The organism is Streptomyces ardesiacus (assembly GCF_003112575.1).
GTDB lineage: Bacteria > Actinomycetota > Actinomycetes > Streptomycetales > Streptomycetaceae > Streptomyces > Streptomyces ardesiacus.
Genome location: NZ_BEWC01000015.1, coordinates 1 through 56,593 on the forward strand (window position 1 = coordinate 1; position 56,593 = coordinate 56,593).

The window sequence follows — 56,593 nt, forward strand, 5'->3', positions numbered from 1 at the left end:
GTCGTCGCGGTGGCCGTCGTCGGCGCGACCTCGCTGCTGCACAACGGTTCCTCCGGCGGCAAGGACCAGAAGATAGGGCTGTCGCTGTCCACGCTCAACAACCCGTTCTTCGTGCAGATCAGGAACGGCGCCGAGGAGGAGGCGAAGAAGCTGGGCGTGGACCTGACGGTCACGGACGCCCAGAACGACGCCTCCCAGCAGGCCAACCAGCTGCAGAACTTCGTCAGCGGCGGCCTGTCCGCGGTCGTCGTCAACCCGGTGGACTCCGACGCGGCCGGCCCCTCGGTGCGCGCGGCGAACAAGGACGGCATCCCCGTCATCGCCGTGGACCGCGGCGTCAACAAGGCGCAGACGTCCGCGCTGGTCGCCTCCGACAACGTCGAGGGCGGGCAGTTGGGCGCCAAGGCGCTCGCCGAGAAGCTCGGCGGCAAGGGCACCATCGTGATCCTCCAGGGCCAGGCCGGCACCTCCGCCAGCCGGGAGCGCGGGGCGGGCTTCGCGGCCGGGCTGAAGGCGTACCCGGGCATCAAGGTGGTCGCCAAGCAGCCCGCGGACTTCGACCGCACCAAGGGCCTGGACGTGATGACCAACCTGCTCCAGGCGCACCCCGCCGTGGACGGCGTCTTCGCGGAGAACGACGAGATGGCGCTGGGCGCGATCAAGGCGCTGGGCGCCAAGGCCGGGAAGTCCGTGCAGGTCGTCGGGTTCGACGGCACGCCGGACGGGCTGAAGGCGGTCGAGGCGGGGACGCTGTACGCGTCCGTCGCGCAGCAGCCGAGGGAACTGGGCAGGATCGCCGTACAGAACGCGCTGCGGGCGGCCGAGGACAAGAAGGTGGAGCAGACGGTGAAGGTGCCCGTGAAGGTCGTCACCAAGGAGAACGTGGCCGGCTTCGAGGGCTGAGACCGGCCGTCGGAGCCTCGCGGAATCCAGCGGGAACCACTCGAATCGGAGAACGATTGATGTACGACTACGACCTGCTGGTCGTCGGGTCGGCCAACGCCGACCTGGTGATCGGTGTCGAGCGGCGGCCGGGGGCCGGCGAGACGGTGCTCGGCTCCGACCTGGCCGTCCACCCGGGCGGCAAGGGCGGCAACCAGGCCGTCGCCGCCGCCCGGCTCGGTGCCCGTACGGCCCTGCTGGCCCGGGTCGGCGACGACGACTACGGGCGGCTGCTGCTGGACTCGCAGCGGGCGGCCGGCGTCGACACGGTCGGCGTCCTGGTGGGCGGCGCGCCGACCGGCGTCGCGCTGATCACCGTCGACCCGTCCGGGGACAACAGCATCGTGGTCTCGCCCGGCGCCAACGGCCGGCTCGCGCCGGGGGACGTGCGGGCGGCGGCCAGCCTCTTCCACGCCTCCCGGGTGGTCTCCACGCAGTTGGAGATCCCGCTGGAGACGGTGGCGGAGGTGGTCCGCTCGCTCGCACCGGGCAGCCGGTTCGTGCTGAACCCGTCTCCGCCGCAGCCGCTTCCGCAGGAGGTGCTGGCGGCGTGCGACCCGCTGATCGTCAACGAGCACGAGGCGAAGGTGATCCTCGGCGACGCCCTCGTCGGCGAGCGGCCCGAGGACTGGGCCCGCATCCTGCTGGCCAAGGGGCCGCGCTCGGTGGTCGTGACCCTGGGGGCCGAGGGCGCGCTGGTCGCGTCGGCGGCCGGGGGTGTGACCCGGGTGCCGTCCGTGAAGGTGGACGCCGTGGACACCACCGGCGCCGGTGACGCGTTCACCGCGGCGCTGGCCTGGCGGCTGGGCACCGGCGAGTCGCTCGCCGACGCGGCGGCCTACGCGGCCCGGGTGGGCGCGGCGGCGGTCACGAAGGCGGGGGCGCAGGAGTCGTACCCGACGGCCGCGGAGGCCGAGGCGCTGTGAAGAAGGCGGGCATACTCAACCGGCATCTCGCGGGCGCCCTCGCCGAACTCGGCCACGGGGACGGGGTCCTGGTGTGCGACGCGGGCATGCCCGTCCCGGACGGTCCGCGCGTCGTCGACCTGGCCTTCCGGGCCGGGGTGCCGTCCTTCGCCGAGGTGCTGGACGGCCTGCTGGCGGAGCTGGTGATCGAGGGCGCGACCGCGGCGGCGGAGGTCCGGGGGGCCAACGCGGAGGCCGCCGCGCTGCTCGACGGGCACTTCCCCACGCTGGCACTCGTCCCGCACGAGCGGCTGAAGGAGCTGTCGGCGGGCGCACGTCTGATCGTCCGCACGGGCGAGGCCCGTCCCTACGCGAACGTGCTGCTGCGGTGCGGGGTCTTCTTCTGAGCACGCGGAGAACGTCGGAGGGGCCCGGTCGACGACCGGGCCCCTTCGGTTTCCCCTCCCCTTCGGAACTCCGGGATTCCCCCCCGGGTACCCCCACGGAAGTTCCGATGCCAGGTACGACCCGCCGGACCGTGCGAGGGTTGCACGGCCGCCGGGACTATTTTCCGGAGCCGGAGCCGGAGCCGGAGCCGGCCCCCGCCCCGTCTCCCGCGTGCGCGGCGAACCGTGCCGCCGTCTCCGCCAGCACCTCCCGCCCGTCCCGGGCCCACAGGGCGTCGTTGAAGAGTTCGACCTCGATCGGGCCGGTGTACCCGGCCGCCTCGACGTACCCCTTCCACTCCCGCATGTCGATCGCGCCGTCGCCGATCTGGCCGCGGCCGTTGAGGACGCCCTCGGGCAGCGGCGTCGTCCAGTCCGCGAGCTGGAAGGTGTGGATGCGGCCGCCCGCGCCGGCCCGGGCGATCTGCTCGGGCGCCCGGTCGTCCCACCAGATGTGGTACGTGTCGACGGTGACGCCGACCTGCTGGGCCGGGAAGCGTTCGGCGAGGTCCAGGGCCTGGGCGAGGGTGGAGACCACGCAGCGGTCCGAGGCGAACATGGGGTGCAGCGGCTCGATGGCCAGGCGTACGCCGTGCTGTTCGGCGTACGGGCCCAGCTCCGCCAGCGCGTCCGCGATGCGCTCGCGGGCCGCGCGGAGGTCCTTGTCGCCGGCGGGGAGGCCGCCCGAGACCAGGACCAGGGTGTCGGTGCCGAGGGCGGCGGCCTCGTCGACGGCGCGGCGGTTGTCGGCCAGGGCCTCGGCGCGCTCGCCGGGGTCGGTCGCGGTGAGGAACCCGCCGCGGCACAGGGTGGTGACCCGCAGGCCCGCGTCGCGGACCAGCTTGGCGGCCGCCTCGACGCCGTAGGCCTGGACGGGCTCGCGCCACAGGCCGACGTTGCCGATGCCCAGTTCGCGGCAGGCGGTGGTCAGTTCGGGCAGCGAGAGCTGCTTGACCGTCATCTGGTTGATGCTGAAGCGGGTCAGGCCGGGATCGCTCACTGGTTCACTCCGTACAGGCTCAGCAGGGTCCGCATGCGCTCCTGGGCGAGCTTCGGGTCCGGGAACAGGCCCAGGCCGTCGGCGAGTTCGTAGGCGCGGGCGAAGTGCGGCAGGGAGCGGGCCGACTGGAGGCCGCCGACCATGGTGAAGTGGCTCTGGTGGCCGGACAGCCAGGCCAGGAAGACCACGCCCGTCTTGTAGTAGCGGGTGGGGGCCTGGAAGAGGTGGCGGGAGAGTTCGACCGTGGGGTCGAGCAGGGCGCGGAAGCCCTCCGTGTCCCCGGTGTCGAGGACGCGGACCGCCTGTGCCGCCAGCGGGCCCAGCGGGTCGAAGATGCCGAGCAGGGCGTGGCTGAAGCCCTGGTCGTCGCCCGCGATCAGCTCGGGGTAGTGGAAGTCGTCGCCGGTGTAGCAGCGCACGCCCCGCGGCAGGCGGCGGCGCAGGTCGATCTCGCGCTGGGCGTCCAGGAGGGAGACCTTGATGCCGTCGACCTTGTCGGGGTGGGCGGCGATGACCTCCAGGAAGGTGTCGGTGGCCGCGTCCAGGTCGGACGAGCCCCAGTAGCCCTCCAGGGCCGGGTCGAACATCGGGCCCAGCCAGTGCAGGATCACCGGCTCGGCGGACTGGCGCAGCAGGTGGCCGTAGACCTCCAGGTAGTCCTCGGGGCCCTTCGCGGTCGCGGCGAGGGCGCGGGAGGCCATCAGGATGGCCTGGGCGCCCGACTCCTCGACGACGGCGAGCTGTTCCTCGTAGGCCGACCGGACGTCCGCGAGTGTGGTGGTGGCCGTCGCGGTGAGCTGGTCGGTGCCCACTCCGCAGGCGATGCGGCCGCCGGCCGATTTCGCCTCGGCGGCGGAGCGGCGGATCAGTTCGGCCGCCGTGGCCCAGTCCAGGCCCATGCCGCGCTGGGCGGTGTCCATCGCCTCGGCGACGCCGAGCCCGTGGGACCACAGGTGGCGGCGGAAGGCGAGGGTGGCGTCCCAGTCGACGGCGGCGGGCCCGTCGGGGGTGGTGTCGGCGTACGGGTCGGCGACGACGTGCGCGGCGGAGAAGACCGTACGGGAGGTGAAAGCGCTTCCTCCGCCCGCCCCGGGAACGGCCGGGGGCTCGGCGCGGGGGGTGTAGGCGCGCGTGGTGCCGTCGGGGTTCGGCAGGTGGAGGGTCACAGGCCGATCTCCGGTACGTCGAGGCGGCGGCCCTCCGCGGAGGACCTCAGGCCCAGTTCGGCGAGCTGGACGCCGCGGGCGCCGGCCAGCAGGTCCCAGTGGTAGGGGGCGTCGGCGTAGACGTGCTTGAGGAACAGCTCCCACTGGGCCTTGAAGCCGTTGTCGAACTCGCCGTTGTCGGGGACCTCCTGCCACTGGTCGCGGAAGACCTCGGTGGCGGGGATGTCCGGGTTCCAGACCGGCTTGGGGGTGGCCGAGCGGTGCTGGACGCGGCAGTTGCGCAGGCCCGCGACGGCCGAGCCCTCGGTGCCGTCGACCTGGAACTCGACCAGTTCGTCGCGGTTGACGCGGACCGCCCAGGAGGAGTTGATCTGGGCGATCGTGCCGCCGTCGAGCTCGAAGACGCCGTAGGCGGCGTCGTCGGCGGTGGCGTCGTACGGCTTGCCCTTCTCGTCCCAGCGCTCGGGGATGTGGGTGGCGGTCAGGGCCTGGACGGACTTCACGCGGCCGAACAGCTCGTGCAGCACGTACTCCCAGTGCGGGAACATGTCGACGACGATGCCGCCGCCGTCCTCGGCGCGGTAGTTCCACGACGGGCGCTGGGCCTCCTGCCAGTCGCCCTCGAAGACCCAGTAGCCGAACTCGCCGCGCACGGACAGGATCCGGCCGAAGAAGCCGCCGTCGATCAGGCGCTTGAGCTTGAGCAGGCCGGGGAGGAAGAGCTTGTCCTGGACGACGCCGTGCTTGATGCCGGCCGCGTTGGCCAGACGGGCGAGTTCCAGGGCGCCGTCGAGGCCGGTGGCCGTCGGCTTCTCGGTGTAGATGTGCTTGCCCGCGGCGATCGCCTTCTTGAGCGCCTCCTCGCGGGCCGAGGTCACCTGGGCGTCGAAGTAGACGTCGATGCTGTCGTCGGCGAGGACCGCGTCCAGGTCCGTGGAGACGTGGTCGAGTCCGTGCCGCTCGGCCAGCGCCCGCAGCGCGTGTTCCCGGCGGCCGACCAGGACCGGCTCCGGCCACAGCACGGTGCCGTCGCCGAGGTCGAGGCCGCCCTGTTCGCGCAGCGCCAGGATGGAGCGGACCAGGTGCTGGCGGTAGCCCATGCGCCCGGTCACACCGTTCATGGCGATACGCACCGTCTTGCGTGTCACGTCATTCCCTTCGTACGAGCCGTGCCGCGAGCCCCGGATCGAGTTCGAGCCGTACAGCAAGCGCTTTCTATGTAGAACGAAGCTAGCCTGTGAACGGTGGTCTGGACAAGACCGCGGTTCGGGTGAGTTGTTCGAGGGGGCGAACGACGGCGGGCGGTGGCCGTAAGGTCACCCCGGACGGTGTTCGGCTCACACGCGCGATGCGGAGGACGAGAACATGACGGTGACACTGGCGGACGTGGCGGCCCGCGCCCAGGTCTCCCCCGCGACCGTGTCGCGCGTACTGAACGGCAACTACCCCGTGGCCGCCTCGACCCGGGACCGGGTGCTCAAGGCCGTCGACGAGCTGGACTACGTGCTCAACGGCCCCGCGAGCGCGCTGGCGGCGGCCACCTCCGACCTGGTGGGCATCCTCGTCAACGACATCGCCGACCCGTTCTTCGGCATCATGGCCGGCGCCGTCCAGTCCGAGATCGGCGGTCCCGGCGGCAGGGCCGGCGGCGAGAGACTCGCCGTGGTCTGCAACACCGGGGGCACCCCGGAGCGGGAGCTGACCTACCTCACGCTGCTGCAGCGGCAGCGGGCGGCGGCGGTGGTGCTGACCGGCGGTGCGATGGAGGACGGTGCGCACCAGGCGGCGGTGGCGGCGAAGCTGCGCAGGCTCACGGAGGCGGGGACGCGGGTGGTGCTGTGCGGGCGGCCGCCCGCACCGGACACCGGGGCGATCGCGCTCACCTTCGACAACCGCGGCGGCGGACGGGAACTGACCGAGCACCTGATCGGACTCGGGCACCGCCGGCTCGGCTACATCGCGGGGCCCCAGGAGCGGACCACGACCCGGCACCGGCTGGAGGGCCACCGCGCGGCGCTCGCCGCGCACGGCATCGAGGAGGACCCCCGCTGGACGGTCCACGGCCGCTACGACCGGCAGGCGGGGTACGAGGCCACGCTGGAACTGCTGCGCCGGGACCCGACGCTGACCGCCGTCGTCGCCGCGAACGACACCGTCGCGCTGGGCGCGTGCGCGGCGCTGCGCGACTCGGGGCTGCGGATCCCGGACGACGTGTCCGTGGCGGGCTTCGACGACCTGCCGTTCAGCATCGACGCGGTGCCCGCGCTCACGACGGTGCGGCTGCCGCTGGCGGAGGCGGGGGCGCGGGCGGGCCGGGTCGCGATGGGGCGGGAGGACGCGCCGGTGGGGGGAATCGCCACGGTGCGGGGGGAGTTGATGGTGCGGGGGTCCTCCGGACGGCCGCGGGGGTGAAACGGACCGTTGGTGACGCGGTGGGCCCGCGTCGGTGTGGGCCGCCCTGGGGGCTGCGCCCCCAGACCCCCCTTTCGGCCTGAACGGCCTCGTCCTCAAACGCCGGACGGGCTGATGGTGCCGGCCTGCGCGACAGTCGGTGCGGCCGGCCCGTGTCCACCGGCGACCGGGGTGGATTCGTGGCCCGCGTCGACAGGTGAAGTCGGTCATCGCGGGTACGCTCCGTGGGCATGAAGCTGGCGTTCTCCACTCTCGGTGTCCCCGGAATGCCCCTGACCGACGTGCTCGGGCTCGCGACCGCGCACGGCTACCACGGGGTCGAACTGCGCGCCCATCCCGAGGAACCGGTCCACCCGGGCCTGGGCCCCGACGAACGGGCCGCCGTGGCCTCCCAGTTCAAGGCGGCCGGGATCGAACCCCTGGGGCTCGCGGGGTACGCGCGGGTCGCCTCGCCCGGGGACGACGACGCCGTGCTCGCCGAGATCCGCGGTCTGCTCGACCTCGCCCGCGACCTGGGCGCCCCGTACATCCGCGTCTTCCCCGGCGGCGGCACCGAGCAGAGTGCCGAGGAGGCCGACGCGACGGCCGCGCGGCGGCTGGGCACGGCCGCCGAGTACGCCGCCGAAGCCGGCGTGCGCATCCTGCTGGAGACCCACGACTCGCACCGCACGGGCGCCGACGCGATGCGCGTCCTCGGGCTGGTCGGACACCGGCAGGCGGGCGCCCTGTGGGACGTGATGCACACCTGGCTGGGCGGGGAGCAGCCCTTCGAGTCGTACGCGGCGCTCGCCCCGCACCTGGGCTACGTCCAGGTCAAGGACATCGCCTCCGCCGAGGACACCACGCCGCTGGCGCTGGGCGCCGGGGTGCTGCCGCTGACCGAGGTGGTCGACGTGCTGTCCCGGCACGGGTGGGACGGCTGGCTGTGCTGGGAGTACGAGAAGCGGTGGTACGAGTCGGCCGCCCCGCTGCCCGGGCTGCTCACCGAGGGCCGCGAGCACCTCGCCCGGCTGCTCACGGACGCGGCGTGAGCGGACCTTCCAGACCCGGCCTGCCCGGCGGCGCGGACGTCACCCGACGGATTCTTCGGCCGGGGCGGGGGGCCGTCCAGCTTCGGGCTGCGGGCGGGCCCCGGTGATCACCTTCCGGGTCCCGTGGGGGGAGCGGGCCGCGAGCCGGTCCGGCGTGCGCCCGCGACCGGCGCGGGTGAGGGTCGTCAGCGCCACCCCGCCCACCAGCAGCGCCGCCGCGCACCAGCGCAGGGGCGTCACCGGCTCGCCGAGGAAGAGGGCCGCCGAGGACATGCCGAAGACCGGGACCAGGAGCGAGAACGGCGCGACCGTCGAGGCGGGGTGACGGCGCAGCAGCAGACCCCAGGCGCCGAAGCCGAAGACGGTCGAGACCCAGGCGACGAAGAGGATCGTGCCCGCGCCCTGCCAGTCGAGGGAGCGCAGGGCGGCGAGGTCCGCGGCGGGACCCTCGGTGAGCAGGGAGAGGGCCAGCAGGGGCAGCACGGGGACGGTGGAGACCCACACCATGAAGTTGAGCGCGTCGGGCGGGGACGCCTTGCGGGTCAGGACGTTGGACACGCCCCAGGCCGCCGCGGCGCCGACCACCATCAGGAACGCTCCCAGGGGTCCCGAGGTGCCCTCGTCGACCGCCGCCACGCCGATACCGGCCACCGCGACCAGCATGCCCAGGGCCTGGACGCGGGAGGGGCGTTCCCGCAGGACCGCGGCGGCGATCACCGCGGTGAACACCGCCTGGATCTGCAGCACCAGGGAGGACAGCCCGGCCGGCATGCCGGCGTCCATGCCCACGAAGACCAGGCCGAACTTGGCCACGCCGAGGACCAGTCCCACCGCCACGGTCCATTTCCAGGCCACCTTGGGAGGGCCCACCAGGAAGACGGCGGGCAGCGCGGCGGCCAGGAAGCGCAGGGCGGAGAAGAGGAGCGGCGGGAAGTGGTCGAGGCCGATCTCGACGACCGTGAAGTTGACGCCCCAGACGGCGGCGACGAGCACGGCGAGGAGGAGGTGGGAAGGTCGCATGCGTCGAGGATCGGCCCGAGGGACCGTGTAGCACCAGCGATGATTGCTGCATGGTTGGATGAAGTACCGCTAATGCTTCCCGCCCTCGTCTCGCCCCCGGGAGCCCCTCGTGCTCGACCTCCAGCGACTGCGCGCCCTGCACGCCGTGTCCGTGCACGGGACCGTCGGGGCGGCAGCCGCCGCGCTCGGTTTCACCCCGTCCGCCGTGTCCCAGCAGATCGCCAAGCTGGAGCGGGAGACCAGGACGGTACTCCTGGAGCGGGAGGGGCGCGGGGTGCGGCTCACCGACGACGCCTGGCACCTGGTCGACACGGCGGGTGAGCTGCTGGCCCTCGTGGAGCGGGCGGAGACCCGGCTGGAGGAGCGGCGCGGGGTGCCCTCGGGGCGGCTGACGATCGCCGCGTTCGCGTCGGCGGCGCGCGGACTGCTGCCGTCCGTCCTGGCCGACCTGGCGGCACGCCACCCCGCGCTCGACGCACGGCTCAACGAGGTCGACCCGCACCTGTCCGTGGACCTGGTGGCCAAGGGAGCGGTCGACCTGGTGGTGGCGCACGACTGGGACATCGCGCCGCTGCCGGCACCGGCCGGGGTGGAGCAGGCGCCGATCGGGGAGGACCTGTGCGACCTGCTGGTGCCCGAGGGACACCGCCTCGCGGGGCGGAGGGCGGTCCGGCGGTCGGAGCTGGGCGGGGAGCGGTGGATCTGCCAGCCGCCCGGGCGCGTGTGCCACGACTGGCTGATGCGGACGCTGCGGGGCGCCGGGCACGAGCCGGACATCGTCCACCAGGCGGACGAGAACCCCACGCTCGTCGCACTGGTCGCCGCCGGTCTCGGCGTCGCGCTCATCCCCCGGCTGGGGCGCGGCCCGCTGCCCGCGGGGGTGGTGGAGGTGCCGCTCGACCCGATGCCGGTACGGCGGCTGTACGCCCTGTGGCGCACGGGCGCGGCACGCCGCCCGGCGATCGCGGAAACGGTCCGCGCCCTGCGGGCCCACTGGCCGGACGCCTCGGCCCACACCGCTCCGACGACACCGGCCGGCTCCGCTTGACCCGTGCAGCTTGGAGCAAGCGCCTTCTAAGCGCTTGGCCTCTGTGCGGTCCCTTGACTGGCAGAAACTTCCCGGATATTGGTGACTCCTTGGCAGTTTCCTTCACCAGCCCTCCGGAAGGAGCGCACGTGCACCACAGCAGCACGGCCGGCACGGGAAGCACCGCACAGCCCTCCAGACGCACCGTCCTCACCGCCACCGCGGTCGTCACCGCGGCCCTCGCGGCCGGGGGCGGCACGGCGTACGCCGACGCCCGCAGGCCCGACGACGACAAGCTCCGCGCCCTCATCTCCCGCATGACGCTGGAGGAGAAGGTCGGCCAGCTCTTCGTCATGCGGGTCTACGGCCACTCCGCCACCGACCCGGACCAGGCGGACATCGACGCCAACCTGAAGGAGATCGGCGTCCGCACCGCGGCCGAGCTGATCGCCAAGTACCGGGTCGGCGGCATCATCTACTTCGCCTGGGCGCACAACACCCGCGACCCGCACCAGATCGCCGACCTGTCCAACGGCATCCAGAAGGCGTCCCTGGAGCAGCCGCGCGGTCTGCCGGTGCTGATCTCCACCGACCAGGAGCACGGCATAGTGGCCCGCGTGGGCGCGCCCGCCACCCTCTTCCCGGGCGCGATGGCCGTCGGGGCGGGCGGGTCGCACTCCGACGCCCGTGCCCTCGGCAGGATCGCGGGCGCCGAGCTGCAGGCCCTGGGCATTCGTCAGGACTACTCCCCCGTGGCCGACGTGAACGTCAACCCGGCCAACCCCGTCATCGGCGTGCGGTCCTTCGGCGCCGACCCGGACGCGGTGGCGGGGCTGGTGGCCGCCGAGGTGACGGGGTACCAGGGCTCCGGCGTCGCCGCGTGCGCCAAGCACTTCCCCGGGCACGGCGATACCGCCACCGACAGCCACACCGGTTTCCCGGTCATCACGCACAGCCGTGAGCAGTGGGAGAAGCTGGACGCCCCGCCCTTCCGCGCGGCGATCGAGGCCGGCATCGACGCGATCATGACCGCCCACCTGATGGTCCCCGCGCTCGATGACTCCGGCGATCCGGCCACCCTCTCCCGCCCCATCCTCACCGGCATCCTGCGCGAGGAGCTGGGCTACGACGGGGTCGTGGTGACCGACTCGCTCGGCATGGAGGGCGTGCGCACGAAGTACGGCGACGCGCGGGTGCCGGTGCTGGCACTGCGGGCGGGCGTCGACCAGTTGCTCAACCCGCCGGACCTGCCGCTCGCCTGGAACGCCGTGCTGACGGCCGTGAAGGACGGCGAACTCACCGAGGCGCGGCTCGACGAATCGATCCTGCGCGTGCTGCGGCTGAAGGCCAAGCTGGGGCTGTTCCGGGACGCGTACACCAGCCGCCGGGACGTCGGCCGGACCGTCGGCACCCGGGGGCACCTGGCCGCGGCCGACCGGATCGCCGAGCGGACCACCACCCTGCTGGTCAACGAGGGGCGGCTGCTGCCGCTGTCCCGCCGGACCCACCGCAAGCTGCTGGTGGTGGGCGCCGATCCGGCCTCGCCGTCCGGCACGACCGGGCCGCCCACCCAGGTCCTCGCGGACGCGCTCACGGAGCTGGGCTTCACCGCCACCGCCCTGTCCACCGGCACCGCCCCCTCCGCCGCCGTGACCGACCGCGCCGTCGCCGCGGCCCGGGACGCCGACGCGGTGGTCGTCGCCACGTACAACGTCACCGCGGGCAGCAGCCAGCGCACGCTGGTCACGCGGCTGCTGGAGACGGGGAGGCCGGTCGTCGCGGTCGCCGTGCGCAACCCGTACGACGTCGCGCACCTCCCCGGCGTCCCCGCCGTGCTGGCCGCCTACTCCTGGACCGACGTGGAGGTGCGGGCGGCGGCCCGCGTGATCGCCGGGCGGGTGCGGCCGCGCGGGAAGCTGCCGGTGCCGGTGGTGCGCGCGGACGACCCGGACACGGTGCTCCTCCCGCTCGGGCACGGGCTCACCTACCGGTCGTAGCGCGGCCCGCGGCACGCGCACGGGGGCGCTCCCGTCCCCCGTGCGCGGCGCCTCCCGCGCGTCTGGCGTGCGCCCGCCCCGGCGGGCCACGCTGGGCCGGGGAGCGCAGGGTCGCCGCCCGCGCGGACTGCCCGGCCTCGGCCGTGCTGTACGTCCGGCTCGGCGGGAACCGCCCGGTGGGCTGTGCCCGGCCCCGGTGAGCGGCCGGGGCACAGCCCGTCGTGCTACGGGCGCAGCGCCGGCTCGCGCTCGACGTCCCGCTTGTCCAGCCTGGCGTCGAACGCCGCCAGCGGCACGGCCGCCGACGGGTTCTCCTGGACCTTGGCGGAGGCGACGCCCGCCCAGTCCAGGATGCGGGCGGTGGCGAACGCCTTCTGGTCGGGCACCAGGCCGGCCACGTTCGCCCCGTGGTTCATGCCGGGCGCGGTCATGACGTAGGAGTCGCGCGCGCCGTGGCCGAGACGGAAGGGCTCGGCGCCCCACGGGTCGTTCTCGCCGTACACGAACAGCATCTGGCGGGCGTTGTGCCGCACCCACGTGTCGACGTCCCGCATCGCCGACGGCTCGAACTTCATCGGGATCGAACGGGGCACGAAGTTGCGCGGCGGCTGGTAGCCGTAGCGGACGTACTTCTTCTCGATGTGCGGGAAGTGGATGGTGGGCGCGCCCAGCTGGGTGCCCGCCTGGTAGTAGTACGGCGTGTACGTCTCCAGGCCCTGGTCGGTGTAGGCGGAGAAGCCGGAGATGGTGTCGACGGAGTCCCAGATCGCCTCGTCGGTGGCGTTCTCGGCGTCGGCCGGGATGCCGTCGCAGTCGGCGAGGGTGCTGTACTGCCAGAAGCCCCACACGTAGTCGAGGACGACGGCCTCGTAGGCGCGGTCGAGGCTGCCGATGGTGGAGAAGGTGTAGCCGTTCTCGGCCGCGTACGCCGCGTACTTCTTCTCCAGCGGCGCCCGGCGCACCAGTGCCTCGCGCTGCACGCCGTTCAGCTTGTCGCGGCACTCCTTGGTGCCGACGCGGGCGAAGAAGCGGTCGTAGGCCGAGTCCTCCTTGTTCACCACGTCGTTGGGGGCGACGTAGGCGACGACGCCGTCCATGTCGCGCGGGTAGAAGCGCTCGTAGTAGGTGGCGGTCATGCCGCCCTTGGAGCCGCCGGTGGAGATCCAGTTCTTCGTGTAGACGGGCTTGAGGGCCTCGAAGATGCGGTGCTGGTCGCTGGCGGCCTGCCAGATGTCCAGCTTGGACCAGTCGGCCGGGGCGGGCCGGGACGGTGTGAAGTAGCGGTACTCCATGGAGACCTGGTTGCCGTCCACGATCTGGGTCGGCTCGCGCCGGCTGGGATTCGTGGAGACGTTGTAGCCGCCGGTGTAGAAGACCGTCGGACGGTTCACGTCCTTGTGCAGCACGGTGATCCGCTGCTGGAACGTGCCCTTGGACGGGTGCCGGTGGTCCACCGGCTGGGTGTAGTTGAGGACGAAGAAGCGGTAACCGGTGTACGGCTTCTCCTCGATCAGGCTCATGCCCGGTATGGACAGCAGCCGGTCCTTGATGTCGACGGCCTTCGGCTCGGCGGCGGTGGCCGCGCCCGCCGTGCTGACGGTGCCGATGAGCACCACGAGCGCCAGCAGCCATCTGAGCGCCTTGCGCATGCACCCTCCCTGTGAAACGGATGTTCGCCGGAAGCTATCGGAGCAACTCCCGCGAACACCAGGGTCAGCAGAGGATCCACCCGGAACTGACGGAGCTCTTGGCCACCTTGCCGGTCACCCACACGCAGCGGTTCCCGGCGTGGACGGTCACCGGACCGGCGCGCCGGGCGAACCGGCCCGCGTCCACGACCGCCCGGCCGCCCCGGGCCCGTACGCCGACGGACATCTCCCGCTTGGTGCCGGGCTTCTCGGGGACGGTGAGGGCACACACGTAGCCGCCGCGCTTGTGGACGAGGACGGACCCGGTGGCGAAGTGCAGCGTGCGCACCTTCCGGCCGCCGCACCCCGTGGCGGCGGCCCCGGCCTCCTGCGGCAGCGCGACGGCGAGCAGCGCGGCCGCGCTCAGCACGGCCGTGCCGAGCGTCAGCCGACGGCGGGTTGCGGCACCGGCCCGGCCCACTGCGGTCCCCCTCCGTCGGGCGAACACTGACGACGTACGGATGCGTGTACGGACGCATGCACGCATGTACGGACGCAGGACACCTGTCGCACGGTTGCGCGAACGCGGCAGCGCCTCAGCGCGTCGCCCCGACCGGCTCCTCCGGCTCGGAAGCGCCGACGAAGGTCCGCCACAGCCGCGCGTACCGCCCGTCCAGGGCCAGCAGTTCGTCGTGGGTGCCGTCCTCGGCGACCCGCCCGCCGTCCATGACGACGACCCGGTCCGCGCGGGCGGCCGTGGTGAGCCGGTGGGCGACGACGAGCGTGGTGCGGCGGCCCGCGATGCGGTCGGTGGCCTGGTTGACCTGCGCCTCGGTGGCCAGGTCCAGGGCCGCGGTGGCCTCGTCGAGGAGCAGCACGTCGGGGTCGACCAGTTCGGCGCGGGCCAGCGCGATCAACTGCCGCTGCCCGGCGGAGAGGTTGCGGCCCCGTTCGGCGACCTCGTGGAGGTAGCCGCCCTGGAGCGTGGCGATCATCTCGTGCGCCCCGACCGCCCGTGCCGCCGCCTCCACCTGGGCGTCGGTGGCGTCGGGGCGGCCGTAGGCGATGGCGTCCCGGACGGTGCCCGGGAAGAGGTACGCCTCCTGCGGGACGACGCCCAGCCGGTGCCGGTAGGAGGTGAGGTCGAGGGTGCGCAGGTCCCGCCCGTCGACGGTGACCCGGCCGCCGGTCGGGTCGTAGAACCGGGCCACCAGCTTCACCAGCGTCGACTTGCCGGCGCCGGTCTCGCCGACGAACGCGACGGTCTGCCCGGCCGGGATGCTGAGGTCGATGCCGGTGAGGGCCGCCTCCGCCTCGTCGGCACCCCCGTACGTGAAGTGCACGTCCTCGAAGGCGATCTCGCCGCGCAGCGAGGCGACCTCGGAGGGCTGCTCGGCGGCGCGGGTGGAGGTCGGCTCGCGCAGCAGTTCCTGGATGCGGCCCAGCGAGACGGACGCCTGCTGGTAGCCGTCGAAGACCTGGGAGAGCTGCTGGACGGGCGCGAAGAACAGGTCGATGTAGAGCAGGTACGCCACCAGCGCGCCGGTCGTCAGCGTCGCGTCGTCGATCCGCGCGCCGCCCACGACCAGCACCGCCGCCGCGGCCACCGACGACAGCAGTTGCACGAAGGGGAAGTAGACCGAGATCAGCCACTGTCCGCGGATGCGGGCCTGCCGGTAGCTGTCGCTGCGCTCGGCGAAGCGCCGCCCGCCGTCCCGTTCGCGCCGGAAGGCCTGCACGATCCTGAGGCCCGCCACCGACTCCTGGAGGTCGGCGTTGACCGTGGACACCCGCTCGCGGGCCAGTTCGTACGCCTTCACGCTGGCCCTGCGGAAGTAGTAGGTGGCGACGATCAGCGGCGGCAGCGTCACGAAGACGATCAGTGCGAGCTGCACGTCGATGACCAGCAGCGCGACCATGATGCCGAAGAAGGTGACGACCGAGACGAAGGCGGTGACGAGTCCGGTCTGCAGGAACGTCGACAGCGCGTCCACGTCCGTCGTCATCCGGGTCATGATCCGCCCGGTCAGCTCGCGCTCGTAGTAGTCGAGGCCGAGCCGCTGGAGCTGGGCGAAGATCTTCAGGCGGAGCGCGTACAGGATCCGCTCGCCGGTCCGGCCGGTCATGCGGATCTCGCCGGTCTGCGCCGCCCACTGGGCGAGTACGGCGAGCAGCCCGAGCAGCGAGGACGCCCAGACCGCGCCGAGGGCGACCCGGGTGACGCCGTCGTCGATGCCGTGCCGGATCAGCACCGGCAGCAGCAGGCCCATGCCCGCGTCCACGGCCACGAGGGCGAGGCTGATCAGCAGCGGCGTGCGGAAGCCGCGCAGCAGGCGGCGCAGGCCGTACGACGACTCGGGCCGCACCGCCGCCGTTTCGTCGATGTCCGGGGTGCCGTTCGCCGGGGGCAGCGCGTCGACCTGGGCGAGCAGCTCGGGGGTGGCGGGGGTGCCGGCGAGCGCGGTGTCCTTGGGGGTACGGTCGCCGGTCCACAGCCGGGGAGTGACCCCGCGCTCGGCGTCGAACTCGGCGTCCAGCTCGTCCCGGACGGAGGTGTCCTCGGCCGGTGCCGCGGGGGGCGTGTGGCCGGGCGAGACGCCGCCCAGTTCGTCGGGGTCGGTGAGCAGGCGCCGGTAGAGGGCGGAGCGCTCCTGCAGTTCCTCGTGGGTGCCGAGGTCGGCGAGGCGGCCGCGGTCGAGGACGGCGATGCGGTCGGCGAGGCCCAGGGTGGAGCGGCGGTGCGCGATGAGGAGCGTGGTGCGGCCCCGCATGACCTGCTTCAGCGCCTCGTGGATCTCGTGCTCCACACGGGCGTCGACGGCGGACGTGGCGTCGTCCAGGACCAGCAGCCGAGGGTCGGTGAGGATCGCCCGGGCGAGCGCGACGCGCTGGCGCTGGCCGCCGGAGAGGGTCAGGCCGTGCTCGCCGACGGTCGTGTCGTAGCCCTCGGGCAGCTCGGTGATGAACCCGTGCGCCTGCGCGGCCCGTGCCGCGGCCTCGACCTCCTCGTCGGTGGCGTCCGGCCGGCCGTAGGCGATGTTGGCGCGGACGGTGTCGGAGAAGAGGAAGGAGTCCTCGGGCACCAGACCGACGGCGGCCCGCAGCGAGTCGAGGGTCAGCTCGCGCACGTCGTGCCCGCCGACGAGGACGGCGCCGCGCGTCACGTCGTAGAAGCGCGGCAGGAGCAGCGAGACGGTGGACTTGCCGGAGCCGGAGGAGCCGACGACGGCGAGGGTCTCGCCGGCGCGGATCTCGAAGGAGAGCCCGTCGAGCACGGGCCGCCCCTCGCCGTCGCCGGTGTCGTAGCCGAAGGCGACGTCGTCGAACTCGACGGTCGCGGGCGCGTCCGCGGGCAGGGTCTTGGTGCCGTCCTCGATGGCCGGTTCCGTGTCGATCAGTTCGAGGACGCGTTCGGTGCCGGCGCGGGCCTGCTGGCCGACGGTGAGCACCATGGCGAGCATGCGGACCGGGCCGACGAGCTGCGCGAGATAGGTGGAGAAGGCGACGAAGGTGCCGAGGGTGATGTGCCCGCGCACCGCCAGCCAGCCGCCGAGGGCGAGCATGGCGACCTGTCCGAGCGAGGGGACGGCCTGGAGCGCCGGGGTGTAGGTGGCGTTCAGCCTGATCGTGCGCAGCCGCCCGGCGAAGAGCCGGCGCCCGACCTCGCGGAGCTTGCCGGTCTCCTGCTCCTCCTGCCCGAAGCCCTTCACCACGCGTACGCCGCTGACCGAGCCGTCGACCACCCCGGCGACGGCGGCGGCCTGCGCCTGCGCGTACCAGGTGGCGGGGTGCAGCCGGGTGCGGCTGCGGCGGGCGATGAACCACAGGGCGGGGGCGACGGCCAGCGCGACCAGGGTGAGCGGCAGGGAGAGCCACGCCATGATCACGAGGGAGATCAGGAAGAGCAGGACGTTCCCGAGGGTCATCGGGAGCATGAAGAGCAGGCCCTGGATGAGCTGGAGGTCGCTGGTCGCCCGCCCGACCACCTGTCCCGTGGACAGCTCGTCCTGCCGTCGCCCGTCGAGCCGGGTGATCGTGCCGTACATGTCGGTGCGCAGGTCGTGCTGGACGTCGAGGGCGAGCCGGCCGCCGTAGTAGCGGCGGACGTACGTCAGGGCGTACACGGCGAGCGCGGCGCCGATCAGGAGGCCGGCCCAGACGGCCATGTCCCGGGTCTTGTCGCCGATCACGTCGTCGATGATCACCTTGGTGATCAACGGGACGAAGGCCATGACGGCCATGCCGCCCAGCGAGGCCCCGAGCGCCAGCACGACGTCCTTGGGATACCGCCAGGCGTACCCCGCCAGTCGTCGCACCCAGCCCCGTTGCGCGTCCACGCCGTGCCCTCCGGTCGGTCGTCCTGCTCACCTGATCTACCGGAAGGCACCAACACGGGCGAGCGGGGATTTCATCCCGCCGTAACAATCGGCCGGGTGATCAGGCGCGTACGCGGAGCCTGAGGAAGCGGGTGGTCTGGACGTCGTTCTGGTTGTCGTCGCTCACGACCAGGACCTCCAGAGGGCCTCCGGAGCGGCCGGTCACCGCCATCCCCTCGAAGTTGTCGAGGAGCGGGTTGGGCTGGGGCTGCTTGGCGGTGGCGCCGAGGGTGGGGCAGTCGGCGAGGTCGGCGAGGAGCCGCTTGTGGAGCACGGTGCCGTGGGCGGGCCGGTCGGCGAGGTGGAGGCGGACCGTGTTGCCGACGCCGGCGGTGAAGCCGCGCTCCAGGACGAGGAGGCGGCCGTCGGGCGTCGCGGTGACCTCGGAGACGCCGAGGCCGGGGTCGGTCCGGTAGGCGTAGCGGGCGCCGGTGCGGAAGTCGCCGTGCCCGGTCCGCTGCCACGTCTGGAAACGGACCAGGTCGGCCGGGTCGCCGTCGAGCGGGTACTCCATCGAGGCGAGCAGGGTCCGCCCGCCGGGCAGCAGCGTCAGCCCCTCGAAGCTGCCGTTGGCCCGCGCGCGCCCCTCGGGAGCGGTGCGCAGGTCGCCGGGCACGGGCAGGCGGCCGAGCAGCTCGCCGGTGCGGGAGTAGCGGCGCACGGACGGCTCGGTCTCGGAGGAGACGAGGTACGTGCCGTCCCAGTCGGCGACCAGGCCCTCGGAGTCGAGCGCGGCGCCCTTCTCGTCGGCGAGGGTGATCACGCCGCGCGGCTCCAGGGTGCGGGCGTCCAGCCGGAACAGTTCCGACCGGTCGGAGAGGGCGGCCGGGGAGCCGTCCCGGCCGGGGGCGAGGGCGGAGAGGTTGCCGACGTAGGTGCCGTCGTACGTCGTCTTGTCGAGGGCGTCGGTGAAGCCCGTGAGGGAGACGGAGGGCGAGCAGGCGTCGGCCGGGTGCCGCCCGCCCTGTGCGGCGGCCGGTCCGGCGGCGGTCAGGCAGCCGGCCGCCGCGAGGACCGCGGTGAGGGCGGCGAGGGCGGTACGAAGGGTTCCTGGGCGCATGCCGGTCACCCTAGGGCCCGGAAATGGACGGAAGTTGGCCGTTTTCCGAAAGCCGGGATGCGAAGGCCCCGGGAGGGCAAGTAATGCCCCGTGCCGGAACAGAGGGAAAGCGACGCGAGGCTGGCCGGGCGGCTCTACGCGACACTGCGGGTGCTCAAGTTCGTCGCGGACCCCCACAGTGGCCAGAGGCCGACGGCGGAGGACGAGTTCGGGGGCAAGGACAGTCCGCACGCACGGATCAGGGCCCTGAAGCTGGACCTCTTCGAGGATCTGGTGAGCGCCGTGCAGAGGGGGCGGAACGCGGAGGCGACGGCCGAGGTGCTCCGCGCGCTGCCCTCCGTGGTGCCGTCGCAGCGCGCCGCCCTCCACGCCAACCTGGGCGAGCGCCCCCTGGCCGAGTTCAACGCGGGGTACCGGGCCCAGCTCGCGAGCCTTCGGGAGGCCCTGCCGGAACTGCTCGGCTGAGCCGGTCCGCCCACCGTCACGGAATCGTCACCCTCCGTACACCCCACCTCCAACATGTCCATGTCACGCTCGTGGAACCACACAACTCCACACGCGTAGATCGGACACCCCACATGCTCGCGATACGCATCCGGCGCCCGAAGGCGGCGGCCCTCGCCGCGGTCGCCGTACTCGCCGGGCTCACCGCGCCCTCACTGACGGCGGGCCCGGCCACGGCGGCCACGACGGCGAACACGGACTACGACTCGACGTACTACAAGGACGCGCTCGGCAAGACGGGCACGAGCCTCAAGTCCTCGCTCCACACGATCATCAGCGACCAGACGAAGCTGTCGTACTCGGCGGTCTGGGACGCCCTGAAGGCCACGGACGAGGACCCGGACGACACCGGCAACGTGATCCTGCTCTACTCGGGCGTCTCCCGCAGCAAGTCGCTCAACGGCGGCGACACCGGCGACTGGAACCGCGAGCACGTGTGGGCCAAGTCGCACGGCGACTTCGGCACCGCCACCGGTCCCGGCACCGACCTGCACCACCTGCGCCCCTCGGACGTCCAGGTCAACAGCGCCCGGGGCAACAAGGACTTCGACAACGGCGGCAGCGCGGTCAGCGGGGGCGGCGGCAGCCTCACCGACTCCGACTCCTTCGAGCCCCGGGACGCGGTCAAGGGCGACGTGGCCCGCATGATCTTCTACATGGCGGTCCGCTACGAGGGCGGCGACGGCTTCGCCGACCTGGAGGTCAACGGCCAGGTCGGCAACGGCAGCAACCCGTACATCGGCAAGCTCTCCGTGCTGAAGGCGTGGAACGACGAGGACCCGCCGGACGCCTTCGAGGAGCACCGCAACCAGGTGATCTACGACGACTACCAGCACAACCGCAACCCGTTCGTCGACCACCCGGAGTGGGTGGAGGCGATCTGGTAGGCGGCGTCACCCCGGGCAGGGGGCGGCCGTGCGGGCCGCGCGGAGCGCCCCCGCCCACCACGACGGCTCCGGTCGTCGGCCGCGCGCGATCCCGTGGCGCGGCCGACCGCTCAGCCCCGGTGCGTCGGCGCGAACATCCGCAGCTCGGCGGGGAGGACGACCACCGAGGGCCCCGGCGTCGCCAGTGCCTTGGCGAGGTCCGTCTCCAGGGTCTCCGGCGACGTCCGGACGCCCGGCACCCCGAACGACTCGGCCAGGGCGGCGAAGTCGGGGCCGGGCAGGTCCGTCGCCGTGGGCTCGCCGAAGGCGTCGGTCATGTACGCGCGCAGGATGCCGTAACCGCCGTCGTCGACGATCAGCCAGGTGACGTTCAGGCCGTACTGGCGGGCGGTGGCCAGTTCGGCGACCGAGTACAGGGCGCCGCCGTCGCCCGAGACGGCCAGCACCGGGTGGGTGGGGTCGGCGACGGCGGCGCCGAGGGCCGCCGGGAAGGCGTAGCCGAGGCCGCCGGCACCCTGGGCGGAGTGCATGGTGCCCGGGGCCTGCGCGTCGAAGGCCGACCAGGCCCAGTAGGCGAGGACCGTCATGTCCCAGAAGGACGGGGCGTTCTTCGGCAGGGCGGCGCGCACCGCGGCCAGGACGTCCTGTTCCAGGGTGAGTTCCTGGGCGGCGATGCGTGCGCGGACCTTGTCCAGGACCCCGCGCACGCGTTCCGGTGCGGTCGGGTCGGTACGCGGCTCCTCCACCGTCTCCAGCAGCGCCTGGAGCGCGAGGCGGGCGTCGGCGTGGATGCCGAGGGCCGGGTGGTTGGACTCCAGTTTGCCGAGGTCGGCCTCGATCTGGATCACCCGGCCGCGCGGCGCGAACGTGTGGTAGTTGGAGGAGAGTTCGCCGAGTCCCGAGCCGACCACCAGCAGGACGTCCGCGTCCTCCAGGAAGTCGGTGGTGTGGCGGTCCTCCAGCCAGGACTGGAGGGAGAGGGGGTGGGTCCAGGGGAAGGCGCCCTTGCCGCCGAAGGTCGTGACCACGGGGGCCTGGAGGCGTTCGGCGAGCTGCCGGAGCTTCTTCGAGGCGTCGGCCCGCACCACACCGCCGCCCGCGATGACGGCGGGGCGCTCCGCGCGGGTCAGCAGGTCGGCGGCGACCGCCGTCAGCTCGGGGCGCGGGGGCAGTTCCTCGGGGAAGGTGTCGCCGCCGGTCACCACCGGGAGCGACGTCTCGGCCTCGAGGACGTCCTGCGGGATCTCCACCCACACCGGTCCGTGCGGGACGGTCAGCGCGGACGTCCACGCCTCGGCGATCGCGGACGGGATCTGGGACGGGGTGCGGGCGGTGTGGACCGACTTCACCACGCCCCGGAACGAGGCCGCCTGGTCCGGCAGTTCGTGCAGGTAGCCGTGGCGGCCGCCGCCCAGGCCCGCCGCGGGGACCTGGCTGCCGATCGCCAGGACGGGCGCCGAGGCCGCCCGCGCCTCCTGGAGGGCGGCCAGGGCGGTGAGCGCGCCCGGGCCGGTCGACAGCAGCAGCGGGGCCGCCTCGCCGGTGACCCGGCCGTAGGCGTCGGCGGCGAAACCGGCGTTGTTCTCCACCCGCAGGCCGACGTGGCGCAGGCCGGAGCGGCGCAGTGCGTCGAACGCGGCCAGGGCGTGCTGGCCGGGCAGGCCGAAGACGGTGGTCGCGCCGAGCGCGGCCAGGGACTCCACGACCAGGTCTCCGCCGGTGCGGCCGGCGGGAGGATGGAGCGCGGCCTCCGTCTGGGCGGCGGTCGGACGGAGGACCAGGTCGTGGTCGTGGGTCACTGGGAACGGTCCTCGGCGATCCGGCGGGACATGAGGGTGGTCAGTTCGTAGGCGGTGTGGGACGCGGCCACCGACGTGATCTCCGCGTGGTCGTAGGCGGGGGCGACCTCGACGACGTCGGCCGAGACCAGGTTGCAGGAGGCGAGGCCCCGCAGGATCTCCAGCAGCTCGCGGGAGGTCATGCCGCCGGCCTCGGGCGTGCCGGTGCCGGGGGCGTGGGCGGGGTCGAGGCAGTCGATGTCGATGGAGACGTACAGCGGGCGGTCCCCGATGCGCTGGCGGAGCTGGTCGGCGACCTCGTCGGCGCCGCGCCGGTAGACGTCGGCGGAGGTGACGATGCCGAAGCCCATCTTCTCGTCGTCGGTGAGGTCCTTCTTGCCGTACAGGGGACCGCGGGTGCCGACGTGGGAGAGGGCGGAGGTGTCGAGGACGCCTTCCTCGACGGCGCGGCGGAAGGGGGTGCCGTGGGTGTACTCGGCGCCGAAGTAGGTGTCCCAGGTGTCCAGGTGGGCGTCGAAGTGGAGCAGGGCGACCGGGCCGTGCTTCTTGGCGACCGAGCGCAGCAGCGGGAGGGCGATGGTGTGGTCGCCGCCCAGGGTCATCAGGCGGGCGCCGGTGTCCAGGAGGTCGTCGGCGGCGGCCTCGATCGTCTCGACGGCCTCGTGGATGTTGAAGGGGTTCACGGCGATGTCGCCGCCGTCCGCGACCTGGGCGAGGGCGAAGGGGGAGGCGTCCTGGGCCGGGTTGTAGGGGCGCAGCAGGCGGGAGGCCTCGCGGATGGCGTTGCCGCCGAAGCGGGCGCCGGGGCGGTAGGAGACGCCCGAGTCGAACGGCACGCCCACGACGGCGACGTCGGCGGTTGCGACCTCGTCCAGGCGCGGGAGCCGGGCGAAGGTCGCGGGTCCGGCGTACCGCGGGACCCGGGAGGAGTCGACGGGACCGCGGGGCGTCTCGTTGCTGCTCATGCACTGCCTTCCTTCGTACGCTTCGTGCGCTTCGTCGCGTATGTGCTGCTGCCGTCCGACTGTACTGGCGAGCCGGCCGGCCGGTCGTCGCAGACTAGAGGGACGAAATCCCGCCGCGACATGTACATTCCGTCCATACGCGCCCCCGGGACTGGTGGAATCGGCTACCCGTCGGCCGTCCCGCCGGGACCGGCTGCTGTCCGCGGCCCGGCTGCTACACAATGGAGCCATGCCGATACCCGGGACACCCAGCCGCGCCGAACTCGCCGAGCACCTCGTCAGGACGCGCATCGCGGGCGATGTCGCCACTCCCCGCGAGAACAATCTTTCCCACTACCGGAAGCTGGCGAACGGCGACCGGCACTTCTGGCTCGGTCTGGAGCTGGGCGAGCGCTGGAGCGACGAGCAGGACGTGCTCGCGGTGATGGCGGAGCGGGTCGGGGTCAACGACGACCCGGAGTACCGGTACGGCCAGGACACGATCGACCCGGAGCTGACCGTCTCCGCGCTGGAGCGGATGGCGGGGCGGCTGCGCAAGGCGGCCGACGGCGGGCAGCGGGTGCTGTTCGCGACCGGCCACCCCGGCGGGCTGCTCGACGTGCACCGCGCGACGGCCGCCGCGCTGCGGGCCGCGGGCTGCGAGATCGTGGTAATCCCGGAGGGGCTGACGACCGAGGAGGGGTACGTCCAGCAGTTCGCGGACGTCTCGGTGCTCGAACACGGGGCCTCGCTGTGGCACACCCACTCGGGCGAGCCGATGAAGGCCATCCTGACCGGCCTGGAGCGCGAGGGCCGCCCCCTGCCGGACCTGGTGGTCGCCGACCACGGCTGGGCCGGGTACGCCGCCCAGCACGGGGTCGACTCCGTCGGCTACGCGGACTGCAACGACCCGGCCCTCTTCCTCGCCGAGTCCGAGGGCACCCTCCAGGTGGCGGTGCCGCTGGACGACCACGTGGTCAGCCCGCGCCACTACGACCCGATGACGGCGTACCTGCTGACGGAGGCGGGGCTGCGGTAGGCACCGTCACCGGGGGACGCGGACCACGCCCTCCTGGACGACCGAGACGGCGAGCCGGCCGTCCTGGGTGTGGATGCGCGCCTGGCCCAGGCCCCGGCCGCCGGACGCGGACGGCGACTGCTGGTCGTACAGCAGCCATTCGTCGGCGCGGAAGGGCCGGTGGAACCACATGGCGTGGTCCAGGGAGGCCCCGACGACGTCGCCGACCGCCCAGCCGCCGCGGCCGTGCGCGAGCAGGACCGAGTCGAGCAGGGTCATGTCGGAGACGTAGGTGGCGAGGACGACGTGCAGCAGGGGGTCGTCCCCGAGCTTGCCGTTGGTGCGGAACCACACCTGGGAGTGCGGTTCGCGCGGGGTGCCGAAGGCGCCGAAGGGCGGGTCGTCGACGTGGCGCAGGTCCACGGCGGCCCGGGTCTCCAGGAGGCGTTCGACGGTGTCGGCGGGCAGGTGCGGGTAGCTCCGCAGCCGCTCCTCGCCGGTGGGGAGGGTCGCCGGGTCCGGCGCGGGCGGCATGGGCGCCTGGTGGTCGAGGCCCTCCTCGTACGTCTGGAAGGACGCCGACAGGGTGAAGACCGGCTTGCCGTGCTGGACGGCGACGACACGGCGGGTGGTGAAGGAGCGGCCGTCGCGCAGCCGGTCGACGTTGTAGACGATGGGGGCGCCGGGGTCGCCGGGGCGCAGGAAGTACGCGTGCAGGGAGTGCGCGTGCCGGTCGCCGGGGACCGTGCGGCCCGCGGCGACCATGGCCTGCGCCGCCACCTGTCCGCCGAAGACCCGGGGGACGACGGCGGACCGGGAGCGGCCGCGGTAGATGTCCTCCTCGATCCGCTCGAGGTCGAGCAGGTCGAGGAGGGACTGGAGTGCTTCGCTCATGGCCGGTGGCTTCGCGGTCCGGGGACCGGTCTACAGGCCCATGTTCTTCGCGATGATCATCTTCATGACCTCGCTGGTGCCGCCGTAGATGCGGTTGACGCGGTTGTCCGCGTACAGGCGGGCGATCGGGTACTCGTTCATGTAGCCGTAGCCGCCGTGGAGCTGGAGGCAGCGGTCGATGACGCGGTGGGCGACCTCGGTGCAGAACAGCTTGGCGCTGGCGGCCTCGGCGGGGGTCAGTTCCCCGGCGTCCAGGGCCTCGGTGGCGCGGTCGGCGACGGCCTCGGCGGCGTCCACCTCGGCCTGGCAGGCGGCCAGCTCGAACTTGGTGTTCTGGAAGTGGGCGACCGGCTTGCCGAAGACGGTGCGCTCCTGCACGTACCGCTTGGCGAACTCGACGGCGGCCTTGGCCTGGGCGTAGGCGCCGAAGGCGATGCCCCAGCGCTCGGAGGCGAGGTTGTGGCCGAGGTAGGAGAAGCCCTTGTTCTCCTCGCCGAGCAGGTCCTCGACGGGCACCTTGACGTCGACGAAGGCCAGCTCGGCGGTGTCGGAGGTGCGCAGGCCCAGCTTGTCCAGCTTGCGGCCGACCGAGTAGCCCTCGGACTTGGTGTCCACGGCGAACAGGGAGATGCCGTGGCGGCGGTCCTCGGCGGTGGGCGCGGCGGTGCGGGCGCAGACGATGACGCGGTCGGCGTGCACGCCGCCGGTGATGAAGGTCTTGGCGCCGTTGAGGACGTAGTGGGTGCCGTCCTCGGAGAGCCTGGCGGTGGACTTCATGCCGGCGAGGTCGGAGCCGGTGCCGGGCTCCGTCATCGCGATGGCCCACATCTCCTCGCCGGTGACGAACTTCGGCAGGTAGCGCTTCTTCTGCTCGTCGGTGGCCAGCATGTTGATGTAGGGCAGGGCGAGCAGCACGTGGACGCCGGAGCCGCCGAACTGCACGCCGGCGCGGGCGGTCTCCTCGTAGAGGACGGCCTCGAACTTGTGGCTGTCCATGCCGGCGCCGCCGTACTCCTCGGGCACGTTGATGCCGAAGATGCCCAGCTCGCCGAGCTTGTAGTAGAAGTCGCGCGGCGCCTGGCCCGCGGCGAACCACTCGTCGTAGACGGGGACGACCTCGGCCTCGATGAAGGCGCGCAGGGTCTCCCGGAACGCCTCGTGGTCCTCGTTGAACACCGTACGGCGCACCGCGCCACCTCCAGGATACGAATGTCTAAGCGCTTGCTCAGAGTCAACGGTACCGGCGGGTAGCCAGAGGCGTCCAGACCGGGACGCGGGTAACCCTCGTCACTCCCACCTCCGGGAGGAAGCGCCCCCTACGCCTCCCCCACCGCCGCGAACGCCCCCCGCGCCATCCGGTGCAGCAGGGACGCCGTCACCGCGCGTCCGGGGCGGCCCAGGTGGGGGGTGGAGTTGAGGAGGCCGAAGACCGAGTGGACGGCGGAGCGGGCGGCGGGCTCGGCGACCGCCGGGTAGACCTCCCGGAGCACCCCGACCCACAGCTCGACGTACTGCCGCTGCAACTGCCGCACCATCTTGCGGTCGGCGTCCCGCAGGCGGTCCAGCTCGCGGTCGTGCAGGGTGATGAGCGGGCGGTCGTCGAGCGCGAAGTCGATGTGCCCCTCGATGAGCGAGTCGAGGACCGCCTCGGCACCGGCCGCCCCGTCCTCGGCCAGCCGCCGCTTCGCCCCGGTCAGCAGCGAGTCGCTGATCCCGACGAGCAGCTCGGCGAGCATCGCGTCCTTGCCGGGGAAGTGCCGGTAGAGACCGGGGCCGCTGATGCCGACCGCGGCGCCTATCTCGTCGACGCCGACCCCGTGGAAGCCGCGCTCGGCGAAGAGCCGGGCGGCCTCCTTGAGGATCTGCTCGCGGCGGGTGGGGGCATCGGTTCTGGTGGCCATGAAGACGATTCTAGACAGGGAGGTTAGCGGTCGTTAACCTTAGGGAAATGCGTTAACGCTCATTAACTGGTCGATCACTGGGTGAGGGGACCGCAGGATGCACGAGGCACCGGAGCTGACGACGGCGGCGGATCCCGCCTCCGAGGCCTTTCGGGCCAACGAGGAGGCGCACGCCGCCCTCGTTCGGGAACTGCGCGCCAAGCTCGCCGCCGCCCGGCTCGGCGGCGGCGAGCGGGCGCGGGCCCGGCACACGGCGCGCGGCAAGCTGCTGCCGCGCGACCGCGTCGACACGCTGCTCGATCCGGGCTCGCCGTTCCTGGAGCTGGCGCCGCTCGCGGCCGACGGGCTCTACGACGGAGCGGCCCCGGCGGCCGGGGTCGTCGCCGGGATCGGGCGGGTCAGCGGCCGGGAGTGCGTGATCGTGGCGAACGACGCCACCGTCAAGGGCGGCACGTACTACCCGATGACCGTGAAGAAGCACCTGCGGGCGCAGGAGGTGGCGCTGGAGAACCGGCTGCCGTGCCTGTACCTGGTGGACTCGGGGGGCGCCTTCCTGCCGATGCAGGACGAGGTCTTCCCCGACCGCGAGCACTTCGGGCGGATCTTCTACAACCAGGCCCGCATGTCCGGCGCCGGCATCCCGCAGATCGCCGCCGTCCTCGGTTCCTGCACGGCGGGCGGGGCGTACGTCCCGGCGATGAGCGACGAGGCGGTGATCGTCCGGGGCCAGGGCACGATCTTCCTGGGCGGCCCCCCGCTGGTGAAGGCGGCCACCGGTGAGGTGGTCACGGCGGAGGAACTGGGCGGCGGCGAGGTCCACTCGCGGGTGTCCGGCGTGACCGACCACCTCGCCGAGGACGACGGGCACGCCCTGCGCATCGTGCGGCAGATCGTCTCCACCCTGCCCGAGCGCGGCCCGCTCCCCTGGGGCGTTCAGGCGTCCGTCGAGCCCAAGGTGGACCCCGGGAGCCTGTACGGCGCGGTGCCGGTCGACTCCCGCACCCCCTACGACGTCCGCGAGGTCATCGCCCGCGTGGTGGACGGCTCCCGCTTCGCCGAGTTCAAGTCCGAGTACGGGCAGACCCTGGTCACCGGCTTCGCCCGGATCCACGGGCACCCGGTCGGCATCGTCGCCAACAACGGCATCCTGTTCTCCGAGTCGGCCCAGAAGGGCGCCCACTTCGTCGAGCTGTGCGACCAGCGCGGCATCCCGCTGGTCTTCCTGCAGAACATCTCCGGGTTCATGGTGGGCCGCAACTACGAGGCCGGCGGCATCGCCAAGCACGGAGCCAAGATGGTCACGGCGGTGGCGTGCACGCGCGTGCCGAAGCTGACGGTGGTGGTCGGCGGGTCGTACGGCGCGGGGAACTACTCGATGTGCGGGCGGGCCTATTCGCCGCGCTTCCTGTGGATGTGGCCCAACGCCAAGATCTCCGTGATGGGCGGCGAGCAGGCCGCGTCCGTGCTGGCCACGGTCAAGCGGGACCAGTTGGAGGCCCGCGGGGAGGACTGGCCGGCCGAGGAGGAGGAGTCCTTCAAGGCTCCGATCCGCGCCCAGTACGAGCACCAGGGCAACGCCTACTACGCGACCGCCCGCCTGTGGGACGACGGCGTGATCGAGCCCGCCGACACCCGGCAGGTGCTGGGCCTGGCCCTGACCGCGTGTGCCAACGCGCCGCTGGGCGAGCCCCAGTTCGGCATCTTCCGGATGTGAGGAGGGGACCCGTGCAGAACACGAACGAGACGCCGGACACCAAGACGCCGCGCATGTTCGACACCGTGCTCGTCGCCAACCGGGGCGAGATCGCCGTCCGCGTCGTCCGGACCCTGCGCGCCATGGGCGTGCGCTCGGTGGCGGTCTTCTCCGACGCCGACGCGGACGCGCGGCACGTGCGGGAGGCCGACGAGGCGGTACGGATCGGCCCGGCACCGGCGGCGGAGAGCTACCTGTCCGTCGAGCGTCTGCTGGCGGCGGCGGCCCGGACGGGCGCGCAGGCGGTCCACCCCGGGTACGGCTTCCTCGCCGAGAACGCCGCCTTCGCACGGGCCTGCGAGGAGGCGGGGCTGGTCTTCATCGGGCCGCCCGCCGACGCGATCGCGCTGATGGGCGACAAGATCCGCGCCAAGGAGACGGTGAAGGCGGCAGGCGTGCCGGTCGTGCCCGGCTCCAGCGGCAGCGGGCTCACGGACGCGCAGCTCGCCGACGCGGCGCGCGAGATCGGCACCCCGGTGCTGCTCAAGCCCTCGGCGGGCGGCGGCGGCAAGGGCATGCGGCTGGTGCGCGACGCGTCCCTGCTGGCCGACGAGATCGCCGCCGCGCGCCGCGAGGCCCGCGCCTCCTTCGGCGACGACACGCTCCTGGTGGAACGGTGGATCGACCGTCCCCGGCACATCGAGATCCAGGTCCTGGCCGACGGCCACGGCAACGTCGTGCACCTGGGCGAGCGCGAGTGCTCGCTCCAGCGCAGGCACCAGAAGGTGATCGAGGAGGCGCCGAGCGTCCTGCTGGACGAGGCGACGCGGGCCGCGATGGGCGAGGCGGCCGTGCAGGCGGCCCGCTCCTGCGGCTACCGGGGCGCGGGCACGGTGGAGTTCATCGTGCCGGGCGGCGACCCCTCGCAGTACTACTTCATGGAGATGAACACCCGCCTCCAGGTCGAGCACCCGGTGACCGAGCTGGTGACCGGCCTGGACCTGGTGGAGTGGCAGCTCAGGGTGGCGGCGGGTGAGCGGCTGGGATTCGCGCAGGAGGACGTCCGGCTGACCGGCCACGCGATCGAGGCCCGCCTGTGCGCAGAGGACCCCGCGCGGGGCTTCCTCCCCTCCGGCGGCACGGTGCTGCGGCTGCGCGAGCCCGAGGGCGACGGCGTGCGCACCGACTCGGGGCTCAGCGAGGGCACCGAGGTGGGCAGCCTGTACGACCCGATGCTGTCCAAGGTGATCGCCCACGGCCCCGACCGGGAGACCGCGCTGCGCAGGCTCCGGGCGGCGCTGGCCGGGACGGTCACCCTGGGCGTGCCGACCAACGCCGGGTTCCTGCGGCGGCTGCTCGCGCACCCGGCGGTGGTGGCGGGCCAGCTGGACACGGGGCTGGTGGAGCGCGAGGTCGACTCCCTGGTCGCCACCGGCGTACCGGAGGCGGTGTACGAGGCGGCGGCGGCCGTACGGCTGGAGGCGCTGCGCCCGCGCGGGGACGGCTGGACGGACCCGTTCTCGGTGCCGAGCGGCTGGCGGATGGGCGGCGAGCCGAAGCCGGCGGCCTTCCCGCTGCGGGTGCCGGGAGACGAACCCGTCACCCACACCCCCCGCGGCACCCACACCGTCACCGGGGACCGGGTGACGGTCACCCTGGACGGCGTGCGGCACACCTTCCACCGTGCCGCCGACTGGCTGGGCCGCGACGGCGACGCCTGGCACGTACGCGACCACGACCCGGTCGCCGCCTCCCTCGACCGGGCCGCCCACGCGGGCGCCGACTCGCTGACCGCGCCGATGCCGGGCACGGTGACGGTGGTGAAGGTCGCCGTCGGCGACGAGGTGAGCGCCGGGCAGAGCCTGCTGGTGGTGGAGGCGATGAAGATGGAGCACGTCGTCTCCGCCCCGCACGCCGGCACCGTCGCCGAGCTGGACGTGGCGCCGGGCACGACGGTCGCCATGGACCAGGTGCTCGCCGTCATCACCCCCGTCGAGGAGGAGGAGAGGGCATGAACACCCCGGAGCTTGGCCTCCCGATGCCCGTACCGGCGAACGGCCTGCCCGCCCGCGTCCGCATCCACGAGGTCGGCGCCCGCGACGGGCTGCAGAACGAGAAGGCGACCGTGCCGACGGCCGTGAAGGCGGAGTTCGTCCGCCGGCTGGCGGGCACGGGCCTGACCACGATCGAGGCGACGAGCTTCGTCCACCCCAAGTGGGTCCCCCAACTGGCGGACGCGGAGGAGCTGTACCCGGAGATCTCCGGCCTGCCGGTGTCGCTCCCGGTGCTGGTGCCGAACGAGAAGGGCCTGGACCGGGCCCTCGCGCTCGGCGCGCGCCGCGTCGCGGTGTTCGCCAGTGCCACGGAGTCCTTCGCCAGGGCGAACCTCAACCGCACGGTGGACGAGGCGCTGGCCATGTTCGAGCCGGTGGTGACCCGGGCGAAGGGGCAGGACGTCCACGTGCGCGGCTACCTCTCGATGTGCTTCGGCGACCCGTGGGAGGGCCCGGTCCAGGTCCCCCAGGTCGTGCGGGTCTGCCGGGCCCTGCTGGACATGGGCTGCGACGAGCTGAGCCTCGGCGACACCATCGGGGTGGCCACCCCCGGCCATGTGACGGCCCTGCTCGGCGCGCTGTCCGAGGCCGGTGTGCCCGTCTCGGCGCTGGGCGTCCACTTCCACGACACCTACGGCCAGGCCCTGGCCAACACCCTGGCCGCGCTCCAGCAGGGCGTCACCACGGTCGACGCCTCCGCCGGGGGCCTCGGCGGCTGCCCGTACGCGAAGTCCGCCACCGGCAACCTCGCCACCGAAGACCTCGTGTGGATGCTGCGCGGCCTCGGCATCGACACCGGGGTCGACCTCGGCCGTCTCGTCGCCACAAGCGTCTGGATGGCCGCCCACCTGGGCCGGCCCAGCCCGTCCCGCACCGTTCGAGCCCTCTCCCACCAGGAGTCGTGAACAGCATGGACCACAAGCTCTCCCCGGAACTGGAAGAACTGCGCCGCACGGTCGAGGCGTTCGCGCACGACGTGGTGGCGCCGAAGATCGGCGACTTCTACGAGCGGCACGAGTTCCCGTACGAGATCGTCCGCGAGATGGGCCGCATGGGCCTGTTCGGGCTGCCGTTCCCCGAGGAGTACGGCGGCATGGGCGGCGACTACTTCGCCCTCGGCATCGCCCTGGAGGAGCTGGCCCGGGTCGACTCGTCGGTGGCGATCACCCTGGAGGCGGGCGTCTCGCTGGGCGCGATGCCGGTCCACCTCTTCGGCACCGAGGAGCAGAAGCGGCAGTGGCTGCCCCGGCTCTGCTCGGGCGAGATCCTGGGCGCGTTCGGCCTCACCGAGCCCGACGGCGGCAGCGACGCGGGCGCGACCCGGACGACGGCCCGCCTGGACGAGGCGACGAACGAGTGGGTCGTCAACGGCACCAAGTGCTTCATCACCAACTCCGGCACGGACATCACGGGCCTGGTGACGGTCACGGCGGTCACCGGGCGCAAGCCCGACGGCCGGCCCCTGATCTCGTCGATCATCGTGCCATCGGGCACCCCGGGCTTCACGGTGGCCGCCCCGTACTCGAAGGTCGGCTGGAACGCGTCGGACACCCGTGAGCTGTCCTTCGCCGACGTCCGGGTCCCGGCCGCGAACCTGCTGGGCGAACAGGGGCGCGGCTACGCGCAGTTCCTGCGCATCCTGGACGAGGGCCGGGTGGCGATCGCCGCGCTGGGCACGGGGCTCGCGCAGGGCTGCGTGGACGAGTCGGTCGCCTACGCGAAGGAACGTCACGCCTTCGGCAAGCCCATCGGCGCCAACCAGGCCATCCAGTTCAAGATCGCCGACATGGAGATGAAGGCCCACACGTCCCGCCTCGCCTGGCGGGACGCGGCCTCGCGGCTGGTGGCGGGCGAGCCGTTCAAGAAGGAGGCGGCTCTGGCGAAGCTGTACTCGTCGACGGTCGCGGTGGACAACGCCCGGGAGGCCACCCAGATCCACGGCGGCTACGGCTTCATGAACGAGTACCCGGTGGCCCGCATGTGGCGGGACGCGAAGATCCTGGAGATCGGCGAGGGCACCAGCGAGGTCCAGCGGATGCTGATCGCGCGGGAGCTGGGTCTGGTGAGCTGACCCGGAGGGCCGGGGGCGGGGCCGCAGGGCCCCACCCCTGGACAAGATCTGAGGTTAGGCTAACCTACCTTCGAATTGTCCCGCAGAGCGCGACGCTCCGCACCGTTCGAAGGCAGTCACCACCATGTCCAACGCCAGAGCCCTTCACCCCACCCGCCGCGGAATCCTCGCCGCCGGTGGCGCCCTCGGCCTCGGTGCCGTGCTCGCGGCCTGCGGGGACGACGACGGCAGGAGCGGCGGCTCGGGCGACGGGTCGAACAGCAACGCCACGTCGGGCCCCTGGTCCTTCAAGGACGACCGCGGCACGACCGTGAAGCTGGACAAGGTGCCGGCGAACATCGTCGCGTTCACCGGCGTCGCCGCCGCCCTCCACGACTACGGCGTCCAGGTCAAGGGCGTCTTCGGCCCGACCACGACCAAGGACGGCAAGCCCGACGTGCAGGCCGGCGACCTCGACGTGGACAAGGTCACCGTCCTCGGCAACGAGTGGGGCAAGCTCAACGTCGAGAAGTACGCCTCCCTCGCCCCCGAGGTGCTCATCACCACGACGTTCGACACCGCGGGCACCCTGTGGTCCGTCCCGGAGGAGTCGAAGGACAAGATCGCCAAGCTCGCCCCGAGCGTGGCGATCTCCGTCTTCGACCGGCAGCTCACCCAGCCGCTCCAGCGCATGTGGGAGCTGGCCGAGTCGCTCGGCGGAGACATGAAGGCCAAGAAGGTCACCGACGCCAAGGCCGCCTTCGACAAGGCCGCCGCCCGGCTGCGCGCCGCCGCCAAGGCCCGGCCCGAGATCCGGGTGCTGGCCGGCTCCGCGAGCCCCGACCTGTTCTACGTCTCCGGCACCAACCTCTCGGTGGACCTGGAGTACTTCAAGGCCCTCGGCGTGAACTTCGTGGAGCCCTCCGAGGCGGCCAAGAAGGCCACCGGCGGCTGGTTCGAGTCCCTGAGCTGGGAGAACGTCGACAAGTACCCGGCCGACGTCATCATCATGGACGACCGCGCCTCCACCATCCAGCCCGCCGACATCACCGAGGGCACCTGGAAGAAGCTCCCCGCGGTCAAGGCCGGCCAGGTCATCGCCCGCTCCCCCGAGCCGATCCTGTCCTACGACAAGTGCACGCCCCTGCTGGACAACCTGGCCGAGGCGATCGAGAACGCCAAGAAGGTCGGCTGACCCACCCCCCCTTCCCCGGAGCCCCTCATGACGACGGCCGTGGCCGCCCCGTTCCGCTTCTTCTCGCTCCAGGTCGTACGGACGAGGCGGCTCGGCCCGTCCCTGGCCCGGGTCACCCTCGCGGGGCCCGACCTGAGCGCCTTCCGCTCCGACGGCCTCGACCAGTCGCTGTCGCTGTTCCTGCCGCACCCGGGGCAGGCGGAGCCCGCGGTCCCCGTGGAGCTGGGCGACGGCTGGTGGCAGGGCTGGCGCGAACTCCCGGAGGACGTACGGGCCGTGATGCGCTCGTACACGCTGCGTGCGCTGCGCCGGGACGACGAGGGGCACACCGCCGAGATCGACGTCGACTTCGTCCTGCACGGCGTGGAACCGGGGTCGGGCATCCAGCCGGGCCCCGCCGCCCGCTGGGCCGCCGACGCCGCCCCCGGCGACCGCGTGCTGGTGCTGGGCCCCGCCGTCGCCGACAACCGGGCGATCCGCTTCCGGCCGCCCGGGGACACCGACCTCGTGGTGATCTGGGGCGACGAGACCGCCGTACCGGCCGCCTGCGCGGTGGTGGAGTCGCTGCCCGCCGGCACCCGCGCCCGGGTCTGGCTGGAGGTGCCGCACGCCGAGGACGTGCAGCACCTCGACACGGCCGCCGACGCCGAGGTCACCTGGCTGGTCCGGGACGCCGACGGCGGCGGACCCGGGGCATCCCTCGCCGCCCTCCGCGCCGCACAGCTCTCGCCCGCCGAGCACCCCTACGTCTGGCTCGCGGGCGAGTCCGGGTGCGTCAAGCAGCTCCGCCGGCATTTCGTGGGCGAGCGGGGCGTCGACCGCCGGCGCGTCACCTTCGTCGGCTACTGGCGCCGGGGCCTGACGGAGGAACAACTCCGCGAGCAGGCCTGACCCCCGGCGCGGAGTCACCGTGACCGTGATCACCCACCGGCACACGCGTGATCCATTTGAGTTAGGTTAGGCTAACCTAAGTTGAAGCGGGGGAGGGTTCAGCCCTCTCCCGCCCTCTCGGACCGTCCCCACCGGAGGACCCCCACATGCGCTCGCACCTGCTCAACGACACCACCGCGGAGCAGTACCGCCGCTCCGTGACCGAAGGAGTCGAGCGGGTGGCCGCCAGAATCGCCACCACCGACCGCCCGTTCACCGGTGTCGCGGTCGACGCCCTCTCCCGGCGCATCGACGGGATCGACCTCGACCGGCCCCTGCGCGACACGGCCGCGGTCCTCGACGAGCTGGAGGACGTCTACCTCCGCGACGCCGTCTACTTCCACCACCCCCGCTACCTCGCCCACCTCAACTGCCCGGTCGTGATACCGGCGTTGCTCGGCGAGGCGGTCCTGTCCGCCGTCAACTCCTCCCTGGACACCTGGGACCAGTCGGCCGGCGGCACGCTCATCGAGCGGAAACTGATCGACTGGACCACCGCGCGGATCGGCCTCGGCCCGGCCGCCGACGGCGTGTTCACCTCCGGCGGCACCCAGTCCAACCTCCAGGCGCTGCTGCTCGCCCGCGAGGAGGCGAAGGCCGAGTCACTGGCCGACCTGCGGATCTTCGCCTCCGAGGTGAGCCACTTCAGCGTGAAGAAGTCGGCGAAACTGCTCGGTCTGGGCCCCGACGCCGTCGTATCGGTCCCCGTCGACCACGACAAGCGTCTGCAGGCCGTCGCCCTCGCCCGGGAGCTGGAGCGCTGCGTGCGGGACGGCCTCGTCCCGATGGCCGTCGTCGCCACCGCCGGCACCACCGACTTCGGCTCCATCGACCCGCTGCCCGAGATCGCCGGGCTGTGCGAGCAGTACGGCGTGTGGATGCACGTGGACGCGGCCTACGGCTGCGGGCTGCTCGCCTCCCTCAAGTACCGGGACCGCATCGCCGGCATCGAGCGGGCCGACTCGGTCACCGTGGACTACCACAAGTCGTTCTTCCAGCCGGTGAGTTCGTCGGCCGTGCTGGTCCGGGACGCGGCCACCCTGCGCCACGCCACCTACCACGCGGAGTACCTCAACCCGCGCCGCATGGTGCAGGAGCGCATCCCCAACCAGGTGGACAAGTCCCTCCAGACCACCCGCCGCTTCGACGCGCTCAAGCTGTGGACGACCCTGCGCGTCATGGGCGCCGACGGCATCGGCGAACTCTTCGACGAGGTCTGCGACCTGGCCGCCGAGGGCTGGAAGCTGCTCGCCGCCGACCCGCGCTTCGACGTGGTCGTCGAGCCGTCGCTCTCCACCCTGGTCTTCCGCCACGTCCCGGCGGCCGTCACCGACCCCGCCGAGATCGACCGCGCCAACCTCTACGCCCGCAAGGCCCTGTTCGCCTCCGGCGACGCCGTGGTCGCGGGCACCAAGGTGGCCGGACGCCACTACCTGAAGTTCACCCTGCTCAACCCCGAGACGACCCCGGCCGACATCGCCGCCGTCCTCGACCTGATCGCCGGCCACGCCGAGCAGTACCTGGGAGACTCCCTTGACCGCGCTTCCTGAAGCCAGTGCCGCCTACGACTTCGTCGGGATCGGCCTCGGTCCCTTCAACCTCGGCCTGGCCTGCCTCACCGAGCCCATCGCCGAGCTGAACGGCGTCTTCCTGGAGTCCAAGCCCGACTTCGAGTGGCACGCCGGCATGTTCCTGGACGGCGCCCACCTCCAGACCCCCTTCATGTCGGACCTGGTCACGCTGGCCGACCCGACCTCGCCGTACTCCTTCCTCAACTACCTGAAGGAGAAGGGCCGTCTCTACTCGTTCTACATCCGCGAGAACTTCTACCCGCTGCGCGTCGAGTACGACGACTACTGCCGCTGGGCCGCGCACCGGTTGAGCAGCATCCGCTTCTCCACCACGGTCACCGAGGTCACCTACGACGAGCGCGAGGAGCTGTACGCCGTCGCCACCACCTCCGGCGACACCTACCGCGCCCGCCGCCTGGTCCTGGGCACCGGCACCCCGCCGTACGTCCCGGACGCCTGCCGGGGACTGGCGGGCGACTTCCTCCACAACTCCCGCTACCTCCAGCACCGGTCGGAGCTGGTGAAGAAGAAGTCGATCACGCTGGTCGGCAGCGGGCAGTCCGCCGCCGAGATCTACCGGGACCTGCTGGGCGAGATCGACGTCCACGGCTACCGGCTCAACTGGGTCACCCGCTCCCCGCGCTTCTTCCCCCTCGAATACACCAAGCTCACGCTGGAGATGACCTCGCCGGAGTACGTGGACTACTACCACGCGCTGCCCGAGGACACCCGCTACCGCCTCGCCGGCGAGCAGAAGGGCCTGTTCAAGGGGATCGACGGCGACCTGATCAACGAGATCTTCGACCTGCTCTACCAGAAGCGGCTCGGCGGTCCCGTCCCCACCCGGCTGCTCACCAACTCCGCGCTCACCAGCGCCCGCTACGCGGACGGCACCTACACGCTCGGCTTCCGCCAGGAGGAGCAGGGCGAGGACTTCGAGATCGAGACCGAGGGCCTGGTGCTGGCCACCGGCTACCGCTACACCGAGCCGGAGTTCCTCAAGCCCGTCCGCGACCGGCTGCGCTACGACTCCCGGGGCAACTTCAACATCGCCCGCAACTACGCCGTGGACGTCACGGGAAGCGGCGTCTTCCTGCAGAACGCCGGCGTCCACGCGCACAGCGTCACCAGCCCCGACCTGGGCATGGGCGCCTACCGCAACAGCTGCATCGTCCGGGAGCTGCTGGGCACCGAGTACTACCCGGTCGAGAAGACGATCGCGTTCCAGGAGTTCGCCGTATGAGCACCACCGCCACCGCCGTCGGGGCGCTGACGCTGCGCCCCGTCGACCCGCTGAACGACGCCGTGCTGCTGCACGGCTGGCTCACCCACCCCAAGTCCGCGTTCTGGATGATGCAGGACGCGAAACTGGTGGACGTCGAGCGGGCGTACATGGAGCTGGCCGCCGACGAGCACCAGCAGGCCCACCTCGGCCTGCACGACGGCGTCCCGGCCTTCCTGATGGAGCGCTACGACCCCGCCCACCGCGAGCTGGTCGGGCTGTACGAGCCCGAGCCGGGCGACGTCGGCATGCACTTCCTCGTCGCGCCGACCGACCGGCCCGTGCACGGCTTCACCCGCGCCGTGATCACCGCCGTGATGACCGAGCTGTTCGCCGACCCGGCCACCCGGCGGGTCGTCGTCGAGCCGGACGTCACCAACACCGCCGTCCACGCCCTGAACGCAGCCGTCGGATTCGTGCCCGCGCGCGAGATCCAGAAGCCGGAGAAGAAGGCGTTGCTGAGCTTCTGCACCCGCGAGCAGTTCGAGAGGGCGGTGTCCGCATGAGCCTCGCCGACGCCGTCGCCCACCTGAGCCCCGAGCGCTGGGAGCGGGCCAACCGCCTCCTGGTCCGCAAGGCGCTGGCCGAGTTCGCCCACGAGCGGCTGCTGGCCCCCGAGCCGGACGGGGCGGCATACGTCGTGCGCAGCGACGACGGCCAGACCGCCTACCGCTTCACGGCGACCCTGCGCCGGCTGGACCACTGGCAGGTGGCCGCCGACTCGATCACCCGTCACCGCGACGGCGTCGAAATCCCGCTCGCCGCCCTGGACTTCTTCATCGAGCTGAAGCAGACCCTGGGCCTGAGCGACGAGATCCTGCCGGTCTACCTGGAGGAGATCTCCTCCACCCTCTCCGGCACCTGCTACAAGCTGACCAAGCCGCAGGTCACCTCCGCCGAGCTGGCCCGCGGCGGCTTCCAGGCCGTCGAGACCGGCATGACCGAGGGCCACCCCTGCTTCGTCGCCAACAACGGACGGCTCGGCTTCGGCATCCACGAGTACCTGTCGTACGCGCCGGAGACCGCGAGCCCGGTCCGGCTGGTGTGGCTGGCCGCGCACCGCTCGCGGGCCGCGTTCACGGCGGGCGTGGGCATCGAGTACGAGTCCTTCGTCCGGGACGAGCTGGGCGACGCCACGGTCGACCGGTTTTACGGGGTGCTGCGCGGGCGCGGCCTGGACCCGGCCGACTACCTGCTCATCCCGGTCCACCCCTGGCAGTGGTGGAACAAGCTCACCGTCACCTTCGCCGCCGAGGTCGCCCGCGGGCACCTGGTCTGCCTGGGCGAGGGCGACGACGAGTACCTGGCCCAGCAGTCCATCCGCACCTTCTTCAACGCCTCGCATCCCGGGAAGCACTACGTGAAGACGGCCCTGTCCGTCCTCAACATGGGCTTCATGCGCGGACTGTCGGCGGCGTACATGGAGGCCACCCCGGCCATCAACGACTGGCTGGCCCGGCTGATCGAGGGCGACCCGGTGCTCAGGGCGACGGGGGTGAGCATCATCCGGGAGCGGGCGGCCGTCGGCTACCGGCACCTGGAGTACGAGCGGGCCACCGACCGCTACTCGCCGTACCGCAAGATGCTGGCGGCGCTGTGGCGGGAGAGCCCGGTGCCCTCGCTGCGGGAGGGCGAGACGCTCGCCACCATGGCCTCCCTGGTCCACGTCGACCACGAGGGCGCCTCCTTCGCGGGCGCGCTGATCGAGCGGTCGGGGCTCGCGCCCGCCGAGTGGCTGCGGCACTACCTGCGGGCCTACTACGTCCCGCTGCTGCACAGCTTCTACGCCTACGACCTGGTGTACATGCCGCACGGCGAGAACGTGATCCTCGTGCTGGAGGACGGGGTGGTGCGGCGGGCGGTCTACAAGGACATCGCCGAGGAGATCGCGGTGATGGACCCGGACGCGGTGCTGCCGCCGGAGGTCTCCCGCATCGCGGTGGACGTGCCGGACGACAAGAAGCTCCTGTCGATCTTCACGGACGTCTTCGACTGCTTCTTCCGCTTCCTCGCCGCGAACCTCGCGGAGGAGGGGATCGTGGAGGAGGACGTCTTCTGGCGGACGGTCGCGGAGGTCACCCGGGAGTACCAGGAGTCGGTGCCGGAGCTGGCGGACAAGTTCGCGCGGTACGACATGTTCGCGCCCGAGTTCGCGCTGTCCTGCCTCAACCGGCTCCAGCTTCGCGACAACCGGCAGATGGTGGACCTCGCCGACCCCTCCGGCGCGCTCCAGCTCGTCGGCCACCTGAAGAACCCCCTGGCGGGCCGGTAGCCGCCCGGCCCCCGCGGACGGGCGGGCACCCCGGAGACGGTCCTCCGGGGTGCCCGTCGGGCGTTCACCCCGCGGCGGGCCAGGGCACCTGCGGGGAGCGGTAGTAGTCGATCCCCGCCGCCTCCCAGTACGGCGCCTGCGCGGCGAGCCGCACCTTGTAGGTGTCCCAGTCGTGCGTCGAGGCGGGCGACCAGCCCAGCTCGGCGACGCCCGGCAGCCTCGGGAAGGCCATGAAGTCGAGCTGGTCGGGGTCGGAGAGGGTCTCCGTCCACAGCGGGGCCTCGACCCCGCGGACCGCTTCGGCCGGGGCGCCCGGCAGATAGGCGGCCGGGTCCCAGTCGTAGGACCGCTGCACCTCGACGTAGCCGGCCCAGGACAGGCCGAGCGGGGTGTCCTTGGTGTACTTCATGTCCAGGTAGGTCCGGTCGGCCGGGGAGAGGATCAGCCCGGTGCCGTTCCTGGCGGCCTCGGCGACCTCGGCCTTCTCCGTGTCACTGGTGCGGTCCAGTCCCCAGTACTGGACCAGCGCGCCCTCGGCCGGCTCGGCGCCGGCCAGCTGGTGCCAGCCGACGACCGTCTTGCCGTACTTGGCGACGATCGGCTGCACCCGCTTCATGAACGCCACGAAGTCGGCGTGCGGGGTGGAGTGCGCCTCGTCGCCGCCGATGTGCAGGTAGCGGCCGGGGGTGAGCGCGGCGAGTTCGCCGAGGACGTCGTCCACGAAGTCGTAGGTGACGTCCTTGTCCACGCACAGCGTGCTGAAGCCGACCTTGGTGCCGGTGTAGAGCGGGGGCGCCACGCCGTCGCAGTTCAGCTCCGCGTAGGAGGCGAGGGCGGCGTTGGTGTGGCCCGGCATGTCGATCTCGGGGATCACCTCCAGGTGGCGGGAGGCGGCGTAGCGGACGATCTCCCGGTAGTCCGCCTTGGTGTAGGAGCCGCCGGGCCCGCCGCCGACCTCGGTGGAGCCGCCGTAGGTGGCCAGGCGCGGCCAGGAGTCGACGGCGATGCGCCAGCCCTGGTCGTCGCTGAGGTGGAGGTGGAGCTTGTTGTACTTGTAGCGCACGACCCGGTCGATGTAGCGCTTGACCTCCTCGACGGTGAAGAAGTGCCGGGAGACGTCGAGCATGGCGCTGCGCCAGGCGTAGCGCGGGCTGTCCTCGACGGTGCCGCCGGCGACCAGCCAGGGGCTGGGCTGTACGGAGTCCTTCTCGACGGCGGGGGGCAGCAGTTGGCGCAGGGTCTGGACGCCGTGGAAGAGGCCGGCGGCCTTGCGGGCGGTGATGGTGACGCCCGAGCCGCCGCTGTCCAGGCGGTAGCCCTCGTCGCCGTACGGTCCCTCGGCCAGGCGCAGTTGTATGCCGCCGTGGCCGTGGGTGGTGACGGGGAGCCGGTAGCCGGTGGCGGGCCGCAGGAGGTCCGCGAGGTAGTCGCCGACGCGGCGGGCCTCGCGCGACGCGTCGACGCGGATGTGGGTACCGCGGGTGATGCGGTACGGGGCGCCGCCGGGGTCGACCGAGACGGGGGCCGGGATCACCTGGTCGAGGGGCGTGGGTTCCGCGGCCGCGCCCCGGCCCGCCGAGGCTCCGGTGGTCATGGCGCCGACCGCCGCCACCAGCAGCAGCGAACCCAGCAGCCGGGTGATGCGGGGAGTCGTTCTGTGGTGCCGTCGATGAGGTCTCACGTGCGCGCTCCCTTCGCGATGAGTGCAATCAAGGTCTGCGCCCTGGGTGTTGGAGACAGGTGCGGACCACTCTCCCGCACCATCACCGCCCGCGGGAGCGATGAAACAATCCCCGCATGACGGAAATCATCCAGAAGGACGGAACGTGGGTCTTCGACGGCGACGCCCTGCGGCTGACGCCGGGGCGGGACAAGAACGTCGGTCTGCTCCGCCGGGAGCTGGGTGAACTGCTCGTGCCGCTGGGCGCGTTGGCGGGCATATCGTTCGAGCAGGGGAAGAAGGCGGGGCGGCTCAGGCTCCGGCTGCGGGACGGCGCCGACCCCCTGCTGCAGGCGACGGGCGGCCGGCTGACCGAGCCGCACGACCCGTACCAGCTCCTGGTGGAGCCCGACCGGTACGGCGTGGCCGAGTACGTCGTGGACGAGGTGCGCAACGCGCTGCTCCTCGAACAGGTCCCGTCCGGTCCCGTGGACGCGTACCTGCTGCCGGGACCCTCGGTGCCGCTGTCGGTGTCGGCCGGGGACGGCGTCGCGAGCTTCGACGGGGAGCGGGTGCGCCTGGAGTGGAAGTGGCAGGCGGAGGACTCCAAGTCGGCCGCCGGGCCGCGCACCCTGCCGCTCGCCGACATCGTCGCCGTGGAGTGGCAGCCGACGGTGGGCCTGGAGAACGGCCACCTGCGCTTCACCGTGCGGGCTGCGCCGAGCAAGGTGCCGCCGAAGTACGACCCCAACGCGGTGGAGCTGTGGGGCTTCAAGCGGGACCCGCTGATGGCCCTGGTGGCCGCGGCCGTGCAGGCCCGCCTCCCGCACCCGGCCGCCCGCGCCGCCCTGGCGGACGCCCGCCCGGACGGGGAGCCGGCCGAGCCCGCTCCGGTCCCGGCCCCGGCCCCGGTCCCGGCCGCCGAGGACGACCACGACGCGCTGCTGCGCCGGCTGCGGGAGCTGGGCGAACTGCACCGCTCCGGGGTGCTCACGGACGAGGAGTTCACCCTGGCGAAGCAGGCGGTTCTGAAGCGGATGTAGACACAGCGGCACCACAGACACACCCACCCCTGCCCGATTTCGGGCAGGATTCTTGCGCAAGCGTCTCCCTTACCCCAGGATCTACCGGGTGCACGACGAACTCGTTGATCATCTGACGCGGTCCACCCCCCTGAGCCGGGGCGAGGCACTGCGTGTGGTCCAGGACGTGCTCGCCTACTTCGACGAGACGACCGAGGAGTACGTCCGTCGCCGCCACCGCGAGCTCCAGGCCCAGGGCCTGGTGAACGCGACGATCTTCGAACGGATCGAGGCGGAACTGAAATACCGCGCGGTCGCGCCGCCGGAGCTGTCGCTCCGTCAGCTGCGCCGCATCGTCTACGGCTGAGCCGGCCGAGAAGGACACGAGGGACACGGACACATGTGCGGAATCGTCGGATACATCGGCAAGCGTGACGTCGCACCCCTGCTCCTGGAGGGTTTGCAGCGCCTGGAGTACCGCGGCTACGACTCGGCGGGCATCGTCGTCACCTCCCCGAAGGCGACCGGCCTGAGGATGGTCAAGGCCAAGGGCCGGGTGCGCGACCTGGAGGCCAAGGTCCCGGCGCGCTTCAAGGGCACCACCGGCATCGCCCACACCCGCTGGGCCACCCACGGCGCCCCCTCCGACGTGAACGCCCACCCGCACATGTCGGCCGACAACAAGGTCGCCGTCGTCCACAACGGGATCATCGACAACGCCGCCGACCTGCGCCGCAAGCTGGAGGCGGACGGCGTCGAGTTCCTCTCCGAGACCGACACCGAGGTCCTCGTCCACCTCATCGCCCGCTCCGAGGCCGTCAAGCTCGAGGACAAGGTCCGCGAGACCCTGCGGGTCATCGAGGGCACGTACGGCATCGCCGTGATGCACGCGGACTTCCCCGAGCGCATCGTCGTCGCCCGCAACGGCTCGCCGGTCGTCCTCGGCATCGGCGAGAAGGAGATGTTCGTCGCCTCGGACATCGCCGCGCTGGTCGCCCACACCCGGCAGATAGTCACGCTCGACGACGGCGAGATGGCCACCCTCAAGGCCGACGACTTCCGCACCTACACCACCGAGGGCACCCGCACCACGTCCGAGCCCACCACCGTGGAGTGGGAGGCCGCCTCCTACGACATGGGCGGCCACGACACCTACATGCACAAGGAGATCCACGAGCAGGCCGAGGCCGTGGACCGCGTGCTGCGCGGCCGGATCGACGACCGCTTCTCCACCGTGCACCTCGGCGGCCTCAACCTGGACGCCCGCGACGCCCGCGCCGTGCGCCGCGTGAAGATCCTCGGCTGCGGCACCTCTTACCACGCGGGCCAGATCGGCGCCCAGATGATCGAGGAGCTGGCCCGCATCCCCGCCGACGCCGAGCCGGCCTCCGAGTTCCGCTACCGCAACGCGGTCGTGGACCCTGACACCCTGTACATCGCCGTCTCCCAGTCCGGCGAGACCTACGACGTGCTCGCCGCCGTGCAGGAGCTGAAGCGCAAGGGCGCCCGGGTCCTCGGCATCGTCAACGTCGTGGGCTCGGCGATCGCCCGCGAGGCCGACGGCGGCATGTACGTGCACGCCGGGCCCGAGGTGTGCGTGGTGTCCACCAAGTGCTTCACCAACACCTGCGTGGCCTTCGCGCTGCTCGCCCTGCACCTGGGCCGCACCCGCGACCTGTCGGTGCGCGACGGCAAGCGGATCATCGAGGGCCTGCGCAAGCTGCCCGCGCAGATCGAGGAGATGCTGAAGCAGGAGGAGGACGTCAAGAAGCTGGCCGCGCAGTACGCCGACGCCCGCTCGATGCTCTTCATCGGCCGCGTCCGCGGCTACCCGGTCGCCCGTGAGGCCTCCCTGAAGCTGAAGGAGGTCTCCTACATCCACGCCGAGGCCTACCCGGCCTCCGAGCTGAAGCACGGCCCGCTCGCCCTGATCGAGCCGGCCCTGCCGACGGTCGCGATCGTGCCGGACGACGACCTGCTGGAGAAGAACCGCGCGGCCATGGAGGAGATCAAGGCCCGCAGCGGTCAGATCCTCGCCGTCGCCCACCAGGAGCAGGAGAAGGCCGACCACACGATCGTCGTCCCGAAGAACGAGGACGAGCTGGACCCGATCCTCATGGGCATCCCGCTCCAGCTCCTCGCCTACCACACGGCGCTGGCCCTGGGCCGGGACATCGACAAGCCCCGCAACCTCGCCAAGTCGGTGACGGTCGAGTAGGCACCCGGTTCCCCACCGCGACGGCCCCCGCGTGTGTCACCGCACGCGGGGGCCGTCCTGTCGTTCATGCCGTCCGGAATGACCGGAGAGCCGGTTCAGCCCGACAGGTCACGGAATGACCACCACGGGCCGTTTCGCCCGCTTGGCGAGCCGGCCCGCCACGGAGCCGAAGAGGCGCCCGACCAGACCGTGACTGGAGCCGACGACGATGGCGTCCGCCTCGTACTCCCGCCCCACCTCTTCGAGTTCGTGGCAGATGTCGCCGCCGCGCTCGACCAGGATCCAGGGCACCTCGGCGAGGTAGTCGGCGCACGCCAGCTCCAGACCGAGCACCTCGGTGCGGTGGTCCGGCACGTCGACGAAGACCGGGGGTTCGCACCCGGCCCACACCGTGGTGGGCAGGCGGTTGGCGACGTGCACGATGACCAGGCCGGAACCCAGTCGACAGGCCATGCCGATGGCGTAGGCGAGGGCGCGCTCGCTGGAGGTGGAGCCGTCGAAGCCGACGACGACGCCGTGCTTGAAGGCTGGGTCGCACGACTGGCGTGGCTCTTCGGCCGCCAGGGGCTCGGCCGCCGTAGGTTCGGCGACGGGCCGCTTGCGGTCCGCGGGTTCGAAGAATTCGTGACCGGCCATGGCTGTCTCGGCGTTTTTATCCTCTATGGGGGACAACAGGGTGCGGCGGAGCTGTGTGTCCGGGAATCGTCTTCCCAACCCCATACCCGCAAGGGTACGGCGGCACGCCTCCTTCGCCCAGATCCCGGCGGAGGGTCCGCCGCGGGATTCCCCGGAGCATGCCCGAGAGGGCGCCCGTAACGCAATGGTTGCTGCTCTGTACAGGCGGTTTGCACGGGATTCAACTGTCCGTCACCGGTCGTGACCCCTGCGCCGCGCGGACGTTGATCCCCTTGCCGCCACCCCAGGGAGCACCCGTGACCCGACCGCACCGCCCCGCCGAGCCGCCCTCCGGCCCACCCCGCCGCGACGGCGTCACCGACCTCGTCCGCTGGGCGGCGTTCAGTTGCGTCCTCGTACCGGTCGCACTCCTGTGGTACGGCGCCTCGTTCGCGGGCGCCGCCGGCACGGCCCTCGGCCTGGCCGCCGTCACCGGCGCGTGCCGTCTGCTGCTGCGGCGCTCCGAACGTCACGCCACCCGGTCGCGCAGGCGCCGGGGCGGACGGCACGCGGGGAAAAACACACCGGTCGACTGACCGGTTTCCGCGCACAGTTCCGCTTCTTTTCAGCCAACTTCCGGGGGTGGCGCATCACCACCCCTCACCACCCCCCAACCCCCGTTCCACCTGCACGGACAGGGTCCCGGGACCCCTGCGCACCCTACGTGGATTGGCCACCGGCACAAGGCGCACTTCACAGGGGCGCCCCGGAGTGCAACGCTTCGTGATCGACTGCTTCACGCCAAGTTGCCATGTCGACATTGTCCCAAGTGCCGAACCAGCCACCTCGGCGCGACGGGACGCAGTAGATTCGATCTTGACCGTCTACGGCGGGGGACTCGTGCAGGACCGAGGGGAAACGTGTTGGAGCGACAGACCCGAAGGGTGAAGGGCGCCGCGACCACCGAGGGGGGCTTAGCAGGATGAGCCACGACTCCGCCGCCGCGCCGGAAGCCGCGGCCCGGAAGCTCTCCGGGCGACGCCGCAAGGAGATCGTCGCGGTGCTGCTGTTCAGCGGCGGCCCCATCTTCGAGAGTTCCATACCGCTGTCGGTGTTCGGCATCGACCGCCAGGACGCCGGCGTGCCCCGCTACCGGCTGCTGGTGTGCGCCGGCGAGGAGGGCCCGCTGCGGACCACGGGCGGTCTCGAACTCACCGCGCCGCAGGGCCTGGAGGCGATCTCGCGCGCGGGCACCGTCGTCGTGCCGGCCTGGCGGTCGATCACCTCACCGCCGCCGGAGGAGGCGCTGGACGCCCTGCGCCGGGCGCACGAGGAGGGGGCGCGCATCGTCGGACTGTGCACGGGGGCCTTCGTCCTCGCGGCCGCGGGCCTGCTGGACGGCCGGCCCGCCACCACGCACTGGATGTACGCGCCGACGCTGGCCAAGCGCTACCCGTCGGTGCACGTGGACCCGCGCGAGCTGTTCGTGGACGACGGCGACGTGCTGACGTCCGCGGGCACCGCGGCCGGGATCGACCTGTGCCTGCACATCGTGCGCACGGACCACGGCAACGAGGCGGCCGGTGCGCTGGCCCGCCGCCTGGTGGTCCCCCCGCGCCGCAGCGGCGGCCAGGAGCGCTACCTGGACAGGTCTTTACCGGAGGAGATCGGCGCCGACCCGCTCGCCGAGGTCGTCGCCTGGGCGCTGGAGCACCTCCACGAGCAGTTCGACGTGGAGACGCTGGCCGCGCGCGCCTACATGAGCCGCCGCACCTTCGACCGCAGGTTCCGCTCGCTGACGGGCAGCGCCCCGCTCCAGTGGCTGATCACCCAGCGGGTCCTGCAGGCGCAGCGGCTCCTGGAGACGTCGGACTACTCGGTGGACGAGGTCGCGGGCCGCTGCGGCTTCCGCTCGCCGGTCGCCCTGCGCGGCCACTTCCGCCGCCAGTTGGGTTCGTCCCCGGCCGCCTACCGCGCCGCCTACCGGGCCCGCCGCCCCCAGGGCGACCGCCAGCCCGACCAGGACACCGCGAGCGCCGCACGTCCCCTGCCCCCGTCCGACCCGCCGGCCGCCCTCCCCCCGGAGACCGCGGTCCCGTTCCAGTCCCGCCGCACGGCGGCCCCCCTCCCGGCGGGCACGGCGAGCGTCCCGGGCCAGCGCAGCGCGCCGTGACGTGACGCCGCCCCCGAAACGCCGGGCGGGGCAGCTCGGCCCGTCCGGCGTTCACCTCCGAGGCCGGGCGGGGCGGCTCGGCCCGTCCGGCGTCTGAGGACGAGGCCCGTTCGGGGCCGGGCGGGGGCCCGGGGGCGGCAGCCCCCGCGGGGTCCGCACCGACGCCGGGGACCACGGACCAGGCGCCCCCCGTACAGTGGCCGCATGAACGATCGCATGGTGTGGATCGACTGCGAGATGACCGGCCTCTCGCTGTCCGACGACGCGCTCATCGAGGTTGCCGCCCTCGTCACCGACTCCGAGCTGAACATCCTCGGCGAGGGCGTCGACATCGTCATCCGCCCGCCGGACCGCGCCCTGGAGACGATGCCGGAGGTGGTGCGCGAGATGCACACCGCGTCCGGACTGCTCGCCGAACTGGACGGCGGCACGACCCTCGCGGACGCCGAGGCCCAGGTGCTGGCCTATGTGCGCGAGCACGTGAAGGAGCCCGGCAAGGCCCCGCTGTGCGGCAACTCCGTCGGCACCGACCGCGGATTCCTGCTGCGCGACATGGCCGCGCTGGAGAGCTACCTGCACTACCGCATCGTCGACGTCTCCTCGATCAAGGAGCTGGCCCGCCGCTGGTACCCGCGGGCGTACTTCAACAGCCCCGAGAAGAACGGCAACCACCGCGCGCTCGCCGACATCCGCGAGTCCATCGCCGAGCTGCGCTACTACCGCGAGGCGGTCTTCGTCCCGCAGCCCGGCCCCGACTCCGACACGGCCAAGGCGATCGCCGCCAAGCACGTCGTGTCCGCCGGCTAGGGGCAGCGGGACCGTCGGCGGCGGCGTGCGGAAAGCCGGGCGCGAGCACCCCTTCGGACCCTGTACACTTTTTCTCAGCCGGTCGGGAAACCCCGCCACGCGGGATTCGAGCACCGGCCTTGGTGGGTGTAGCTCAGCTGGTAGAGCACCTGGTTGTGGTCCAGGTGGCCGCGGGTTCAAGTCCCGTCACTCACCCTGAGTGATCAGCCGGTGATTCTCGTAAGAGAGTCACCGGCTGATCGCGTTGTGGGGCCCGTACGTCGCGGAGCCCGTACACGGCACGCGCTCCGACGGCACCGCACCGCCCAGGGCGCGGCCCCGCCGGCCCTCACCTCACGACGACCGCCGCTCCACCAGCTCCGTCGCCAGCACCACCTGGTGCCGCCCCAGCCCGCGCGAAGCGACCGGCCTGCGGTCGGCGATCTCGGCCAGCAGCAGGTCGATCATCGCGCGGCCCATCTCCTCGATGGGCTGGCGCACGCTGGTCAGCGGCGGCTCCATGTGCCGGGCGATCGCCGAGTCGTCGTAGCCGACCAGCGCCACGTCGTCCGGGATGCGCCGGCCCGCCTCGCGCAGGACCTGGCCCGCACCGGCCGCGGTGACGTCGGAGGCGGCGAAGACCGCGTCGACGTCGGGGTGGCGGCGCAGCAGCTCCGCCATCGCGCGGCGCCCGCCCTCCTCGGTGAAGTCGCCCGGTTCGATCAGCCCCTCGTCCACCTCGTGGCCCGCGTCGCGCAGGGCGTCGCGGTAGCCGTCGACGCGCCGCTGGGCACCGTAGACGGCGAGGTGGCCGGTGATGTGGGCGATCCGGCCGCGCCCCCGGGACAGCAGGTGCTCGACGGCCGAGCGGGCGCCGCCGTAGTTGTCGGAGTCCACCGACGCCAGCGGCTCGGCGGCCGAACGCGGGCCGCTGATCACCGCGGGGATCTCGAGCTGGGTCAGCAGGTCGGGCAGCGGGTCGTCGGCGTGCACCGAGACCAGCAGGACGCCGTCCACCCGGTGCGCCGCGAGGTACTGGGCGAGGCGCGCCCGCTCCCGGTCGCTGCCCGCGAATATCAGCAGGAGCTGCATCTCGGTCTCGGACAGCTCGGAGCCGACGCCCTTGAGCATGTCCGAGAAGTAGGGCTCCGCGAAGAACCGGGTCTCCGGCTCCGGCACCACCAGGGCGATCGCGTCCGTGCGGTTGGCCGCCAGCGCGCGGGCCGCCGTGTTCGGGACGTAGCCGAGTTCCTCGACCGCCGCCTCGACCGCCGCCCGGGTCGCGTCGCTCACCCGGGGGGAGCCGTTGATCACGCGGGAGACCGTGCCGCGGCCGACGCCCGCGCGTGCCGCCACCTCTTCGAGGGTGGGCCGGCCACCGCTCCGCCCACGCACTCCGTGGCTTGCCATCGGCTCCGCCTCCCGTCGTTCCCCGCACTCTGCGGCTGGCCTGGAATTTAACAGGCCGGTCGGGTGTAATGACCGACTCCGGCCGCTCCGCCCGCCGCACGGGAGTGTCTCCGTGCCGCACGCAACGTCCAGTTAACAGGCCGATAACTGAACGCAATTCGTCGCGTCCGCTCCCTTGACACCCCCGCCCGGACCCGCGAATCTTCAACACATCACTTGTGGGAGCGCTCCCACACTACCTGGCACATACACATCCCGCACGTTCCCCGCCCGAGCCGCAGCGACGAACGAAACACATGAAGCAGCGGGCCCAACCATGTAGTTGGCCGGGGGGTCGGCACGTCAGGGCAACAGGAGGACGCACATGCGAGCAGCACGCAGAGGATCGGCCCGCAAGGTGGTGGTCATGGCGGCCATCGCGTCGCTGGGCGCCGGGCTGCTGGCCGGCTGCGCCGACGACGGGAAGGACGAGGACAGCTCGTCGTCGGGCGACAGCAGCGGCAAGACCACGATCACCCTCGGTCTGTTCGGGACGATGGGCTTCAAGGAGGCCGGTCTCTACGAGGAGTACGAGAAGCTCAACCCGGACATCAAGATCGAGGAGAACGTCACCGAGCGGAACGAGAACTACTACCCCGCTCTGGTCAACCACCTCACCACCAACAGCGGCCTCCAGGACGTGCAGGCGATCGAGGTCGGCAACATCGCCGAGGTCGTCGCCACCCAGGCGGACAAGTTCGTGGACATGTCCAAGGCCGAGGGCGTCAAGAAGGACAACTGGCTGGACTGGAAGTGGCAGCAGGGCACCACCAAGGACGGCGCCACGATAGGTCTCGGCACGGACATCGGCCCGATGGCCATCTGCTACCGCAAGGACCTCTTCGAGAAGGCGGGCCTGCCGACGGACCGCGAGGAGGTCTCCAAGCTGTGGGCCGGCGACTGGAAGAAGTTCATCGCGGCCGGCGAGCAGTACAAGAAGGGTGCCGGCAAGGACACCTACTTCATGGACTCCCCCGGCGGTCTGATCAACGCCATCCTCAGCAGTGAGAAGGAGAAGTTCTACAACGCCGCCGGCGAGGTCGTCTACAAGACCAACCCGGCCGTCAAGAGCGCCTTCGACCTGACCGCGGACGCCGCCGAGAAGGGCCTGGTCCAGTCGCAGACCCAGTTCCAGCCGGCCTGGGACCAGACCGTCTCCAACAGCCTGTTCGCCACCGTGGCCTGCCCGCCGTGGATGCTCGGCACCATCAAGGGCAAGTCGAAGCCCGAGTCCGCGGGCAAGTGGGACGTGGCCCAGGCCCCCAAGTCCGGCAACTGGGGCGGCACCTTCCTGGGCGTGCCGAAGAGCGGCAAGCACGTGAAGGAGGCCCAGAAGCTGATCACCTGGCTGACGGCGCCCGAGCAGCAGGCCAAGCTGTTCGCCGTGCAGGCCAGCTTCCCGAGCGCCCCGGCCACGTACACGATGCCCGAGGTGACCGGCGGCAAGAACGAGATGACGGGTGACGCGCCGATCGGCCAGGTCTTCGCCAAGGCCGCCGAGGCCATCCCGAGCCAGGTCATCGGCCCGAAGGACCAGATCATCCAGCAGGGTCTGACCGACAACGGCGTCATCCTCGTCACCCAGGGCAAGTCGGCCAAGGCGGCCTGGGACAACGCCGTGAAGACCATCGACAACAACCTGGAGAAGTGACCGGAATGACCACCCGGCACGACACCGCCGCGTCCCCCGTCAAGGGGGGCGCGGCCCCGGGCCGCCCGCCCGGTGGCAGGACGGCCGCCGAGGCCGACCGCAAGAGGCGGGCGAAACTCTCCCGGCGCTGGCAGCGGGACATCCGCTGGAGCCCGTACGCGTTCGTCTCGCCGTTCTTCCTGCTCTTCCTCGCCTTCGGCCTGTTCCCGCTGGTCTACACCGGCTGGGCCTCGCTGCACACGGTGGAGCTGACCGCGCCCACCGACATGAAGTGGACGGGCCTGGACAACTACACCCGCATCTTCGACGACGAGTTCTTCTGGAACGCGGCGAAGAACACGCTGTGGATCGGCATCCTCTCCACGGTGCCGCAGTTGCTGATGGCGATGGGCCTCGCGCACATCCTCAACTACAAGCTGCGTGCCTCGACCTTCTACCGGGTCGTCATGCTGGCGCCGTACGCGACCTCGATCGCGGCGGCCTCGCTGGTCTTCGTGCTGCTCTTCGGCCGTGACTACGGCATGATCAACTGGTTCCTCGACCTGGTGGGACTGGACAAGATCGACTGGCAGAACGGCTCGTGGGCGTCGAAGTTCGCCGTGTCCTCGATCGTCATCTGGCGCTGGACCGGCTACAACGCGCTGATCTACCTGGCCGCGATGCAGGCGATCCCGCAGGACCTGTACGAGTCGGCGGCGCTGGACGGCGCCAGCCGCTGGCGGCAGTTCATCCACGTCACGCTGCCCTCGCTGCGCCCGACGATCCTGTTCACCGTCGTCGTGTCGACCATCGGCGCCTCGCAGGTCTTCGGCGAGCCGCTGCTGTTCGACGCGAACAAGGGGGCCTCGGGCGGCTCCCAGCACCAGTTCCAGACGCTCGGCCTGTACCTGTACGAGCAGGGCTGGGTCAACCAGCACCTGGGCCGCGCCTCCGCGATCGCCTGGGCGATGTTCCTGATCCTCATCGTGATCGGGATCCTGAACGCCGTCATCTCGCGCCGGCTGCGCGCCAGTAGTTAAGGAGAACCGGCCGTGACGACGACCATGACGAAACCCCCGGCCGACGCGGCACCCGAGCCGTCCCGCAAGGGCAGGGGCCGCCGGGGCTCCAAGGCCTCCCGGGCCGGCGGGCACCTGCACGCGGGGCCGATCGCTTACATCATCCTCGCCCTGTTCACCATCGGCTCGCTGTTCCCGCTGGTGTGGACGGCGATCGCCGCCTCGCGCGACAACCAGCGGCTCGCCCAGACGCCGCCGCCGTTCTGGTTCGGCGGCAACCTGTTCGACAAGCTGGAGATCGCCTGGAACGACGCCAACCTCGGCGAGGCGTTCCTCAACACCACCATCGTGGCCGGCACCTCGGCGCTCACCATCGTGTTCCTGTCGACGATCGCCGGGTTCGCCTTCGCCAAGCTCCGCTTCCGCGGGCGGGGCGCGCTGATGCTGATCGTCATCGGCACGATGATGGTGCCGCCGCAGCTCAGCATCATCCCGCTGTACATGATGGTCGCGAAGCTGGACTGGTCCGACCAGCTCCAGGCGGTGATCCTGCCGTCCCTGGTGAACGCGTTCGGCGTGTTCTTCATGCGGCAGTACCTGCTCCAGGCACTGCCGGACGAGATCATCGAGGCCGCGCGCGTCGACGGCGCCAGCAGCTGGCGCGTGGTGTGGCACGTGGTGTTCCCGGCGGCGCGGCCCGCGATGGCCGTGCTCGGCATGCTGATGTTCGTGCAGACCTGGAACGACTTCCTGTGGCCGTTCCTCGTGCTGACGCAGAACGGCAGTCCCACCGTGCAGGTCGCCCTCGCCGGACTCGGCCGCGGCTACACCCCGGACCAGTCCCTGATCATGGCGGGCGCGCTGCTGGGCACGCTGCCGCTGCTCCTGGTGTTCGCGATCTTCGGCAAGCAGATCGTGGGCGGCATCATGCAGGGCGCCGTCAAGGGCTGACACCTCACCTCCTCGCCCTCGGGGGCCGGGTCACCGCCGCCCCGGCCCCGGTTCGGGTGGTCACAGCCCGGTTTCCCCCCTCGTCCCTCCACCCCGTCGGTCCCACCGGTCGGACTTGCCCCGACCGGGACGACCCCGCCACGAACCCTCTATGGGAGCGCTTCCATGCTTGAGTCCGCAACGCCGGTGACCCCGGTGACCTTCCCCCCCGCCTTCCTCTGGGGCGCCGCCACCTCGGCGTACCAGATCGAGGGCGCGGTGCGGGAGGACGGCCGTACCCCCTCGATCTGGGACACCTTCAGTCACACCCCCGGGAAGACGGCCGGCGGGGACACCGGTGACATCGCTGTCGACCACTACCACCGCTACCGCGACGACGTGGCGCTGATGAAGGACCTGGGCCTCGGCGCCTACCGCTTCTCCATCTCCTGGCCCCGGGTGCAGCCGACCGGCCGCGGCCCCGCCGTACAGCGCGGCCTGGACTTCTACCGCCGCCTGGTGGACGAGCTGCTGGCCGCCGGGATCAAGCCCGCCGTCACCCTCTACCACTGGGACCTGCCGCAGGAGCTGGAGGACGCGGGCGGCTGGCCCGAGCGGGAGACGGCCTACCGCTTCGCCGAGTACGCGCAGATCGTCGGCGAGGCGCTCGGCGACCGGGTGGAGCAGTGGATCACGCTGAACGAGCCGTGGTGCGCCGCCTTCCTGGGCTACGCCTCCGGTGTGCACGCCCCCGGCCGCACCGACCCGGCGGCCGCGCTGCGCGCCGCGCACCACCTGAACCTGGCGCACGGCCTGGGCACGGTGGCGCTGCGCTCGGTGATGCCGGCCCGCAACTCGGTGGCGATCAGCCTCAACACCTCCGTCGTGCGGCCGCTGTCGCAGAGCCCCGAGGACCTGGCGGCTGCGCGGAAGATCGACGACCTGTCGGGCGGGATCTTCCACGGCCCGATCCTGCACGGCGCCTACCCGCAGACCCTCCTGGAGGCGACCGCCTCGGTATCGGACTGGTCGCACGTCCAGGACGGCGACCTGGGCCGGATCCGCCAGCCGATCGACGCGATCTGCCTCAACTACTACACGCCCACCGTGGTTTCGGCGGCCGACGCCGACTCCCGTGCCCCGCGCGCCGACGGCCACGGCGCCAGCGACCACTCGCCGTGGCCCGCCACGGACGACGTGGCCTTCCACCAGCCGCCGGGCGAGCGCACGGAGATGGGCTGGAGCGTCGACCCGTCCGGCCTGCACGAGCTGATCATGCGCTACCACCGCGAGGCCCCCGGCACGCCGCTGTACATCAGTGAGAACGGCGCGGCCTACGACGACAAGCCCGGCGCGGACGGCTCGGTCCACGACCCCGAGCGGGTCGCCTACCTGAACGGCCACCTCACGGCGGTCCGGCAGGCCATCGCCGACGGCGCCGACGTCCGCGGCTACTACCTGTGGTCGCTGCTGGACAACTTCGAGTGGGCGTACGGCTACGAGAAGCGCTTCGGCGCGGTGTACGTCGACTACGCGTCCCAGCAGCGCACCCCGAAGTCGAGCGCCCTGTGGTACGGGCGGGCGGCCCGCACGGGGACGCTGCCGCCGGTGGACGCGGCCGAGTAGCCCCGCGGCGGGCACAGGGGACGAAGGCTGCGGGACGCGGCGCCCGGGGGGACGCCGCGCCCCGCGCACGGGGCCGGTGGCCGGGGGGCCGCACCGCCGGGGGAAGCCCGGGGATTCAGTGGTCGCGGCCCGCCCGGGCCGCGGGTGCCCGAGCCGGTTCCGGTGCCGGCGCACGGCCCTGTCGGCGCCGGCGGACGGCTCCCCGGTGCCCGCGCCGCTCCGGTGCCGTCCGCCCGTCGAGCTGGATCCAGATCCGCACCTCGGTGCCGCCCAGCACGGAGGAGCCGATGCGCACGTCACCGCCGGTCGACTCCGCCATCCGGCGCACGATGTCCAGGCCGAGCCCGGTCGAGCCGTCGGTGCCCGAGCCCCGGCCGCGGGCCATCGCCGCCTCGGGGTCGGCTATGCCGGGGCCCGCGTCCGAGACGAGCACGATCACCGCGTCCTCGCCGTTGTGCAGGTCGACGGCGAAGGCGGTGCCCTCGGCGGTGTGCCGGAAGACGTTGCCGAGCAGGGCGTCGAGGGAGGCGGCCAGGTCGGAGCGGGCCACGGGGATGCGCACCGGCCGCTCGGCGCCGGCCACCCGCCACTTGCGGCCCTCGTCCTCGGCCAGCGCCGACCAGAACCCCATCCGCTCCCGGACCACCTCGGCCGCGTCGCACCCGGCACCGGGACCGGCGGCGGCCGTCTGGGGCTTGGCGTCCCGGGCGGTGCGGATGATGGTGTCGACCTCGCGCTCCAGCTGCTCGACGGCGGCCCGGGTCTGCTCGGCGGCCGGACCGTCGCCCAGCGAGGCCGCGTTGAGCCGCAGCACGGTCAGCGGGGTGCGCAGCCGGTGGGAGAGGTCGGCGGCCAGTTCCCGCTCGTTGGCGAGGAGCTGGACGACCTGGTCGGCCATGGAGTTGAACGCGACGGCGGCGCGCCGCAGTTCGTCCGGTCCCTCCTCGGGCACCCGCGCGCCGAGCCTGCCCTCCCCCAGTTCGTGCGCCCCGTCGACCAGGCGCCGCGCGGGCTGCACCATCCGGACGCCCAGCCGGTCGGCGACCGCGACCGAACCGACGATCAGGGCGGCGCCGACCGCGGCGAGCACCGCCCAGGCCGTGCCGACGCCGTTGGTCACCGCGGACTCGGGGACGAACACCTCGACGACGGCGATCTCGCCGGAGCTGAGCGCGACCGGCTGCAGCAGGCTGAAGCCGCCGTCCACCTCGGTGGTCGAGGCCCGGCCCATCTCCCGTACGGCGGCGATGTCGTGGTCGGTGGCGCGCTGCCGGCCGAGGTCGGTGGCGTCCCCGCTGCGGCCCCCGGGCGCCGGTATGTGCACGGCCATCCCGGTGTCCGATCCGGCCGAGGCGACGACGCGTTCCAACTGCTCGCGGTCGGTGGTGATGGACAGGGCCGGTGCGACGGCGGCGGCCTCCCGCTCGGCGCCGGCGAAGGCGCGGTCGCGGGCCATCTCGC

Annotated in this window: 47 protein-coding genes and 1 tRNA gene; 31 read left to right on the forward strand and 17 right to left on the reverse strand. The window is 72.3% G+C overall.

Features of this window, described 5'->3' with window-relative positions; genetic code table 11:
- The 3 genes from Sdi02f_RS34665 to rbsD form a co-directional block, all read left to right on the forward strand.
- Positions 1-903: D-ribose ABC transporter substrate-binding protein (locus Sdi02f_RS34665; RefSeq protein ID WP_159107703.1), on the forward strand; the 903-nt coding region annotated here is incomplete at its 5' end.
- 59 nt (positions 904-962) lie between these two features.
- Positions 963-1,868 carry a ribokinase gene (locus Sdi02f_RS34670; protein ID WP_030400042.1) on the forward strand — a complete coding sequence of 302 codons (906 nt, stop codon included), beginning with the start codon at positions 963-965 and terminating at the stop codon, positions 1,866-1,868.
- Positions 1,865-2,254, forward strand: a complete 390-nt coding sequence (gene rbsD, locus Sdi02f_RS34675; protein WP_030400043.1) for a D-ribose pyranase — start codon at positions 1,865-1,867, stop codon at positions 2,252-2,254. The genes Sdi02f_RS34670 and rbsD overlap by 4 nt, the downstream gene beginning before the upstream one ends.
- 157 nt (positions 2,255-2,411) lie before the next feature.
- Here rbsD and Sdi02f_RS34680 read toward each other — a convergent pair whose 3' ends face one another.
- From Sdi02f_RS34680 to Sdi02f_RS34690, 3 genes are read right to left on the reverse strand one after another with little or no spacing between them, the layout of a single operon-like run.
- Positions 2,412-3,293, reverse strand: a complete 882-nt coding sequence (locus Sdi02f_RS34680; RefSeq protein WP_031084143.1) for a sugar phosphate isomerase/epimerase family protein — start codon at positions 3,291-3,293, stop codon at positions 2,412-2,414.
- Positions 3,290-4,459: a dihydrodipicolinate synthase family protein gene (locus tag Sdi02f_RS34685; protein ID WP_053639077.1), complete on the reverse strand. Its 1,170-nt coding sequence runs from the start codon at positions 4,457-4,459 to the stop codon at positions 3,290-3,292. The genes Sdi02f_RS34680 and Sdi02f_RS34685 overlap by 4 nt, the downstream gene beginning before the upstream one ends.
- Positions 4,456-5,607 carry a Gfo/Idh/MocA family protein gene (locus Sdi02f_RS34690; protein ID WP_030400046.1) on the reverse strand — a complete coding sequence of 384 codons (1,152 nt, stop codon included), beginning with the start codon at positions 5,605-5,607 and terminating at the stop codon, positions 4,456-4,458. Before Sdi02f_RS34690 ends, Sdi02f_RS34685 begins: the two co-directional genes overlap by 4 nt.
- 217 nt (positions 5,608-5,824) lie before the next feature.
- Between Sdi02f_RS34690 and Sdi02f_RS34695 the strand changes: the two genes are divergently transcribed.
- Positions 5,825-6,871, forward strand: a complete 1,047-nt coding sequence (locus Sdi02f_RS34695) for a LacI family DNA-binding transcriptional regulator (RefSeq protein WP_030400047.1) — start codon at positions 5,825-5,827, stop codon at positions 6,869-6,871.
- Between the two features lie 230 nt (positions 6,872-7,101).
- Complete coding sequence (locus Sdi02f_RS34705; RefSeq protein WP_030400048.1) at positions 7,102-7,902, forward strand: sugar phosphate isomerase/epimerase family protein; 801 nt, start codon at positions 7,102-7,104, stop codon at positions 7,900-7,902.
- A 39-nt stretch (positions 7,903-7,941) separates the two neighbouring features.
- Here Sdi02f_RS34705 and Sdi02f_RS34710 read toward each other — a convergent pair whose 3' ends face one another.
- Complete coding sequence (locus Sdi02f_RS34710) at positions 7,942-8,922, reverse strand: EamA family transporter (protein WP_108934016.1); 981 nt, start codon at positions 8,920-8,922, stop codon at positions 7,942-7,944.
- Between the two features lie 109 nt (positions 8,923-9,031).
- Between Sdi02f_RS34710 and Sdi02f_RS34715 the strand changes: the two genes are divergently transcribed.
- A complete protein-coding gene (locus tag Sdi02f_RS34715) occupies positions 9,032-9,970 on the forward strand; it encodes a LysR family transcriptional regulator (protein ID WP_030400050.1) in 939 nt (312 codons plus the stop codon).
- A gap of 128 nt (positions 9,971-10,098) precedes the next feature.
- On the forward strand, positions 10,099-11,946 hold the full coding sequence (locus Sdi02f_RS34720; protein WP_108934017.1) for a glycoside hydrolase family 3 protein: 1,848 nt from the start codon (positions 10,099-10,101) through the stop codon (positions 11,944-11,946).
- Positions 11,947-12,170: 224 nt separating this feature from the next.
- On the opposite strand, the gene Sdi02f_RS34725 is transcribed toward Sdi02f_RS34720, so the two are convergent.
- The 4 genes from Sdi02f_RS34725 to Sdi02f_RS34740 all read right to left on the reverse strand — a co-directional run bounded on the left by Sdi02f_RS34725 (position 12,171) and on the right by Sdi02f_RS34740 (position 19,010).
- Entirely contained in the window at positions 12,171-13,595 is a 1,425-nt protein-coding gene (locus tag Sdi02f_RS34725) for a S28 family serine protease (protein WP_030400052.1), read from the reverse strand.
- A gap of 64 nt (positions 13,596-13,659) precedes the next feature.
- The gene (locus Sdi02f_RS34730; RefSeq protein ID WP_030400053.1) at positions 13,660-14,055 is read right to left on the reverse strand and encodes a hypothetical protein; all 396 of its coding nucleotides are present in this window, start codon (positions 14,053-14,055) and stop codon (positions 13,660-13,662) included.
- 115 nt (positions 14,056-14,170) lie between these two features.
- Positions 14,171-17,911 (reverse strand): ABC transporter ATP-binding protein, encoded by a 3,741-nt coding sequence (locus tag Sdi02f_RS34735; protein WP_030400054.1) that lies wholly within the window; start codon positions 17,909-17,911, stop codon positions 14,171-14,173.
- Positions 17,912-18,011: 100 nt separating this feature from the next.
- Positions 18,012-19,010, reverse strand: coding sequence for an esterase-like activity of phytase family protein (locus tag Sdi02f_RS34740; RefSeq protein WP_030400055.1), 999 nt, complete (start codon positions 19,008-19,010; stop codon positions 18,012-18,014).
- Between the two features lie 90 nt (positions 19,011-19,100).
- On the opposite strand from Sdi02f_RS34740, the gene Sdi02f_RS34745 reads away from it, so the two are divergent.
- Both Sdi02f_RS34745 and Sdi02f_RS34750 read left to right on the forward strand, forming a co-directional pair.
- Positions 19,101-19,475, forward strand: a complete 375-nt coding sequence (locus Sdi02f_RS34745) for a hypothetical protein (RefSeq protein WP_108934018.1) — start codon at positions 19,101-19,103, stop codon at positions 19,473-19,475.
- 113 nt (positions 19,476-19,588) lie between these two features.
- On the forward strand, positions 19,589-20,401 hold the full coding sequence (locus tag Sdi02f_RS34750) for an endonuclease I family protein (protein WP_053638436.1): 813 nt from the start codon (positions 19,589-19,591) through the stop codon (positions 20,399-20,401).
- A 110-nt stretch (positions 20,402-20,511) separates the two neighbouring features.
- Here the strand turns inward: Sdi02f_RS34750 and Sdi02f_RS34755 are convergent, their stop codons facing one another.
- The gene (locus Sdi02f_RS34755) at positions 20,512-22,200 is read right to left on the reverse strand and encodes a thiamine pyrophosphate-binding protein (RefSeq protein ID WP_108934019.1); all 1,689 of its coding nucleotides are present in this window, start codon (positions 22,198-22,200) and stop codon (positions 20,512-20,514) included.
- A complete protein-coding gene (speB, locus tag Sdi02f_RS34760) occupies positions 22,197-23,165 on the reverse strand; it encodes an agmatinase (RefSeq protein ID WP_030400059.1) in 969 nt (322 codons plus the stop codon). The genes Sdi02f_RS34755 and speB overlap by 4 nt, the downstream gene beginning before the upstream one ends.
- Before the next feature lie 229 nt (positions 23,166-23,394).
- Here speB and Sdi02f_RS34765 point away from each other — a divergent pair, with 229 nt between their 5' ends.
- Positions 23,395-24,183 (forward strand): phosphatase, encoded by a 789-nt coding sequence (locus tag Sdi02f_RS34765; RefSeq protein WP_053638437.1) that lies wholly within the window; start codon positions 23,395-23,397, stop codon positions 24,181-24,183.
- A 6-nt stretch (positions 24,184-24,189) separates the two neighbouring features.
- On the opposite strand, the gene Sdi02f_RS34770 is transcribed toward Sdi02f_RS34765, so the two are convergent.
- The 3 genes from Sdi02f_RS34770 to Sdi02f_RS34780 all read right to left on the reverse strand — a co-directional run bounded on the left by Sdi02f_RS34770 (position 24,190) and on the right by Sdi02f_RS34780 (position 26,957).
- Entirely contained in the window at positions 24,190-25,056 is an 867-nt protein-coding gene (locus Sdi02f_RS34770) for an acyl-CoA thioesterase (RefSeq protein ID WP_030400061.1), read from the reverse strand.
- Between the two features lie 30 nt (positions 25,057-25,086).
- Entirely contained in the window at positions 25,087-26,244 is a 1,158-nt protein-coding gene (locus Sdi02f_RS34775; RefSeq protein ID WP_030400062.1) for an acyl-CoA dehydrogenase family protein, read from the reverse strand.
- A 128-nt stretch (positions 26,245-26,372) separates the two neighbouring features.
- A complete protein-coding gene (locus Sdi02f_RS34780; RefSeq protein WP_030400063.1) occupies positions 26,373-26,957 on the reverse strand; it encodes an SACE_7040 family transcriptional regulator in 585 nt (194 codons plus the stop codon).
- Positions 26,958-27,054: 97 nt separating this feature from the next.
- On the opposite strand from Sdi02f_RS34780, the gene Sdi02f_RS34785 reads away from it, so the two are divergent.
- The 10 genes from Sdi02f_RS34785 (at position 27,055) to Sdi02f_RS34830 (ending at position 40,004) form a co-directional block, all read left to right on the forward strand.
- The gene (locus tag Sdi02f_RS34785; RefSeq protein ID WP_030400064.1) at positions 27,055-28,671 is read left to right on the forward strand and encodes a carboxyl transferase domain-containing protein; all 1,617 of its coding nucleotides are present in this window, start codon (positions 27,055-27,057) and stop codon (positions 28,669-28,671) included.
- A gap of 53 nt (positions 28,672-28,724) precedes the next feature.
- On the forward strand, positions 28,725-30,665 hold the full coding sequence (locus Sdi02f_RS34790) for an acetyl-CoA carboxylase biotin carboxylase subunit (protein ID WP_030400065.1): 1,941 nt from the start codon (positions 28,725-28,727) through the stop codon (positions 30,663-30,665).
- Positions 30,662-31,609 carry a hydroxymethylglutaryl-CoA lyase gene (locus Sdi02f_RS34795; RefSeq protein ID WP_030400066.1) on the forward strand — a complete coding sequence of 316 codons (948 nt, stop codon included), beginning with the start codon at positions 30,662-30,664 and terminating at the stop codon, positions 31,607-31,609. Before Sdi02f_RS34790 ends, Sdi02f_RS34795 begins: the two co-directional genes overlap by 4 nt.
- Positions 31,610-31,614: 5 nt before the next feature.
- Entirely contained in the window at positions 31,615-32,775 is a 1,161-nt protein-coding gene (locus Sdi02f_RS34800) for an acyl-CoA dehydrogenase family protein (RefSeq protein WP_030400067.1), read from the forward strand.
- A 124-nt stretch (positions 32,776-32,899) separates the two neighbouring features.
- Positions 32,900-33,949 carry a siderophore-binding protein DesE gene (desE, locus tag Sdi02f_RS34805; RefSeq protein WP_030400068.1) on the forward strand — a complete coding sequence of 350 codons (1,050 nt, stop codon included), beginning with the start codon at positions 32,900-32,902 and terminating at the stop codon, positions 33,947-33,949.
- 27 nt (positions 33,950-33,976) lie between these two features.
- Positions 33,977-34,840, forward strand: a complete 864-nt coding sequence (locus Sdi02f_RS34810; RefSeq protein WP_174843387.1) for a siderophore-interacting protein — start codon at positions 33,977-33,979, stop codon at positions 34,838-34,840.
- A gap of 146 nt (positions 34,841-34,986) precedes the next feature.
- Positions 34,987-36,429: a lysine decarboxylase DesA gene (desA, locus tag Sdi02f_RS34815; RefSeq protein WP_108934020.1), complete on the forward strand. Its 1,443-nt coding sequence runs from the start codon at positions 34,987-34,989 to the stop codon at positions 36,427-36,429.
- Positions 36,413-37,693 carry a lysine N(6)-hydroxylase/L-ornithine N(5)-oxygenase family protein gene (locus Sdi02f_RS34820; RefSeq protein WP_108934021.1) on the forward strand — a complete coding sequence of 427 codons (1,281 nt, stop codon included), beginning with the start codon at positions 36,413-36,415 and terminating at the stop codon, positions 37,691-37,693. Before desA ends, Sdi02f_RS34820 begins: the two co-directional genes overlap by 17 nt.
- A complete protein-coding gene (locus Sdi02f_RS34825; protein WP_030400072.1) occupies positions 37,690-38,238 on the forward strand; it encodes a GNAT family N-acetyltransferase in 549 nt (182 codons plus the stop codon). Before Sdi02f_RS34820 ends, Sdi02f_RS34825 begins: the two co-directional genes overlap by 4 nt.
- Complete coding sequence (locus Sdi02f_RS34830; RefSeq protein ID WP_108934022.1) at positions 38,235-40,004, forward strand: IucA/IucC family protein; 1,770 nt, start codon at positions 38,235-38,237, stop codon at positions 40,002-40,004. Before Sdi02f_RS34825 ends, Sdi02f_RS34830 begins: the two co-directional genes overlap by 4 nt.
- A 64-nt stretch (positions 40,005-40,068) precedes the next feature.
- On the opposite strand, the gene Sdi02f_RS34835 is transcribed toward Sdi02f_RS34830, so the two are convergent.
- A complete protein-coding gene (locus Sdi02f_RS34835) occupies positions 40,069-41,685 on the reverse strand; it encodes a beta-N-acetylhexosaminidase (protein WP_108934023.1) in 1,617 nt (538 codons plus the stop codon).
- 116 nt (positions 41,686-41,801) lie between these two features.
- Here Sdi02f_RS34835 and Sdi02f_RS34840 point away from each other — a divergent pair, with 116 nt between their 5' ends.
- The 3 genes from Sdi02f_RS34840 (at position 41,802) to glmS (ending at position 44,904) form a co-directional block, all read left to right on the forward strand.
- Positions 41,802-42,707 (forward strand): DUF4429 domain-containing protein, encoded by a 906-nt coding sequence (locus tag Sdi02f_RS34840; protein ID WP_031184518.1) that lies wholly within the window; start codon positions 41,802-41,804, stop codon positions 42,705-42,707.
- Between the two features lie 88 nt (positions 42,708-42,795).
- Complete coding sequence (locus tag Sdi02f_RS34845; protein ID WP_003976012.1) at positions 42,796-43,053, forward strand: hypothetical protein; 258 nt, start codon at positions 42,796-42,798, stop codon at positions 43,051-43,053.
- A gap of 33 nt (positions 43,054-43,086) precedes the next feature.
- Positions 43,087-44,904: a glutamine--fructose-6-phosphate transaminase (isomerizing) gene (gene glmS, locus Sdi02f_RS34850; RefSeq protein ID WP_030400076.1), complete on the forward strand. Its 1,818-nt coding sequence runs from the start codon at positions 43,087-43,089 to the stop codon at positions 44,902-44,904.
- A 108-nt stretch (positions 44,905-45,012) separates the two neighbouring features.
- On the opposite strand, the gene Sdi02f_RS34855 is transcribed toward glmS, so the two are convergent.
- Positions 45,013-45,540, reverse strand: a complete 528-nt coding sequence (locus tag Sdi02f_RS34855) for a universal stress protein (protein WP_030400077.1) — start codon at positions 45,538-45,540, stop codon at positions 45,013-45,015.
- Between the two features lie 296 nt (positions 45,541-45,836).
- On the opposite strand from Sdi02f_RS34855, the gene Sdi02f_RS34860 reads away from it, so the two are divergent.
- The 4 genes from Sdi02f_RS34860 (at position 45,837) to Sdi02f_RS34875 (ending at position 48,694) form a co-directional block, all read left to right on the forward strand.
- On the forward strand, positions 45,837-46,115 hold the full coding sequence (locus tag Sdi02f_RS34860) for a hypothetical protein (protein ID WP_108934024.1): 279 nt from the start codon (positions 45,837-45,839) through the stop codon (positions 46,113-46,115).
- A gap of 386 nt (positions 46,116-46,501) precedes the next feature.
- Positions 46,502-47,692 (forward strand): helix-turn-helix domain-containing protein, encoded by a 1,191-nt coding sequence (locus Sdi02f_RS34865; RefSeq protein WP_030400079.1) that lies wholly within the window; start codon positions 46,502-46,504, stop codon positions 47,690-47,692.
- 204 nt (positions 47,693-47,896) lie between these two features.
- A complete protein-coding gene (gene orn, locus Sdi02f_RS34870; protein WP_031084170.1) occupies positions 47,897-48,499 on the forward strand; it encodes an oligoribonuclease in 603 nt (200 codons plus the stop codon).
- 122 nt (positions 48,500-48,621) lie between these two features.
- A tRNA-His gene (locus Sdi02f_RS34875) sits at positions 48,622-48,694 on the forward strand.
- Positions 48,695-48,832: 138 nt separating this feature from the next.
- On the opposite strand, the gene Sdi02f_RS34880 is transcribed toward Sdi02f_RS34875, so the two are convergent.
- The gene (locus Sdi02f_RS34880; protein ID WP_030400081.1) at positions 48,833-49,888 is read right to left on the reverse strand and encodes a LacI family DNA-binding transcriptional regulator; all 1,056 of its coding nucleotides are present in this window, start codon (positions 49,886-49,888) and stop codon (positions 48,833-48,835) included.
- A 364-nt stretch (positions 49,889-50,252) separates the two neighbouring features.
- Between Sdi02f_RS34880 and Sdi02f_RS34885 the strand changes: the two genes are divergently transcribed.
- The 4 genes from Sdi02f_RS34885 to Sdi02f_RS34900 all read left to right on the forward strand — a co-directional run bounded on the left by Sdi02f_RS34885 (position 50,253) and on the right by Sdi02f_RS34900 (position 55,132).
- Positions 50,253-51,578 carry an ABC transporter substrate-binding protein gene (locus Sdi02f_RS34885; protein ID WP_030400082.1) on the forward strand — a complete coding sequence of 442 codons (1,326 nt, stop codon included), beginning with the start codon at positions 50,253-50,255 and terminating at the stop codon, positions 51,576-51,578.
- A 5-nt stretch (positions 51,579-51,583) separates the two neighbouring features.
- Positions 51,584-52,597: a carbohydrate ABC transporter permease gene (locus tag Sdi02f_RS34890; protein WP_030400083.1), complete on the forward strand. Its 1,014-nt coding sequence runs from the start codon at positions 51,584-51,586 to the stop codon at positions 52,595-52,597.
- A 12-nt stretch (positions 52,598-52,609) separates the two neighbouring features.
- Complete coding sequence (locus Sdi02f_RS34895; protein WP_030400084.1) at positions 52,610-53,527, forward strand: carbohydrate ABC transporter permease; 918 nt, start codon at positions 52,610-52,612, stop codon at positions 53,525-53,527.
- Between the two features lie 165 nt (positions 53,528-53,692).
- On the forward strand, positions 53,693-55,132 hold the full coding sequence (locus Sdi02f_RS34900) for a GH1 family beta-glucosidase (RefSeq protein ID WP_030400085.1): 1,440 nt from the start codon (positions 53,693-53,695) through the stop codon (positions 55,130-55,132).
- A gap of 115 nt (positions 55,133-55,247) precedes the next feature.
- On the opposite strand, the gene Sdi02f_RS34905 is transcribed toward Sdi02f_RS34900, so the two are convergent.
- On the reverse strand, positions 55,248-56,593 hold a 1,346-nt coding region (locus tag Sdi02f_RS34905), incomplete at its 5' end, for a sensor histidine kinase (protein WP_108934750.1).

What these genes read in the sequence shown, in the direction of transcription:
- Sdi02f_RS34725 (WP_030400052.1), bottom strand. Translation starts at nt 13,595, where the DNA reads ATGCGCAAGGCGCTCAGATGGCTGCTGGCGCTCGTGGTGCTCATCGGC.
- Sdi02f_RS34825 (WP_030400072.1), top strand. Translation starts at nt 37,690, where the DNA reads ATGAGCACCACCGCCACCGCCGTCGGGGCGCTGACGCTGCGCCCCGTC.
- Sdi02f_RS34765 (WP_053638437.1), top strand. Translation starts at nt 23,395, where the DNA reads ATGCCGATACCCGGGACACCCAGCCGCGCCGAACTCGCCGAGCACCTC.
- Sdi02f_RS34855 (WP_030400077.1), bottom strand. Translation starts at nt 45,540, where the DNA reads ATGGCCGGTCACGAATTCTTCGAACCCGCGGACCGCAAGCGGCCCGTC.
- desE (WP_030400068.1), top strand. Translation starts at nt 32,900, where the DNA reads ATGTCCAACGCCAGAGCCCTTCACCCCACCCGCCGCGGAATCCTCGCC.
- Sdi02f_RS34770 (WP_030400061.1), bottom strand. Translation starts at nt 25,056, where the DNA reads ATGAGCGAAGCACTCCAGTCCCTCCTCGACCTGCTCGACCTCGAGCGG.
- Sdi02f_RS34800 (WP_030400067.1), top strand. Translation starts at nt 31,615, where the DNA reads ATGGACCACAAGCTCTCCCCGGAACTGGAAGAACTGCGCCGCACGGTC.
- glmS (WP_030400076.1), top strand. Translation starts at nt 43,087, where the DNA reads ATGTGCGGAATCGTCGGATACATCGGCAAGCGTGACGTCGCACCCCTG.
- Sdi02f_RS34890 (WP_030400083.1), top strand. Translation starts at nt 51,584, where the DNA reads ATGACCACCCGGCACGACACCGCCGCGTCCCCCGTCAAGGGGGGCGCG.
- Sdi02f_RS34900 (WP_030400085.1), top strand. Translation starts at nt 53,693, where the DNA reads ATGCTTGAGTCCGCAACGCCGGTGACCCCGGTGACCTTCCCCCCCGCC.
- Sdi02f_RS34880 (WP_030400081.1), bottom strand. Translation starts at nt 49,888, where the DNA reads ATGGCAAGCCACGGAGTGCGTGGGCGGAGCGGTGGCCGGCCCACCCTC.
- Sdi02f_RS34780 (WP_030400063.1), bottom strand. Translation starts at nt 26,957, where the DNA reads ATGGCCACCAGAACCGATGCCCCCACCCGCCGCGAGCAGATCCTCAAG.
- Sdi02f_RS34705 (WP_030400048.1), top strand. Translation starts at nt 7,102, where the DNA reads ATGAAGCTGGCGTTCTCCACTCTCGGTGTCCCCGGAATGCCCCTGACC.
- Sdi02f_RS34885 (WP_030400082.1), top strand. Translation starts at nt 50,253, where the DNA reads ATGCGAGCAGCACGCAGAGGATCGGCCCGCAAGGTGGTGGTCATGGCG.
- Sdi02f_RS34840 (WP_031184518.1), top strand. Translation starts at nt 41,802, where the DNA reads ATGACGGAAATCATCCAGAAGGACGGAACGTGGGTCTTCGACGGCGAC.
- Sdi02f_RS34695 (WP_030400047.1), top strand. Translation starts at nt 5,825, where the DNA reads ATGACGGTGACACTGGCGGACGTGGCGGCCCGCGCCCAGGTCTCCCCC.
- Sdi02f_RS34865 (WP_030400079.1), top strand. Translation starts at nt 46,502, where the DNA reads ATGAGCCACGACTCCGCCGCCGCGCCGGAAGCCGCGGCCCGGAAGCTC.
- Sdi02f_RS34740 (WP_030400055.1), bottom strand. Translation starts at nt 19,010, where the DNA reads ATGCGCCCAGGAACCCTTCGTACCGCCCTCGCCGCCCTCACCGCGGTC.
- Sdi02f_RS34790 (WP_030400065.1), top strand. Translation starts at nt 28,725, where the DNA reads ATGTTCGACACCGTGCTCGTCGCCAACCGGGGCGAGATCGCCGTCCGC.
- desA (WP_108934020.1), top strand. Translation starts at nt 34,987, where the DNA reads ATGCGCTCGCACCTGCTCAACGACACCACCGCGGAGCAGTACCGCCGC.
- Sdi02f_RS34710 (WP_108934016.1), bottom strand. Translation starts at nt 8,922, where the DNA reads ATGCGACCTTCCCACCTCCTCCTCGCCGTGCTCGTCGCCGCCGTCTGG.
- orn (WP_031084170.1), top strand. Translation starts at nt 47,897, where the DNA reads ATGAACGATCGCATGGTGTGGATCGACTGCGAGATGACCGGCCTCTCG.
- speB (WP_030400059.1), bottom strand. Translation starts at nt 23,165, where the DNA reads ATGAGCAGCAACGAGACGCCCCGCGGTCCCGTCGACTCCTCCCGGGTC.
- Sdi02f_RS34670 (WP_030400042.1), top strand. Translation starts at nt 963, where the DNA reads ATGTACGACTACGACCTGCTGGTCGTCGGGTCGGCCAACGCCGACCTG.
- Sdi02f_RS34795 (WP_030400066.1), top strand. Translation starts at nt 30,662, where the DNA reads ATGAACACCCCGGAGCTTGGCCTCCCGATGCCCGTACCGGCGAACGGC.
- Sdi02f_RS34785 (WP_030400064.1), top strand. Translation starts at nt 27,055, where the DNA reads ATGCACGAGGCACCGGAGCTGACGACGGCGGCGGATCCCGCCTCCGAG.
- Sdi02f_RS34810 (WP_174843387.1), top strand. Translation starts at nt 33,977, where the DNA reads ATGACGACGGCCGTGGCCGCCCCGTTCCGCTTCTTCTCGCTCCAGGTC.
- Sdi02f_RS34750 (WP_053638436.1), top strand. Translation starts at nt 19,589, where the DNA reads ATGCTCGCGATACGCATCCGGCGCCCGAAGGCGGCGGCCCTCGCCGCG.
- Sdi02f_RS34830 (WP_108934022.1), top strand. Translation starts at nt 38,235, where the DNA reads ATGAGCCTCGCCGACGCCGTCGCCCACCTGAGCCCCGAGCGCTGGGAG.